The organism is Citrobacter sp. JGM124 (genome assembly GCF_018257795.1).
In the GTDB taxonomy this organism is placed as follows: Bacteria; Pseudomonadota; Gammaproteobacteria; order Enterobacterales; family Enterobacteriaceae; genus JGM124.
Map to the genome: position 1 here is coordinate 57,672 of NZ_JAERJD010000012.1, position 45,853 is coordinate 103,524.

The following is a 45,853-nucleotide window of genomic DNA, read 5'->3' on the forward strand; positions in this document are numbered from 1 at the left end:
ACTGATAACCGAAGCCGAGTAATGCCATATTTTTTTGCACAGAGAAATGTGCATTTTCAGAGCAGAAGACTTTAATTTTCTTCAAATCACCGATCAGGCCATCTTGCTGTACGGAGTGCCCCTGGCGCGCAAAAAAAGCATCACGAGCCAGCATCAAGCCCATCAGGTTACTCTGGGTTCCGCCGCTGGTGAAAACCCCGGCGTCTCCTGCGCCATAACCCACCCGGGCACGCAGCCACTCAATCAGCTTTATCTCGATAATCGTCGCTGACGGGCTTTGATCCCAGGAGTCCATGCTCTGGTTAGTGGCGTTAATCAGCACTTCCGCTGCCTGACTGACGACCAGACTTGGGCAATGTAAATGGGCCACACATTGAGGGTGATGCACGGATAAACTGTCTTTCAGAAAGTAGTCAATCGCACGCTCAATAGCAGCCTGGTTGCCCAGGCCTTGAGGATTAAAATCCAGGGTGATACGTTCGCGTAATTCAGCAACCGTTTTTCCCTGATACATTTCTGGCTGCTGTAACCATTGCATCACGGCCCGGGCACTTTGGGTAATCGCTTGCTGATAAGCGTCAATGCTTTGCTCAGACGATGCCAGGATTGGATTCACTTGTGACATTCGGTACGACCCCATTCAGACCGGTTTAACGCCTGCTGCTAACAGCGCGTTTTCAAATTTGCTCAGGAAGATTTCCAGCTCATCATCGGTAATCAGCAGGGATGGCAGCAGGCGTAATACACAACCGTTACGGCCACCGCGTTCCAGAATCAAACCGTTTTCAAAACACTTCTTCTGAAGCAATGCAGAAAGCTGGCCATCCGCCGGGTAGCAACCCATCGCGTCCTGAGCTTCTCCAGGCTTAACAATTTCCATGCCCAGCATTAAGCCCAGGCCACGCACGTGACCAATAACGGGGTAGCGTTTTTGTAGTTCAGCCAGTTTGCCTTTCAGCCATTCACCCTGGCGAGCCACTTTGTCAGCAACATTTTTTTCTTTCAAATACTTGAGGGTTGTCAGACCGGTAGCCATGGCGAGCTGGTTACCACGGAAAGTTCCTGTGTGATGGCCAGGTTCCCAGGCATCAAACTCTCTCTTGAGGCCGAGAACGGCGAGTGGTAAACCACCACCGACTGCTTTTGACATCACAATGATGTCAGGCTCAATGCCGGCGTGCTCGAAAGCGAACAATTTACCGGTACGGGAAAAACCAGCCTGAACTTCGTCGATAATCAGTAAAATGCCATGTTCCTGGGTCACTTTGCGAATACGTTGTAGCCATGATGCCGGGGCCGGGTTGACGCCACCCTCTCCCTGAACCGCCTCGAGGATCACTGCAGCAGGCTTGCGCACTCCGCTTTCAACGTCATTAATTAAGTTTTCAAAGTAGTAACTCAGAGCCGCAACACCGGCTTCACCGCCAATGCCTAATGGGCAACGGTATTGATGCGGGTACGGCAGGAACTGCACTTCTGGCATTAAACCTTGAATCGCTTCTTTCGGTGACAGGTTACCCGTAACGGACAATGCGCCGTGCGTCATTCCGTGATAACCACCAGAGAAACTAATAATACCGCTACGACCGGTATGCTTTTTCGCTAACTTCATTGCCGCTTCTACAGCGTCAGCGCCGGATGGGCCACAGAACTGGAGGCAGTATTCTTTACCCTGGCCTGGCAATAAAGAAAGCAGATAAGCTGAAAATTCGTCTTTTAACGGGGTGGTGAGGTCAAGAGTATGCAACGGCAAGCCGCTGGTAATGACATTTTGGATACTCTGCAGAATGTCCGGGTGATTATGTCCAAGAGCTAACGTTCCGGCGCCAGCCAGACAGTCAAGATAGCGGTTATTTTCAACGTCGGTAATCCATGCACCCTGAGCTTTGGCTATCGCAAAAGGTAATTTGCGAGGGTAACTTCTGACATTTGATTCAAACTCAGCTTGTCTCGCTAAATAAGTATCGTTAGAGATGGTTGCAGATTGTGCATCTAAAGTATCAATACGGACTTTATCCGTCATCATATCTCTCCTACAACCGGAGGCTACAGCACACCGGATGAATTAATTTAAAGGTGATTAGGGTAAATAAAAGCGACGACAATATATGGCTTTTTATCCTGTTGCTCAATGATTTATTTGTTGCATATAAAACAATATGTTGAGTGGCTTCTTCGTGCCGCACATAAATTTCGTCTGTGTCAAACTGACTATCTGAAGCCAAAATGAGCATCAGGTCTCTAATAATAATGAGTTTTAATATCTGGCCTGACCAGAGTGAAGGACGGTTCACCATGATGGTTGTGCTTTAACACGGAAACATCTTGTTATATTGATTAACAGAACGTGCCACCAGAATAAAATGGCAGCAAAAAATAAAGGGTAATAAAAAATAAAAATTATCCCGGTTTAATGATCCTGAAATATTAAATTTTTATTTCTTTATCCATTAGCAGAGATTAGGTCTCAGCGCAGGCTACATGGCAGTATTTTTTATTAAGAGATAAATATATTTGCTTTCATCTGGTTGCAAAACAGCCAAAATGGCAGTGTTTAATTTCACAAGCGTATTTGTACTGTTACATAAAAATGTCTCTGCCAGAGAGGAACCATCTTTTGGTCAGGCCGGCTATGAGATGTCATAACCTGCCTGCGGGCAGGGCGCTAAATATGGGACACGGGCAGGGTCACACTAACATTGATGACGATAGTCAGTTGGCGTGCGATCAAAGGCACGGCGGAAAACCCGGGAAAAGGTCTGTTGTGATACATAGCCGTAATCCATTGCAATATCGAAAATTGGTCGTTTAGTGGTGAGCAGTTCTTGCGCTGCCATTTGTAAACGACGCTGACGGATATATTCACCTAACGTCTGGCGCATTACGGTACGAAACATACGCTGCAGATACCATTTTGAATATCCTGACTTTTTTGCCACAACATCAATATTCAGTGGTTGGTCAATATGCAAGTCAATCCATTCTGTTAGCGTATGAATAATATCCTGATGTGCCATGGTCAGCCCTCAATTTTAGATTGGTCGATTACTTTTCTGTGAAGTATAATTCCTCAAGTTAACTTGAGGTAAAGCGTATTTTGGAAAAGAAAAAAAATAGAATTAAAGCGTTACTGACACCCGGTGAAGTGGCGAAACGTAGCGGGGTTGCGGTATCCACATTGCACTTTTATGAAACAAAGGGGCTGATCAAGAGTACAAGAAATTCCGGAAATCAACGGCGGTACCGACGTGATGTGTTACGAACGGTCGGTATTATTAAGGTAGCCCAGCGCATTGGCTTACCACTGAGTACCGTGAGTGACGCTTTTAGTACCTTCTCTGATGATCACACGATCAATAAAAATGACTGGAAGAAGCTCTCCTCTTCATGGCGTGAAGAGCTCGACAACCGTATTCGTATGCTTATCGCATTACGTGACCAATTAGATGGCTGCATTGGTTGTGGCTGTTTATCGGGGGTGGATTGCCCGTTGCGTAATCCGGGAGATAAATTAGGAGCCAATGGAACCGGTGCCCGTCTGTTGTTGGATGAGTAATTGTTCAGTGCGGGTGATGCATTATGGGGTAAGACATTCCGGGTGATTGACCCTTTTTTATTATGTTATCGATCGTTGACGATAACGTTTGCCTGTGAATTGCTCACAAAATGACCTGATCAATATTTTATTGATACAAATTGACAAAGTTATGTTGAAAATCCCCCTGGTAAGGCTAGATAATCGTTTGCCTTCATTTTATACGCTGATTGTTTGTGTGGAGTTAAACGTTTGCTTTCTGTGATAAGTCCTTTTGTCACCGGGGCAGAATAAGGAATAACGTTTAACGGATACTGAGTTTTCCCTCGCACAGTTAAATCGAATCCTAAAATCTCAGGGGATGTTTCATATGTCTACTCCTTCTCCACGTGCTGGTGGTTCTCTCGACGCCTGGTTTAAAATTTCTGCGCGTGGCAGTACTGTTCGCCAGGAATTTATTGCTGGCCTTACCACATTCCTTGCCATGGTATATTCCGTCATTGTTGTACCGAGTATGCTTGGCAAAGCGGGTTTTCCACCAACAGCGGTGTTCGTGGCAACCTGCCTGGTCGCGGGCTTTGGTTCCATTTTGATGGGGCTTTGGGCCAACCTGCCGTTAGCTATTGGTTGTGCTATTTCCCTGACTGCCTTTACTGCTTTCAGCCTGGTGCTGGGACAAAATATCAGTGTTCCTGTTGCGCTTGGGGCCATATTTTTGATGGGGGCATTATTTACCATTATCTCTGTCACCGGGATCCGCAGCTGGATTTTACGCAATTTACCCATGGGGATTGCGCAGGGTACTGGTGTTGGTATTGGTTTGTTTTTACTGCTTATTGCTGCTAATGGTGTCGGTCTGGTGGTTAAAAACCCATTAGATGGTTTGCCTGTTGCATTGGGAAATTTCACTAGCTTCCCGGTGATGATGTCCTTACTTGGATTAGCAGCAATCATTGGCCTGGAAAAACGGCAGGTAACGGGTGGCATTCTGCTGACCATTATCGTTATCTCCATTATCGGGATGATTTTCGATCCTAACGTGCATTTCACTGGCATTTTCGCGATGCCTTCTCTGCAAGATGCATCCGGACATTCTCTGGTTGGTAGCCTGGATATTGTTGGTGCCCTGAATCCGATTGTCCTGCCAAGTGTTCTGGCCTTAGTGATGACAGCGGTATTTGACGCTACAGGTACTATCCGCGCGGTGGCTGGTCAGGCTAATTTACTGGATAAGAATGGGCAGATTATCGATGGTGGTAAGGCCCTGACAACTGACTCAGTCAGTAGTGTCTTCTCTTCTTTAGTCGGCGCGGCTCCGGCGGCAGTTTATATTGAGTCTGCGGCAGGTACTGCAGCAGGAGGAAAAACAGGTTTAACAGCGATAACCGTCGGTGTGTTGTTTCTGCTAATCCTTTTCCTGTCGCCACTTTCGTATCTGGTGCCTGTTTATGCCACTGCACCAGCACTGATGTATGTTGGCTTGTTGATGTTAAGCAACATATCCAAAATCGATTTTACCGATTTTGTTGATGCGATGGCTGGATTGATGACTGCCGTCTTTATTGTCCTGACCTGTAATATTGTTACCGGGATTATGATTGGTTTCGCTTCCCTGGTTATTGGCCGTATCGTGGCAGGTGAATGGCGTAAATTGAATATAGGTACGGTAGTGATTGCCATCGCACTGGTTGTTTTTTATGCGGGTGGTTGGGCTATCTGACCAGTCTTGCAGCGAGTTACATTCCGTAATTCGCTGCATTTATCTCGATAATTTATTTCCTGTTTTAATTCGATGCGAAAAGGTGTTTTATTATTAGGGTACCGGTACCTTTGAGGTAAATTTTTACAGACATCGAAACTAAGGAAAGCATGGAAATTTTCTTTACTATTCTCATTATGACCCTTGTGGTGTCACTCTCTGGTGTGATCACAAGGATATTGCCTTTTCAGATCCCTCTACCTTTGATGCAGATTGCCATTGGTGCGCTGCTGGCCTGGCCACAATTTGGCTTACATGTAGAGTTTGACCCTGAGCTATTTTTACTGCTGTTTATTCCGCCGCTACTGTTTGCTGATGGCTGGAAAACCCCGGTTAACGAATTCTTGAGTCAGGGACGAGAAATTATCGGCCTGGCTTTGGTTTTAGTGTTAGTGACGGTCGTTGGGGTTGGATTCCTGATCTACTTTATGGTACCTGGAATACCATTAATACCGGCTTTTGCTCTTGCTGCTGTGCTGTCACCGACGGATGCCGTGGCCTTGTCTGGCATTGTTGGCGAAGGGCGTATACCGAAACGGATCATGGGGATTTTGCAAGGTGAAGCTTTGATGAATGATGCCTCTGGTCTGGTATCTTTGAAGCTTGCTGTCGCCGTTGCCATGGGGAGCATGGTATTCACTGTTGGTGGCGCTTCCCTTGAGTTCTTTAAGGTCGCTGTTGGTGGTTTGTTAGCGGGTATTGCGATTAGCTGGTTGTATGGTAAATCACTGCGTTTAATGAGCCGCTACAGTGGTGACGAACCGGCGACGCAGATTCTGTTACTGCTGTTACTCCCTTTTGCCTCTTATCTGATAGCTGAACACATTGGGGTCTCTGGCATCCTGGCTGCGGTTGCAGCAGGGATGACTATCACACGTGCAGGTGTACTGCGTAGTGCCCCTTTAGCCATGCGCTTACGTGCTAACAGCGTTTGGGCGATGTTAGAGTTTGTGTTTAACGGCATGGTATTCCTGTTGTTAGGTTTACAGCTTCCAGGCATTCTTGAAACGTCCATTAGCGCAGCGAATGCAGATCCTAATGTTGAGCTATGGATGCTGTTCCTTGATGTCATTATCATCTATTTTGCTTTGATTATATTGCGTTTCCTGTGGTTATGGTCGATGAAGCAAATCAGCGGTCGTATGATGAAAAAACGCCCACTGGCTTTTGGTTCATTTACCACTCGTGAGTTGTGTATTGCTTCTTTTGCCGGGGTCCGGGGGGCGATAACCTTAGCCGGTGTTCTGTCTATTCCTCTGTTTCTGTTAGATGGCACACCGTTTCCTGCTCGCTATGAACTGATTTTCATTGCTGCTGGCGTGATTCTTTTTTCACTGTTTGCGGGGGTGATTATGCTACCAATCCTGCTCAGACATGTGGATATGGGTGACCCGCTGGTGGCACGTAAAGAAGAGCGTTTAGCTCGCGCAGCAACAGGTGAAGTCGCCATTGTGACGATTCAAAAAATGGAAGAGCGCCTGTCGACGGATACTAAAGAAAATATTGATAACCAGTTGTTAAAAGAGGTCAGCTCACGGGTTATTGGTAATTTACGACGTCGCATTGATGGAAGCAAAAATACTGAAAATAGCGAGCTGGAAGAGAACCTTGAACGACGCTTCCGTTTAGCGGCATTACGCGCTGAACGTGGTGAGCTTTACCATTTACGTGCGACAAAGCAAATCAGTAATGATACTTTGAAAAAACTACTTCATGATCTTGATTTACTTGAAAGTTTATTAATCGAACAGGAATAATAAGCAAAGTGAACATTAACCGGGGAATTCCCCGGTTAATTTTTTGTGGCTAGTGAGAACGGCCTTCCTCAATACCAATACCCGTCTGTGAACGTATAAACTGTGCGCGGAACTTTTCGCGTTCCAGTTTTCCTTCTGCTGTGTTATCTGTCGCTGAGAATAACCAAATCCCAACAAAGGCTACCAAAATAGAGAACAATGCCGGATATTCATAAGGGAATATGGCTTTCTCATGGCCAAGTATCTGTACCCATACGGTGGGCCCCAGGACCATCAAACCAACAGCGGTTAACAGCCCAAGCCAGCCGCCTATCATTGCCCCCCTGGTTGTGAGTTTTGACCAGTACATCGAGAGCAGAATAATCGGGAAGTTACAGCTGGCAGCAATGGAGAAGGCAAGGCCGACCATGAAAGCGATATTTTGATTTTCAAACAGAATACCTAACAGAATGGCGACGATACCCAATACCAGGACAGTAATTTTCGATACTTTAAGTTCATCACGCTCAGTGGCACCTTTGCGGAAGACATTGGCATACAAGTCGTGAGAAACGGCAGAAGCGCCCGCCAGTGTCAGACCCGCAACAACCGCGAGGATGGTTGCAAAGGCCACGGCAGAGATAAAACCCAGGAACAGGCTGCCACCTACCGCGTCAGAAAGATGGACTGCCGCCATATTGTTACCGCCAATCAGCCCGCCAGCCGCATCTTTAAAATCGGGGTTAGCACTTACTAACACAATGGCGCCAAAGCCAATAATGAATGTCAGGATATAGAAATAACCCATAAATCCAGTGGCGTAGAAGACACTCTTACGCGCTTCACGGGCATCTTTAACGGTGAAAAAACGCATCAGAATATGGGGCAATCCTGCGGTACCAAACATAAGACCCAGACCAAGGGAAAGGGCTGATATCGGATCTTTAACCAGCCCACCAGGGCTCATAATATCAACCCCTTTTGGGTGTACTGCAATGGCTTCAGTGAACAGGTTGTTAAAACTAAAGCCAACATGCTTCATCACCATAAAGGCCATAAAACTCGCGCCGAAAAGCAGCAAAATGGCTTTAATTATCTGTACCCAGGTTGTCGCCAGCATGCCCCCGAACAGGACATAGAACACCATTAAAACCCCAACCAGAATGACAGCGATATGGTAATTGAGGCCGAATAGCAGCTGGATCAGCTTACCGGCGCCGACCATTTGGGCTATCAGATACAGAGCCACCACCACCAGAGAGCCACAGGCCGACAGGATGCGGATAGGTTTTTGTTTCAGACGGTAAGAGGCGACGTCAGCAAAGGTGTAGCGCCCCAAGTTGCGTAGTCGTTCCGCAATCAGGAAAAGAATAATCGGCCAGCCAACCAAAAAACCGAGGGAATAGATAAGACCATCAAAACCGGAGGTATAGACGAGTGCTGAGATCCCCAAGAATGAAGCCGCTGACATAAAATCACCCGCAATAGCCAGGCCATTCTGGAAGCCGGTGATATTCCCACCTGCGGTATAATAGTCACTGCGTGAACGAGTACGACGGGATGCCCAATAAGTGATGTAGAGTGTCAGAAGCACGAAGATAAGAAACATCACAATCGCTTGCCAGTTAGTTGGCTGGCGTTCTACATCCCCAGTCAGCGCATCGGCTGCCAATGAACTCACCGGTAAACTCGAGCCTAGTGCGGCGAATAGCGTAAAAAAATATTTCATTATGCTTTCACCTCGCGGAGGATCTCACGGTTTAAACGATCAAATTCGCCATTGGCGCGCCAGACATAAACTCCGGTGAGGATGAAAGAAAAAATAATGATCCCTATCCCGATAGGGATCCCTCGGGTCACGGATGTACCAGGGTAAAACGGCGTTCCTAACCACCCGGGAGCAAAGGCGATCAGTAAAATAAAACCAACATAGACAAACAACATCAGTAATGAGAGCCACATAGCGAAGCGCTGTCGCTTAGTCACGAGTTCTTTAAAGTGTGCATTACTTTCTATCCGTTGATAAATATCGTCGTTCATCACAGAACCTCCAGGGTTCTTATCAAGGGGAAATCCCCCCGCTAAAAGGGCGAGGGGGAGAAAGATGTGATCAGGAAGTCATTAGCGTCTGTTTTTCTTCCAGCAGTTTCTCGACTACGCCTGGGTCGGCAAGTGTTGAGGTATCGCCAAGGTTGCTGGTATCCCCGGTAGCGATTTTGCGCAGAATGCGGCGCATGATTTTTCCGGAGCGAGTTTTAGGCAGGGAATCAGTCCAGTGCAAGATATCTGGCGTAGCCAGTGGGCCAATTTCTTTGCGTACCCAGTCACGCACTTCGGTATAGAGCGCAGGTGAAGGTTCTTCCCCATGGTTCAGCGTGACATAGGCATAAATCGCCTGTCCCTTGATATGATGAGGAATACCGACTACTGCGGCTTCAGCAATTTTGGGATGAGACACCAAAGCGGATTCTATTTCAGCGGTACCCAGACGGTGACCAGAAACGTTTAGCACATCGTCCACACGACCCGTTATCCAGTAATAGCCATCTTCGTCACGACGAGCGCCATCACCACTGAAATACATATTCTTGAAGGTTGAGAAGTAAGTCTGTTCAAAACGTTCATGGTCTCCGAACAGGGTTCTGGCTTGCCCGGGCCAGGAGTCGATGATAACCAGATTGCCTTCGGTGGCGCCTTCCAGCGGATGGCCTTCGTTATCCACCAGTGCGGGTTGTACCCCAAAAAACGGCCGGGTAGCCGAACCCGCTTTAAGCTCAGTGGCACCCGGCAGGGGAGCAATCATGAAACCGCCGGTTTCTGTTTGCCACCATGTATCCACAATGGGGCATTTTTCATTGCCGATATGCTTCCAGTACCACTCCCAGGCTTCCGGATTAATGGGTTCTCCCACAGAACCCAGGAGACGTAGTGACGTACGGCTGGTCCCTTCGGTTGCTTTATCCCCTTCGGCCATTAATGCGCGGATAGCCGTGGGCGCGGTATAAAGGATATTTACCTGGTGTTTATCCACCACCTGGGCCATGCGGTTGGGTTTCGGCCAGTTTGGCACACCTTCAAACATCAGCGTTGTAGCACCACAGGCGAGTGGACCATAGAGCAGATAACTATGGCCTGTGACCCAGCCTACATCAGCGGTACACCAGTAAATATCACCGGGGTGATAATCAAATACGTCTTTGAAAGTTGTTGCGGCGTAAACCAAGTACCCGCCTGTGGTGTGGAGTACACCTTTGGGCTTACCCGTTGATCCTGACGTGTAAAGAATGAATAGTGGGTCTTCGGCATTCATTGCTACGGGTTCATGATGCTCACTGGCCTTATCCATCACCTCGTTCCACCAGATATCCCGGCCCGCATTCCAGTCGATATTCCCACCAGTGCGCTTTAGCACAATGACGGTATCAACAGTGGTGACGTGTGGATTTTTTAGCGCATCATCGACATTTTTCTTTAGTGGGATACTTCGCCCGGCACGGACACCCTCATCAGCGGTAATCACCAGCCGTGAATGGGAGTCGATAATGCGTCCGGCGACGGCTTCGGGTGAAAAGCCGCCAAAAATAACAGAGTGAATAGCACCTATACGCGCACAAGCCAGCATGGCTACGGCGGCTTCTGGCACCATTGGCATATAAATGGCAACGACATCGCCTTTTTTAATACCTTGTTCTAGCAGGATATTAGCAAAACGGCAGACGTCACGATGCAATTCTCGATAAGAGATATGCTTACTCTCGGAAGCATTGTCCCCCTCCCAAATAATTGCAGTCGTATCCCCCTGACTCTGCAAATGGCGATCAAGACAGTTCGCCGCAAGGTTTAATGTTCCATCTTCATACCATTTGATCGAAATATTTCCTGGTGCGAAAGAGGTATTTTTTACTGTTTGATAAGGCGTGATCCAATCAAGGATCTTTCCTTGTTCACCCCAGAATGTATCAGGATCCTCGACTGACTGCTGATACATGGTTTGGTATTGTTCTGGATTGATCAGGCAACGTTCCGCAATCGCCACGGGAATAGCATGTTTTTTCAGTTGGCTCATGGTTTTTGTCTCTCCTTTATTATGTTAATAATATGTCAAACAAAGGTTAATAATAGTGGTGTTGATAGCTTTGTTTATTTTTTGAGGGAGAGATCACGCATTAAAAAACAGGTTAAAACGTGTTTCATCATTTATCGTGGAAAATAGCCGGGTCTGAAAATAACTTAAAAAAAAGTCATTAAAATCATTAAATAACAAAATTTTATGATTTTTTCTTGATGGAGGGCTGATTTTGAGAGGGGACTAAGCCCCTGTTTCTGCATGTGAAAAATGCAAGGCAGTCTCATGATGTGAATGGATAAATGGTTTATACAGGAACGTGTGAACACAGGGGGTTTTTAAACGTCGGATATGCCCCTGGTATTGCGTTCCTGAGGCGGCCGTTAATAAGATAACCTGTAACTTGTACTATCATTAACTCAGTGTCGGCATTTTATAATGGCCTGGATCCGCAATATTGTTAATGGGTCCTGAAAAGTTAAATTTTTATGTGAGAAAGGCAAATGAAAAAAGAGCGACCACAAAATTTACCGGTTTACCGTCTGCTGACGGGGCCCGATGATATCACCTTCTGCCAGCGGGTTTCTGAAGCCCTGGCCCAAGGGTATGAGCTCTATGGTAGCCCGTCAGTGACTTATCACGGAGAGAAAAAAGAGGTGATTGCTGCACAAGCCGTTATCTGGAGTGACGAGCAGGATTTATAACCGGGCATAATGTTATGCTTTTGATTTTTAATAGGTTATAAAATTTAGGTGGCGATAAATGCCACCTTTTTATGTGTTATTTAAAATTGAAACTGTCTGGGTGATTATCCAGGCTACCTGTAAGTGCCGCAAACAAGATCGTTTTACCATCAATCGATAAATTATCACTGATATTTAACCATGTCAGTTTCTGGTTAACGGCTTGTTCATCAAGCTCGGAGAATACTCCAGCCAGGCTTCTGGATTCAGGGGAGTAAAGCACGGCGATACTCTGGGCAGAACAGTCATGAGGCTTGCAGCTATTCAGTACCACGTATTTATGCCCGTCAATGACCACATCCTGATTTGGGCTCGTTGTTCCGCCCTGAGTCACCCACTCGGGTAATTTTTGGCTGCCGACCATGGTTTTAAAGGCGTCAGCCGTCGTTTTATCAGTAGCCAGACGACTGACAGTGAGCGGCTCTACAGCATGAGCGGACAGGACAGAACAAGAGAGGGCTAGTGCGATTAGTGCTCTTTTCATGAATAAAACTCCTTTTGATACGAATAATTTTGCTATAGAGAACCAGAAGTTGTCGGCTCAATGCTTATATTCTAATCTATAAGGGTGGGAGGAGAGTATGCCCTTAATCTCTGATTCTGTCTGTAGAGATGAACTCAGCCATCTGCCACTGTATGGAGAATGGCACCACAATCGGTTAAGTGCTGTTTGTAGAAGAACTTATATTCGTTTTGATATAAACATAAAAATATTTATTTCATGATTTAATTTAAGTACATACGATAAACCAGGAGCCGATATGTCAGGTAATTTTGCTTCCCTTGCTAAAAAACGCAGAACTGTTTATACCCTTGGAAAAACCTTGCCAGTCAGTGATGATGCCGTAGTTGAAACCATTGAAGAGGCCATTCGACAGGCACCTTCTGCGTTTAACTCCCAGACCTCTCGCGCACTGATTCTGCTGGGGAAAGAGCATGAAAAATTCTGGGAACTGACTCGTGAACAGCTGAGAAAGCTTGTTCCTGCAGACAAATTTCAGCCAACTTCAGATAAAATCGATGGTTTTGCCGCCGCTGCAGGTTCTGTGTTGTTTTTTGAAGATCAGGATGTGGTGAAAGGCCTGCAAGAGCAATTCCCTTTATATGCGGATAACTTCCCAATTTGGTCAGAGCACAGCACCGGAATTGCTCAGTATGCGGTATGGGTGGCGCTGGCAGAGATTGGGATCGGTGCTAACTTACAGCACTACAACCCACTGGTTGATGAAGATGTTAAAGCAACGTGGAATGTTCCGGCCAGCTGGAAACTGCGCGCTCAGTTGAACTTTGGCGCCATCCCAGTAGCGCATCAGGCTCCAGAAAAAGGCTTTATTGAAGACGACGCTCGTTTCATCGTCGCTAAGTAACCCGCGTCCGGCAAGGCGTTACTTTACAGAGAGTGTGCCAGTTTTTCAGACACACTCTTTTAAGTCTGAATCCCACCGTTTTTCCTGTCGTCCCTGAAGAGCGTATCTGCTATTTTTTAATAATATTTTCTGAATATAATCTATTTATGACGTAGTGTCTTCTACTCTCATTCATTCCAGTAATAGTCTCAATACCATGATTAATAATGGAAAATAATATTTTCTTGTTTTGTGATAACGGGTGTTTTGCTTCAGATAGCTAAGACTGATGAAGAGAGAATAATTTTATTTTTTGTTTATTACGGATGAAATAAAATCAGAAAATAAATAATTATCAGAACGGTAAAAATACATTTACCGTTCCAGAAATTAGCTAGTTTTTCTTCACAAATTCAGATTTCAGTTTCATTGGGCCGAAACCATCAATTTTACAATCAATGTTATGATCCCCTTCTACCAGGCGAATATTCTTAACCTTGGTGCCTATTTTCAGCATTGAAGAGCTGCCCTTAACTTTGAGATCTTTAACAACAGTGACGCTATCACCGTCTATAAGCAGATTACCGTTGGCGTCTTTGACGATGAGCTGGTCGTCTGCTTCACCTGCAGTAGCATCATTCCATTCATAAGCACATTCAGGGCAGATGTAGACACCATTATCTTCATAGGTGTACTCAGAATTGCATTTTGGGCAATGAGGTAATGGCATTATCAGGTCCTCAATATAGGATAATGTTATGAAAACAAAAGATTAATAGGTTAATCTGAAAAATATCACGGGATTATACACTAAAACCCTATAGTTATCAGGATTATATAGTACAGACAGGAGAGGCTAAACCAGAGAGGAAAAGATTCTGGCCAAGTATGTGATTAAAATTTGAATTTAACTTAAAATCAGGGTGTTAAATATCACTGACAACAGGTAATTTAACGTAATGCTGGAATAGTTCATAAAGCTATGGCTCTGTCCTGAAGCCTTATACTTGTTTTAAATGAAAAAAGTATTTGGTGCTGACACCTCCTGTCACTTATCAGAGGTATCGTTAGGTTTATTGATATATCGATGCGAGGGAAAGAGCCGATGAAAATGAAAGACGTAAAAATAGAAGTTACAGGCAGGCTGGGATCAATTGATTCCCCAAGCCCGCTCTTTCCTACAGCTTTGTATTGGATCCCTTACCCCATTGTTATAACCCTACCGTATTGGCAGAGTAATTTAGAAACAAGATTACTGCGTAGTGTAATATTACGTAAAGAATTAACAAGTCATTAACAGTAACGAACGATACTTAATTATAAAAATAAAAGTACCAGCGTTAAAACTCGATTAATTTGAGTTAAGGGAATATTTTATGCACACGCAAACAATTTTTGAATTAAGCCAAGAAGTAGAGCGATTATTACAGCTCGCGTTGCAGAACCTGGATACGCTTAAAATAGCGCCACTGGCATTGCAGAATGATAAAGACATCTCGTTGGCCACTTCTTTCCCCGCTTATCCGCTGAAGTTTAGTCCAGAAGGCATAGACATACAGATGGATATGCTAAAAAATGAACTAAGAAAAGTGACTCAGCATGAAATGGTTCTGGCTATTGTTGGGACCATGAAGGCTGGCAAATCAACAACCATCAATGCGATTATTGGCACCGAAGTGCTCCCCAATCGTAACCGTCCGATGACGGCGCTACCCACCTTGATTCGCCACACTCCTGGACAGCATGAACCCATACTGCACTTTCCCCATGTGAAGCCGATTGAAGCATTAATGGGTCAACTGCAGCATAAATTATCAGAGATCGATCGGCAAAGTCTGGCACAGAAGTTAGAAATTGATCGGGATATGGAAGCGTTGCTCGACAGAATTGTGGAAGGAACCCGATTTGAAAATCACTATTTAGGTGCCCGGCCTATTTTTCACTGGTTAAAAAGTCTGAACGATTTAGTGCGTCTTGCTGGCGCACTGGATGTGCCATTCCCGTTCAAATCTTACGCTGTTATTGAGCACATTCCCTTTATTGAAGTGGAGTTTGTCCACCTTGCAGGGCTTAATAAGGGCTACGGCCAGCTAACCTTATTGGATACTCCCGGCCCGAATGAAGCGGGTCAGCCACACTTGAAAGATATGCTGAATGAGCAATTAGCTCAGGCATCAGCCGTACTGGCTATCATGGATTACACTCAGCTTAAATCCGTTTCGGATGAAGAGGTTCGGCAGGCGATTAAACGGGTATCAAAATCGATCCCACTTTATATTCTGGTCAATAAGTTTGATCAAAAAGATCGTAACAGTGACGATGAATCCCAGGTTAAAGCGATGGTCGCGGGCACGCTCATGAAAGGAGCCATTGACCCGGATCGCATCTTCCCCGTTTCCAGCATGTGGGGCTATCTGGCCAATCGGGCGCGTTATGAACTTAATAAACGGGGAGGGTTACCTTCTCCTGAGCATCATAGTTGGGTGCAAGACTTTGCAGAAGAAGCGCTTGGGCGGCGCTGGCGCCATGAAGATTTAGCTGATCTGGAGACGATTCGTCATGCGGCAGATCTTTTATGGGAAGATTCTATGCTTGGAACACCTATAGAGAATATTCTCCATACGGCTCATGCTAATGCTGCTTATTATGCATTGCTCTCTGCGTGTAATAAGCTGCTTGATTATGCTGAAGAGGCGGAAAGTTACTTACAGTTCCGCTCTCAAGGGTTACACGTCACCCTGGATCGTTTACAACAGAACATCGCGAGTCTGGAAAAAGACATGCTGTTACTACAAGAAACGGAACTGGAGCTGAAGGTAAACATTCGGCAAAAAATATCCGCGGAACTGGACGTGGTGAACGATTCTATCCAGCATATTGAAACTCAGCTGCATAGTGCAATGAATGACTATTTTCGTGATGGCCGGCCTCCTGATGAAAGGCCACATGCTTCACAACACCTGATTTCAACGAAATTGGCAGATTTCACTCCGGGCAGTGAGAAAATTATTGTTGAAGATGAGGCCGAAGCCCGGATCTTACTGCATAAAATTCGTGCTTCCAGTGAGATGCTGTTATTCACCGCTCAGGAAACGCTGATCACGAAATTGGGCGTTTCATTGACTCAACTGGAAATAGAGCTGACTTCCAGCCTGAAGGAAGCCTTACAGCCTATTGAGCGGCGTGTCAGTAATGAACTGGAAGATTCTGGCATTCATATTCGGGTGCGATTACCCTCTTTTCAAACGAATCAACTCCATTTCAACACACATCATATTTTTACCAACGCGATAGAGCAGCAACAGATTTCCACTCCTCAGGGAGGCGTGCGTGAAATGTTCAGTCGCTGGCTGAATAATATTGACTGGCGGCCAGAAAACGATAATTCCACACAGAGTCGTTATTTAATTGATCTCAATAATTTAAAACAGAAGTTACATGAGCATATTACGACGTATATGGATAATATTGGCTATGTTATCGGTTTGCATATTGATGCCTCGGTGACACAAAGTATGGACGCATTTATGCGTGATTTTTCTCATTCGCTGGATGGTATCCGTAGTAATCTTTCCCAAAGTTTGATTGCCCGACAAAAAAATGAGATGTCACAGGCATCCTTACAAGTTCAGCTGAACCAGTTGATTAAAAAAATACATTATATTCATGAGGATACATTATTATTGCGTCAAGATCTGCGCATGCATTCATTAGCGGAGAAGTCATGAAGTATTCTGCCAGGAACGATCATGATGAGATTTTGAATTGCTGTAATGAAAAATTCATTGTTGATTTTGCCCTTGAAATTGGCGCAGTACGCCAGTCCTGGCATAGTCAACAAAGTAAGTCGTTTTATGAAAATCGACGTGAGCGGCTGATTGCCCAATACCATGATGTGCAACGTGGGTTAAACCTGGTATTCACACCTCACTCAATAACGGCAATGTCCTGGCTGGCTGAATTTATCACTGTTCTGGAACCGGGCTATTTAGCAGCAAAGTTAGTTAGTGAGCGCTTAGTACAGCTTGAACAGAGTGTCAGTCAGGTGGGCTATGACAACGTTGATGAGTATTTACAGCGCGAGAAGCTCTATACACAGCTTGCTGCCCGAATGGAGCAAATTGCAAGCAGGCTACAAACCGTTGATCTGCTTGAATATGGCCGCGTGCATTATGAGCAAGTACTCAATCGCTGGAACGCTGGAAGTTACTTCTCATTTTCCCCAGTCGGACGCTGTTATGCTGCCCTCCAGGAACTCTATTGGGGCAAGTTTGGTGAAGCGATTATGTTCTGTGATAGTGCCCAGAAAAAAAGCCTGATTGATGAGGTGAGAACACGCGTTATTGATAAATTAGCTCATGAAGTCAATGCGTCACCGAATACACGGCACTATTATCATCAATGGTTCACCGCACCGTTTTCCTCCGCTGTGCTTGAGAGTAAGGAAATACTCGCCTGGCTGGGGGATACCAGTCATGCTGACCTGCAACCAGTAAGCTACTCGGTGACTCAGACCTGGCGCGGTATTGTTCTGGGGATGCCACGAATTTGCTCGGCAGTGCGTCTAGGAGGAGCCCTCGTCGAGGAGATTTTTCTGCTGGACTGATTGCGCTGATGAAGAGGCTGACACCATCTCGTGAGTATGGGCATTCATCCAGTCTGCCAGTGAGTCCAGCGTGGGCTGTAGTGATTTTCCGAGCGCCGTTATCTGATATTCCACCCTGGGTGGTACCTCTGCAAAAACACGTCTAATTACCAAACCTCGTGCCTCAAACTGGCGCAACTGACGGGTGAGCTCCTTTTGTGTAATGGGATGCACCGCTTTTTGCAGCACACTGAAGCGTACAGGGCCATCAATGATGATCAAACGATAGATAATTGGAATTGCCCATTTCCCAGCCACGACATTGACAAAGTTCACCATTGGGCAGGAGGTTCCAGCCTCTGGCAAGTTCAAAAAATTTTTTACCACGTTAAGCCTCATAAAACCGTAAGGCACACTTTTATGTGCTTTAGTATCCAATTGGTGCCTACTGTTAAAAAGATACTATAGCAGAAATAATAGCCTTACCAGTTAATCATGAGGCGAATGTATGGGCAGATTAACGAATAAGTATGCATTAATTACCGGGGCAACTAGTGGAATTGGTCTTGAAACTGCACGGCAGTTTCTGGATGAAGGAGCAACCGTTGCGATTACGGGGAGGAACGAGCAGGCTCTGCTGGATGCCCAAAAAATGTTGGGTGATGTGCTGATTATCAAAAGTGATGCCGCGAATATTGCCGGCCAACAACAAGTGGCGCTGGAGTTAGCCGCAGTCTGGCCACGACTTGATGTGTTGTATATCAATGCCGGGGATGTGACTCATCACCCTGTAGAAGCGTGGGATGAGGCGGCTTATGATCGTCTGATGAATACCAACCTTAAAGGGCCTTTTTTCCTGATTCAGGCACTGCTCTCGCTACTAGCGAGCCCCTCTTCGGTGATCGTTTGTGGTTCCGTCAGTGCGCGTATTGGTTTGCCACAAACCAGCGTTTATGCCGCCAGTAAAGCCGGAATACTGTCGCTGGCACGCACCTTGTCAGGGGAGCTCCACCCGAGAGGTATCCGAGTTAATGGTCTCAGTCCTGGGCCAACAGAAACCCCGGCCTTGGGAAAGTTGGGCAATGGCCCGGCAACGGATGCTTTGCGCAAGAGTATTCAGGAACTGGTTCCTATTGGTCGCCTCGGCACGGTGCTTGAACTGGCTAAGGCCGCTGTATTCCTGGCTTCTGATGAGTCTGCTTTTGTTGTGGGTACGGATCTGTTAGTGGATGGTGGCGTGGCTAATTTGTAAGGCAGATCCTTCTTAAAGGGGGCAGTTTGGATATCGAAAACCATTGTGCGTTAAGGCTGTTTTTTAACCACTCAGGTGTGAAGAAACTGCTTTCTACAAGGTATTACTTATGGATCATCAAATGATCCTTTGTTATCTGGTCCTTGGACAAAAGACGCACACAATGTGCGTCTCCATCCGGTTAGATCTCAGAGCTCTACTTTGACTCAGGGCCAATGCCCGTACCGGTGGGTTTAATTGATTTGGAATGAACCCATCCACTCACTGGCTCACCGTCCTTGTCAAAAAAGATAACAGATGAAAATCCCTTATATTCTGCATAACGATTCCCCCCGTAAAACTCACCAGAATGATTCTGAGGCTAGGGCGTAAAAACGCGCTGAGGGCGTCTAAGATGGTTCGGGCAACGGATGTTATGTTCAATACGTGATTTTTGTATATGCATGTTGCTCATGTGGTTATTGTTTGTAGAATAGCTGCTGCCATTATTTTTATAGCCAATATAGGGATTTATGAAGCAATACACGAACGAACTCACTCCATCAGTGCTGGCATTATTCAAGGAGCCATTCAGCGCTGAGCAACTGTCAGGCGCTGACGAAGAACAACGCCAAATTTTCAAATCTCATGCTGAAGAAATGAAAGACCGTTCTTTAGTCGCAATCTGGCGATTTGCCACAGCGGGATCACTCACCCGCAATGGCGGGAAAATTGAGAAAGCCAGCGCCAGCGACTCATTTACGCTTGAGGACGGGAGTGAAGTGAATCGGGCAATGGTTGGTGATTACGTTGTCTATCCTGATGGAACACGCGCAAGGATCATCAACGGTTCTGGTTCAGCCAATACTAACGGGAGTGGCGTTTCTTTTGCCCTCGTCGGTAGCCAGCTTGATAACGGTGATGTGATTGTCAGTACCCCACAAGATTGTGCTCTCCTGTGTCAGCCAGGCAACAGCCCCGCAATGCCTGCCGATTTTCTCGCTCCAGTCGCGCTCTAAAAAATAAGGAATTCAGAAAATGGCTACAGGCTTCTGGGTCGTAAAAGGTGATAAGACAACATGCGGTGGTTCAGTACTGAGCGGGCACCCGAAAGGGAAAATGATTGGGCCGAATAATAACAGACAGGCAACGGTAGGCTGCCAGGTATCCTGTGGTCAGCATCCGGGAATTTACAGCGTGGCGGGGGGATATCCCGGCGAGATTATTCACGGGCAGTTAGCCGCCAGCACGATATACAGCCGCTCTACCTGTCCATGTAAGGCTTTTTTCATTCCCACCCATACTTTTATGTCACATGGGCCTTATCAGGCACCTCAGAGAGCATCTGCCCCGGTTGAGCCAGAACAGCATGCTCAGGCTGCCAAAAAATCGAGTCTACCGCCTTATCTGACTGGCGAGAAAACTGAATCAGGATTTGTCCCCGACTACCCTGTTTTAAGAAATACGCAGGATTTTCCGGATGAAAATCTGCGGGGCATGCTGTCACGGAATAATCATGATGTGATGTTGCTCACCATTCCGGAAGCTTTTGAGGTGCTCCAGTCGTGGGGCTGGAATGACACAAAAACAGCCTGGGTGGAAACCACGCAGTCGGGTGTAGGGCAGGTTCTGGTTAACTATGGCGTGAACGGAAAGGATGTTGTGACCACGTCGATGATAATTTCGAAGCTGGGGAGTTTTGGGATAAAGGCGACGGTTTACATTAACCATAAAGGGACCGAGTTAATTAAGCTGACAGGGTATCCGGGAATTAGAAAAATATTAAACGCCCCTGTTTTTGCATTAAAAAATCCAAAGGTAGTCGATCTGGGGATCGGTAAATATGGTCTTGGGAAATCAATTATTGAAGGTGCCCGTTTAACTTTTTATGTGGCAGCGGCGTACAGGACGCTTGATTTTATTTTGAACGATGAAAATCATTTGGCTCAATTTATAGGTTCTCTGGCAACAGATGTGGTGAAAATAGGGATTGCGTCCGCTATTAGTTGGGGGGTGGGCACTATATCGTTAGCTCTTGTTTCTACGATATCTTCTCCACTAATCGTTGTTGTTGTTGCTGGAGTGATCGCTGCAATAGGTCTTAACTATTTGGATGATAAGTTTGGTGTGACAGACAAACTTATATCCTGCATTGAGCAATCGCAGCAAGAGTTCGTTGAGAAAGCACGAGCGATGGAAAAAGGATTATGGGATCTGGGCGAAATGTATGCTGATGATATGTTAAAAAGAGGTGTCAAGGTGATTGAGTCAGAAGTTAGGCGATACATAAGAAGTGTGCTTGGCGATATTAACATGAGATTTCTTTAATGTATGAATTAACACTAAAGCGTAGGGTTGGTATTTTTTTGGGTGTTGTATTTCTTTTTATTCCATTGTCACTTGGTGGTCTCTACCTATTTATAGATAGTTTTTTTAATTATTTTTCTTTCCCTGACTCATTTGTTTTTACATCAGCGTTTATTTATGGGCTGACTGGTTTTTTTATTTTATTTTCAATGGTTTTTTTATCTATAAAACCTATTTTTTTAGGTAAACAATTCTCACTTATTGTTCAATATAAAGTAAATAAGTTCATGATTGCTTGTTTGATTTTTTCTTTTGTATTTCAAGTGATTTTTTTTATTTTATTCACCGATAAATTAAATAGTCTCGGGTATATAGCTTGTAAGGGGACTCCAATAGGGTGGACTCCTGGGATGGGGACTAAGTATGTGACTGCCGAAGTACTATGTTCGAAAAAGGATCCGTGAAATCCTTTTGCTCAGCGAGTAATCTCTTGCTCAGAAACGAAAAAAAACCGCCGTAATGAACTGCACCCCAAAAGTTGGATATTCAACTGAGTAAGGTGCAGTTTTTTATGAGTAAGTATTCTCCCGGCTTCAAGCTTAAGGTCGTACAGCACTATCAGTCAGGGCTTGAAGGGCAAAAAGCAACTGTAAGTATCCCTGCAAAAGTAACTTTTCTCTTGAAGAAGCCAGTTTATAAGGGATAAACCTATTTGGTAGCTGTTTCCGCGAAGAACCAGTTACCCGGTTAAGCAGCCTGCAAGCTGGCTTAAACTTCGATCAAACCGCCCTGCAAGGCGGTTTTTTCGTTTACAGAGCAAGGGATTACTCTCAGATAAAAAGGATCTCAAGAAGATCCTTTTTATAAAAAGATCCAACTCAAGGTTCACTAAGAGTCCGATCCCCCTGACAGCGGGAAAGAGGTAGTATTTTCGAGCTGTAGATTTTGATTATCTTTTTCTTATCAAGATCCACATCAGCCCTGATACAGGCACACCCATATCCATAATTACCATTTGTTTTTACAAACTCTTCACTTGGGAAATCTTTCAATTTTTCAATGCCACTCGAAGTAAACCGTCCTTGAATTGATATATCCCAAGTTCCATCTTTATCACTGATCCATTGATTGGCTGGGCTAGGATTTTGTAACCATCCACACCTTAATTCACTCCCCACAGAAGAGAAGCTAAGAACGAATAAAACTACAGTTATAAATAGTGATTTCATCCTCAAATTAACTCCCCTGCATTCAGCTTACTTAAAAAATCTTCTGCAAATCCTTTGATTTGTTCTGCGTGATCTAAACCGTTAATGCACCGTCTTGCATTGAGGAAATCCATTCTGTCTTTGCTCACATAATCAGTCAGTTTTTTCCCTGTGAAAACTCCATTTCTGAATCCATCAATAAGAATAAACAAGGAGTTATTAGGCTCTAAAGCCCTATCAGGTTCCGAAACCAAATCAACACCAAGCTTTTCTGAATATGCTTTATAGTTATAATCCCAAGTGATTTGGACATAGCCTCGCCCATAATATGGATAATATCGGTAGTGCTTTTTCCGGTACTCATCCGTCGAAGTATGACCAACCCAATCGCCTTCTCTTACTGGTTGAAACGTATCGCCTGTCTCTCTCTTGACCGTGGCTAGAATATAAGCAATCTGTGAATTAAGGCTAAATCCTTGCTTTCTACTCTCTTCGATAATCGCTCTAATTGTCCCTGCTCTCGTAGAAAAATCGTATCCCTCACATTTAATAGCGTCAAGAAACACCAAAGGATGCATATGCCACGGATTTTCCACCATGCCCTCCACACGGTACATCCAGCGCAGATCCGTCAGGAACTTCATGCTGTAGGCATACCACTCCGGTGCATCTCTTTTCAGCTGTGGCGTAAAGAACGCTTTCCACACTGGAGTTTCCGACGAGTAGTACCAGTCGCTGGGGTGCTTTACGCACAACCGGTACAGATGGTCGCGCATTGACGGATTACGCCGGTATTGTTTCGGGTTATAACGGGGGGATTTCGCGTCGTCAATCTTGTCCAACAACTGCTGATAGTTAAATGCTACCGCCTTGCTCCAGGGCTGCCCGTCATTGTCAGCCACGCTGTAAAACCGTTCAAAAATCGTCTTCACCAGCCCTTTCGGCTGCGTCTTCCCGTTGAGATGGTCAAAGCTCACCGGGCTGTCCTCCGTGGCCTCAAACCCCCGGCCGGCCAGATCGTACCGGGACAGCAGCTGCACATCCGACTCCGCCAGCAGCCCGCGCGGCGACCCATCTGGCCAGTAGCGTTTTCCTTCTTTGTCCGTCACCGCCTGACCGGACAGTGCCATCACCGTTTCGGTCTGCGTGGTTATCAGCCCCTTCTGTATTTCTCCACCGGTGACTTGCAGGTACACCGGTATTCCTTTCGGACAGCGGGCAAAGGCGGGCGTGTCACGCCCCACGCCTTCCGGGTTACTCAGGAAGCGCGGCAGGTCGTCCGGGGTCAGGCATTCGATATGCACCTGATAACGTTTTTCATGCCCGTCCTCGCCGGGCACCTGAAAATAGCCCAGCCTTAATCGGATAGGGGTCAGGACACACCACCGTATCAAACTGTACTGTTTCGCGTGACGGCGGCAGGAACGGCGACCACCACGCCGGACGGGTGACGCTGTCGCGGGCCGGAACCAGATTCCCTTTGTCACATACTATCCAGACCCGGTCCCCGGCGTTCAGGCTCATGCTGCCCGAAACCGCTTCCGCCAGTGTGACGTGCGCATACTGTCGCCCGTTGCTCCCGGTCATGGTGTCGGCGCTGACCGCCTTATTCCATGTTACCCGCGTGCCGGGCGGCAGCTCCGCCGCTACCCACTGCCGGGATTCATCGAGATACGCCTTCAGGTGCTGGCCGTCTGCCACTTTGAACGCCGTGCTGTCCCGCTCCGGGTAGGCCAGCCAGGGCGCGAGGTGCATATACAGGGTGTAAAAAGTCAGCCCGCTCTCTGCTGTTTCCCCTGGCCGAACACGGTGCCGAATAAGCACAAAAGACCCGGAGTAGCGTAAATCCCCCCAGTACCACGGCACGCTGAGGTAATCCCGGTTAATCCGGTACGCCACCACCTCACCGTCCGCCATGCACTGCACGGCCTGCTCCCCCTTAAACGGCACCGGAAAATCCACGGTCTCACTCATCGCCTGACCGCTGAGCGCACACCACGGCGTGGTGGTGTCAGTGATGTGAATACCACCGTGCTACATACCGTTACGGCCAATCAGCCAGTGCCCTGTAGCCTCGCCTTCCAGATGCGCCAGTATCTCCTCCAGATTACTGAACTCTTCGCCCCGGTTATTTTTCGGCACCGGCCAGCAGATGGCCGGAAGCGACGGGTCCTTTTCCTGTTGCGACATGGCAAATCCTTTTATTTTCTCAGGGCTAACACCGGACATCATACACTTGGTGTTTCCTAACCTAAATTTCCATTTTCTTATTTCCGACGCCGTGCCTGAATGAGGCATGATCGGTGGGGTTTGATGACTAATCGTACGAAAACGTACGGTAAGCTAAAAATGGACGTTTGAAAAATCGATTAGTAGACAGCTCTGTCCGTTAAATGCCATTTCCCGATTAAAAAGGCATCATTTTAAGTGTATTTTCTATGTCCATTATATTTTGATATATCAGATAATTACTTCACTAACGTACGGTCTCGTTCCATTGGCCCTCAAACTCCGTTACGAACATCGATTGGTTAAATAATGCGCTTAACGTGCAATAATTTTCGATATCCAAACAGCCCCATTAAATGCCGACGAGAGGGTGAAGATCCTTCGTCGGCTTCAGTCAGGCTAAAGGGGAAGGGCTTCCAGACGGCGTTGTTTTATCGACGACCAGATGAAAGCGAAAATAAAAAGTACCGACAAGCAGACCACGATAGTGGGTGCAGGGGCACTGTCGATAAAAAAGGAGAGATAAACACCAAGAAAGGAGAACGATATCGCAACGAAAAGTGCCACCATCATCATGGAGAAAAAAGTGCGGGTCAGCAGCGAGGCTATGGCACCGGGAGCAATGAGCAGTGAAATGGACAGAATAATACCAACGGCTTTTAACGCTGCAACAATCGTTAATGAGACCAAACATAACAAGCCGTAGTTCAGTAATTTCACATGTAAACCGGACACCTGGGCCTGAACAGGATCAAAGGCATGAAGTAACAGGTCTCGCCATTTAAGCAATACTATCACGGCGGTTATCACCACAATGGCTGCTGTTTGCCAAATATCGTTCCAGCTTACTCCAAGCATATCCCCAAACAGAATATGATCGAGATGTACCTCTGGTTTGAGATAGACATACAGCACCAGGCCTGCCCCAAACATGCCTGAAAAGACAATTCCCATGATGGTATCACGCTTAATTCGGCTATTGTCCTGTAAGTAGCCAGTCGCGAGAGCACAAAATAATCCGGCAACAAAAGCCCCGATGCCCAGTGGTATCCCTGTCATCCAGGCAAGAACAATGCCCGGAAATACCGCATGGCTCATGGCATCGCCCATCAGTGCCCAGCCTTTTAGCACCAGGAAACATGATAACAGTGCGCAAGGGATAGCGACCAGGGTAGTCATCACCAGGGCATTAATCATGAAATCAAACTGGAATGGTTCCAGCAAGGTATCTGACAGGCTCATTGTGCTGACTCCATATTCACGCGTGCCCGACGGCGGCTGGCAATTAGCCCATGCTTTGGTGCAAACAGGAACGCTGTCAGGAAGATGGCTGTTTGCAGGATAACGATAATTCCCCCTGTTGCTCCATCAAGGAAATAACTTATCCATGTTCCCACCGCACTGGTGAGGGTTCCTAAAATAACGGAGATAAGAAGCAGTCTGGGGAATCGGTCTGTCAGTAAATAAGCCGTGGCCCCCGGCGTGACGACCATACAAATCACCAGAAAAGCCCCGACGGTTTGCAAAGCTGCGACAGTGGTAACGGAAAGCAAAATAAAAAAGAGTCCTTTTAACCACACCGGGTTGAGTCCGATGGAGCGGGCATGGTTTTCATCAAAAAAGGTCACCATTAAATCCTTCCACTTCAACAGTAAAATAGTGAGGGAGGTAAAACCAATAATCGCCAGCTGAATAATATCCGAGCGATCAATAGCCAGGATATTACCGAGAACGATGGTTTGAATATTCACCGCGGTTGGATTGAGGGAAACCATAAACAGCCCAAGCCCAAAAAAAGAAGAGAAGATAAGGCCAATAATCGTATCTTCCCGCAGTTTAGTTCGTTGGTTTAAAAACAACATGGTGGCGGCAGCGAGACCACCGGAAAAAAATGCACCAATAGAAAAAGGTAAACCGAGCATATAGGCCCCGGCGACGCCAGGGACAATGGAGTGGGACAAGGCGTCACCAATCAATGACCAGCCCTTTAGCATTAAGTAACAAGAGAGAAATGCACAAACGCCACCAACCAGTGCTGATACCCATATGGCATTAAACATGTAGTCGTAGCTAAAGGGCTCCAACAAGATAGGTATCAATTTACTTCTCCCTGACTGACTGGGGGCTACGAATAAACGGACGTTCATCATCAGTCAGAACACTGGTTTCGGAACCGGTTAAGGCAACATGCCGCAGTACACCACTGAATGCCAGTTCCAGATTTTCCTGGGTGAAGGTTTCCCGGGTCGGGCCACAGGCCAGAACGGTGCCTTTCACTAGCACGGTATAGTCGCAATAGTCAGTGACAGCACCCAAGTTATGAGTGGAAACGAGCAGGGTGCGACCTTCATCCCGTAGCTCACGAAGCAATTGAATAATTTGTTCTTCCGTTTTGACATCGACGCCAGTGAAGGGCTCATCGAGTAAAATCACTTGCCCATCCTGGGCAATAGAACGCGCCAAAAAGACACGTTTTTTTTGCCCCCCTGAGAGTTCACCAATTTGCCTGTGGCGATAGTCGCTCATTCCGACACGTTCCAGGGCATGGTCAACGGATTGCTTGTCTGTATGACTGGGGATACGTAGCATCCCCATATGGCCAAAACGGCCCATCATCACCACATCTTCCACCAGTACGGGAAACGTCCAGTCCACATCTTCAGACTGCGGGACATAAGAGACTTGGTTACGCCGCAGAGCCTGACGAGTTGGCTGTCCCAGAATAGAGATACTGCCCCCGGCCAGACGAACAAACCCCATAATGGCTTTAAACAGGGTTGATTTACCTGAACCATTAACGCCAACCAGTGCTGCAATAGTACCTGTCGGGATCTCAAAGGTTGCATTTCTCAGGGCCGTATGACCGTTACGATAGGTGACACTTGCCCCCTTCACGACAATGCCTGGCTGGCGACTCATTTTTTCATTCCTTGATTAATACCTTCAACCAGGGTGCTGGTCGTGACGTGCAATAGATCAATATAGGTGGGTACCGGACCCTCTGCAGTACTTAATGAGTCAACATACAGCACGCCACCGTAGCTTGCCCCTGACTCCCGGGCAGCCTGACGCGCAGGTTTATCGGAAATCGTACTTTCACTAAAGATTGCGGGGATCTGGTACTGACGGATGGTATCAATAACCTTACGAACCTGTTGTGGTGTTCCCTGCTGGTCAGCATTGATAGGCCACAGATAGAGCTCTTTCATGCCGAAATCATGGGCAAGGTAGGAAAATGCGCCTTCGCTACTGACCAGCCAGCGTTTCTCCTCAGGGATTTTCGCCAGCTCAAGGCGCAGTGGTTCGACTGCCTGGCGAATCTGTTGTTTATACGCTTCAGCATTTTTTTTATAGGTTTCAGCATTTTCAGGGTCATATTTGACAAATGCATCACGAATGTTGTCCACATAAATTAGTGCATTTTTGGGTGACATCCAGGCATGGGGATTGGGTTTACCGTTGTAAGGGCCTTCGGTAATACCCATCGGTTCGATACCCGTCGTGACCACCACTTCGGGGACCCCTTTAAGATGCTGATAAAATTTTTCAAACCAGAGTTCAAGATTCATACCATTGGTGAGAATTAAGCCTGCTCCCTGTGCCCGACGAATGTCTCCTGGCGTTGGCTGGTATTCATGAATCTCTGCACCAGGTTTGGTTATTGACTCAACGTCGGCGGCATCCCCGGCAACATTTTTGGCCATATCAGCGATGATGGTAAAGGTCGTTATCGCTTTGAATTTTTCTTGTGCATGGGCAGGGAAGTGCAATAGAGCCAGAGTGATACCAGCGATAGCACCGAGCAGTTTCATCTTACTTTTTCTGGGCATATGGGTCTCTCAATGGGGTGATTTATTCATCATTTATAGCAATTGCTATAAAACATAGCCGCTGCTATCTTTAAATGCAAATAATTATCACTTGTAAGTAAATACTATGGGAGACAGCCTGCAGAAAATAATTCAGGCAGGGGAACAGCAGGCCCCCTGCCAGGGAGGTTAAAGGGTTAAATTGTCAAAATCGGAAGCGCTATGGCGCTCTGGTAGCTGCACATCACCCCATGTGCGGTTGACAATACGTCCGCGCTTAACGGCCGGGCGTGCGGCTATCTCTTTCGCCCAGCGAACAACATGACGATAAGTGGTGACGTCAAGAAAATCAGCAGCATCGTAGGCATCACCCAGCACCAGATTACCGTACCATGGCCAGATAGCGATATCGGCAATGCTATAGTCATTTCCTGCAACAAAGGGGTGTTTTTCTAATTGCTTATCAAGCACATCCAGCTGACGTTTTGCTTCCATAGTAAAGCGATTAATCGCATATTCTATTTTTTCCGGGGCATAGTGATAAAAATGCCCAAAGCCACCTCCCAAGTAAGGCGCTGATCCCTGTAACCAGAATAACCAGTTGAGTGTTTCGGTCCGGGTATGAATATCTTTCGACAAAAAATGACCATATTTTTCTGCCAGATAAAGCAGAATCGCACCGGACTCGAAAACACGAATTGGCGGACTCACACTGTTATCCAGTAACGCCGGGATTTTTGAGTTGGGATTTACCGCCACAAAACCACTGGAAAACTGATCCCCTGCATTTATGTTGATCAAATAAGCATCGTACTCCGCTGTACTGACACCAGCAGCCAGTAGTTCTTCGAGCAGAATAGTGATTTTTTGACCGTTTGGTGTCCCCATTGAATAAAGCTGCAATGGGTGCTGCCCTACAGGCAATGTTTTTTCATGGGTTGCACCAGAAATGGGGCGATTAATGGTGGAGAATTTCCCGGCATTTGTCGTGTTCCAGACCCAGGTTTTTGGTGGATGATACTGATGTTCAGACATAGGATAATTTACCTTCTTCGCTAAGGGTGACAGGTAATCATTGCCCTGATATTGCCGTCAGGGAAGCCTCGATCGAGGATATAGCCAGAAATGCTAAATGCTGCCGTTGATTATGCGGGTTTCAGGCCAGGTTCTACCACACTGTAAATCTGATGATTAAGTGATGGGCTATTAGCCTGCTTTACAACTTCTGTTGCCACATCCGCGCGCATTACCAGGCCATGTACGTCATCTTCCTGAAAAAGTTGCGCTTTACCTGTTGGCGGGCCATTTAACAGCCCGCCAGGCCGCAGGATGGTAAATTCAAGGCTGCTGGTTTGTAACCAGCTTTCAGCCAGAGATTTTTCACGAACCGCCTGGCCAAAAGCAGCCCGGTAACGTGGTGACAGATAAGCCCAGCTGTCACCACACCCCAGGGAAGTGACCAGTATCATGCGTGAGATACCTGCCTGTTCTGCACAGTTGATCACGGTTCGGTGAGCCAGGTAGTCCTGGGAGCCTCCCATGGTTGAGATGATGGTTGCGCCAGGCCCCGCCAGCTGGCAGGCCTGACTGACGACGGCTTCATCACAAGCATCACCCACCAATACGGTGGCGCCTTTCGCCCGTAGAAATTGTGCAGCATCTTCCTTTCTGACCAGGGCAATAACAGATTGTGATGCTTCGAGTGCCTGTAAAGCAGTTAGCAGGCCAACGCCTTTACCGCCCGCACCAAAAATTAACCAGGGTGTCATGCTTTTTTCCTTTGCATTGCCAACAACCATTTATCAGAAATTAACTGTCATTATTACCAGTATCCCTGAGCGCATTATGAATAACAGCATTGCGTAACTCATTCGGAAGTGCAATCGGGAATATAGACCATTTGTTGTCAATCAGGATTGGATGCTCCTCTAAAGATGTCAAGAAAACGCATTCATTTCATGGTGCAATCCACAAGGTCTACCCTGGCGATGGGCATACTGCCATGATTCGTTGAGCAGCGAAGTATTCTGCCTGATAACAGGGCAATCTGGTTACTGTCAACTTACAGAGGGCAGTAACATGATTGCAGTTATCTTTGAAGCGGGAGTCATTCCCGAACAGCAATATCGCTATTTGGAACTGGCTGAGGCGCTTAAACCCCAACTGGCTAATATTGACGGTTTCATCTCAATAGAGCGTTTTCAAAGCCTGAACAATAAAGGGAAGCTACTGTCGTTATCCTTTTGGCGTGATGAAGAAGCCGTTATGTTGTGGAAAAAAAATCTGCACCATGCTGCAGCCCAGGCTGAAGGACGGGCAACCATTTTTTCCTATTACCATATTCGAGTGGTTCAAACCCTCAGGGACTATCACTCAGAGAGCGGAGTACCCAGCCATGTATGATATTCATGTAGTATTAAATAATACGCCAGGTGAACTGGCTGCGCTGGGGCAGATTCTGGGCCTTAACGATATAGGCCTGGAAGGCGGAGGAGTATTCACGGTAGGCAATGAGGCCCATGCGCACTTCTTGGTGGCCGAGGGTGAAAAAGCTAAAATAGTACTGGAGCAGGCTGGTTTGCGAGTTGCTCGGTTATGCCGTCCTTTAATCCGTAAACTAAAACAAGAGCGTCCAGGCGAACTGGGCGAGATTGCAGCCGTTCTGGCGAATAACCGTGTGAATATTTTGGCTCAATACAGTGATCATGATAATCAACTGATACTTGTCACCGACAATCATCGCCTGGCTGATGAAGTCACTCAGCGCTGGGCAGTCATAGTGAATAAATAAGTTGAAACAGACAAATATCGTGGATAATGACAGGTTTCTGGAAGAGGCTATGGCTGGGGTAGCGGCAGCCATGGCAGATGTGTCACGAGTAAAAATGCTTTGTGCACTGATGGACGGACGTGCCTGGACAGCAACGGAGTTGAGTACCGTGGCTGAAATCAGCCCTTCCACGGCCAGTGCACATCTTGCGCGTCTGGTGAGTGGGCAGCTTATCTCGTGTTTATGTCAGGGACGTCATCGGTATTATCGTCTGTTTAATCGTGAGGTGGCTGAACTGCTTGAGAAAGTGATGAACATTTCATGGCCAGTGACTTCTGTCGCAAAGATCAGCACCCCTCCCTCATTACGCCATGCTCGGACCTGCTATGACCATTTAGCCGGTGAGGTGGCTGTCAATATTTATGATTTTATGCTTGCGGAACAGTGGATAAGTGTTGATGGCAGTGCGGTGACCACAAAAGGGGCTGCGTATTTCGCACAACTTGGCATGACGTTCAGATCATCATCACGCCGCAAGAAATGCGGTGCCTGTCTGGACTGTAGTGAAAGACGTTTTCATCTTGGTGGGGAGGTGGGTGCCATTTTTTTTAGTCATTGTGAATATAAAGGGTGGTTAACTAGAACGCCCGGATTCCGTGAAGTTAATATCACTGCCGCCGGTCGCCATGCGTTTAAACGATATTTTGGGGTTGAAGGGAAATAACGAACAGGCTGTTATCAGAAATCCCGACTGATATTATAGAGCCATCATCGCCGGGAGAGGACTCCCGGCTGTCATTAACCTGATATCAGTTAAATGATTTTATAGCACGAATAAATCTATCCACGCCGTCTGCTAATTTTTCACGTGAACAGCCAACATTGAAACGAATATAACCCCGGCCTTCATCACCGTAAGTATCACCAGGCATAATGGCGACTTTTTCCTGATGAATTAAACGATGTTGTAACGCTTTATCATCAATCTTAAGAGGGGATATATCTATCCAGGCGAGATAGGTTGACTCTGGGATCTGCCATTTTAATTCTGGCAGGTCAGTATCTAAGCGTTTCTTTAAATAACTCAGATTATCAAAAAGATAGCGACGAAGCTGGTTAAACCAATCATCACAGTCCGTGTAGGCGACGATGTGCGCGATAACCGCAAAAATAGCGGGTGATGACAAACCATCACAGACTTTTAATTTATTAAAATAGGCATCACGCGAAGCAGTATCATTAATAATTCCGTAAGCTCCTGTTAAAGCAGGAATATTGAATGACTTTGAGGCCGAGGTAAACAGTGCGTAAGGTTCTGTAGTAATCGCGGATAAGGGAATATGTTTGGCCTGTTCCCAGCAAAGATCCATATGAATTTCATCACTGATAATTCGCACATCATGGCGCTTACACAGTTCTGACATCAGGACAAGTTCTTCCCTAGACCACACTTTACCCGTGGGGTTATGGGGGTTACAGAGTAGTAGCACTCGAGTGGTCGGTTCAGCCAACAGTTTCTCGAGTTGTGCCATATCACAAACCCACTGGTCATCTTGTCGGTTTAATGGACAAGGGCGAATTTTTCGTTGGTTTCCTGTAATCGTTTTATAAAATGCGTCATAAGCCGGTGTGTGTACCACAACACCTTCACCGATTTTACTCCACAGACAGATCAATTGACTCACCATATAGATAACGGATGGCCCATACACAATCTGTTGCGTCTGAATCTCATTGTTAAAACGTTTTTTAAACCAGCCCTGTATAGCGGAAAGAAAATCACTATGCTGCCAGCGGCTATAACCAAACACACCATGCTCGGTTCGTTTCACCATCGCTTCAATAATGTTTGGTGCAGTCGCGAAATCCATATCAGAAATAGTGAACGGCAGTAAGTTGGCTTCACCAAATCTGTCCTGAACAAAATCCCATTGAGTACAATATGTATTATGACGATCAACAGGTTTTGAAAAGTCGTTATCTCTCTTCATGAGCGTTTCCATCATATTAATAATTACGGCACAGCGCCTGGCTTCTGTGCCGTATGATTAATTTATTTTTCTGTTGCTTGTATCAGCCGATCTAATTCATCTTTGACTGACTGAACCTGCGGGCCAATAACAACCTGTAAATTATTATCATTAAGGCGAACTATCCCGATGGCCTTGAGTGATTTTAATTCAGCATCATCAATTTTACTCATGTCTTTCACTGACATGCGCAGTCGTGTAATACAGTTATCAAGCGAGACAATATTCTCTTTTCCCCCTAATGCTTGCAAAATAGCATCAGAATCATAGCCAGATTTGGTCGTGATTGGGGCGGCAGATTTCGCTTTACTGACCGCTTTATCATCTGTGTCACGTCCTGGTGTTTTGATATTAAAACGGGTAATTGCAAAGCGGAAAATCGCGTAATAAGAGACAAACCAAATGAAGGCAACAACAGGAACCATATACCATTTGGTGTCAATGCCATGCAGAATACCAAAGACAACAAAATCGATAAGATTGCCGTCCGTATTACCAATTGTCACGCCAGTGACAGCCATCACCGTAAAACCAAGACCAGTCAGAATTGCGTGGATCAGGTACAGGAACGGGGCGACAAACAGGAATAAGAATTCAATAGGTTCAGTAGTGCCACCAATCACACAGGCCACAACACCAGAGATCAGCAGTCCTTTAATTTTGTGACGATTCCCAGGATGTGCACAGTGATAGATAGCCAATGCGGCACCTGGTAAGCCGCCTAAAAATGCGGGCATTTTACCTTGAGACAGGAATTGTGTGGCACTCTCTGAAAAGCCATGGGTTGTTGGGCAGGATAGCTGCGCCTGGAAAATGGTTAATGCACCGCTGACTTGATGGCCACACACTTCCATGGTTCCACCTGCCTCCGTGAAACGGATCAGAGCCACTAAAATATGGTGAAGCCCGAAAGGTAATAATAAACGTTCACCGGAACCAAAAATCATAGGGCCAAAAGCCCCCGCACTGCTAATAAGATGACCTAATCCTGAAATGCCCATGGCAAACCATGGCCAAATTAACGGTACTAATAGACCCACTAAGCCCAGGACTAAGGTAGTAATAATGGGAACAAACCGAGTGCCACCAAAGAAGGCTAATGCGTCAGGCAGACGAATAGTGTTAAAACGCTCATGTAAGAAATAGACAATGATACCGACAATAACAGCCCCTAAAATACCGGAGTCAATGGACTGAATTCCAATAATATTTTGGATGTTATGTGCTTTTAAAATTGCCTGGTCCGTGGTGGGTAATATCCCTTGTATGGTGAGATAAAAATTTGTCGCCAGGTTGAAAACGGCAAAACCAACAAAACCTGCAAATGCGGCAACACCTTTATTCTCACGTGCCAGACCGAGTGGGATTGCGATAGCAAACATAACCGGTAGGAAGCTAAAGGCAAAAGAGCCGACTTTACTCATCCAGATAAAAGTGAGCTGAAAGGCAGGGTGATCAAGAAAAGGGAGTAGCGTAATAACATCATGGCTACTGAGTGAACTGCCGATACCCAACATAATTCCACAGAATGAAAGTAGGGCGACAGGTAACATAAACGTCTTACCTAAACTCTGGAAAAACTCCCAAAGTGTTATTTTTTGCTTTTGTGGTTTGCTCATATAGCGTTCCAGGGGCAGATTAAAGGTTTAGGTAAAACAGGGTAAAACGTTTTACCTAATTAAGTTGTATGTTTGATCACAAAAATATCCATTATTTTGTGATGTACATCTACAAACAGGTAAAACGTTTTATCCATGATGATGTAAAATAAAGATCCTATTTTCAAGGATGCTGATTTTCTATGACTGTCAGGAAAGTGACCATTACTGATGTCGCGCAAGAGGCGGGGGTTTCTGTTGCCACTGTGTCACTGGTACTGAGTGGTAAAGGGCGTATTTCCCAAAAGACGGCGGATAAAGTCAATGCGACCATCGAAGCATTAGGCTATGTCCGTAATCAACAGGCCGCTTTTTTAAGGGGCAACGTCTCTAATGTTATTGGTTTAATTATTCCTGATTTAACAGAGCCTTTCTATTCAGAGGTCGCTTCGGGAGTTAGTCAGTTCATTGAAAAACAAAATAAAATTGTTTTTTTAACCCAATGTGGGAAGAGTCAAAAAAGTTTTGACCTTTGCCTTGATAGCCTCATTCGCTATGGTGTGGATGGGATCATTGTTGGCAGTGGCATATTTCTCAATAACGAAGTGTTATCACGTTTAGCACATTCCCGCATTCCCGTCGTTTGTGCTGCCCGTGCGAGTGAATGTTCAGGCGTGGATATTATTCGCCCGGATAATACCCTGGCAGCAAAGATAGCCACTGAGCATTTAATCAAAAATGGACATCATCAGATTGCCTATTTTGGCGGTGAAAGTGATTCCCTGACCCGGGCTGAAAGAATTGGTGGCTATTGTTCAACCCTGATTCAGTATGGTCTTCCCTTCAGAACGGAATGGATTGTTGACTCTGATGATAAACAACAAAATATCATTGAGAAAATAACCGAATTTTTGCAGCAATTCCCTAAAGTAAGTGCTGTGGTTTGTCATAATACGGCGACCGCATTGGGGGCCTATCTTGGGGCATTAAAGAGGGGGAATACCATTAGCACGGTAGATAATCATAGCTATTTCAACCAAGAAATTTCCCTGTTAGGTTTTGATAATATAGGGAGTGAAGCATTGTATGACATCCCGGTTTCGTTCATTACCCAGCCGTCAAAAGAGGTGGGAACACAGGCTGCGATTAAAATTATTGAACGTATTAATGGTTATGATACCCCGCCGCAAAGTGTCTTGCTGCCAGCTGGGTTTTCACAGCTGAAGAGCTGATACGACGCCTGTTTACCAGTGATATATCTCTGCCCCTTTTCTTATCTCCCCTGCCTGAAGCGCTGTTGATGATAATGCTAAAAACAGAGAAGGGGGACAACTTCAGACTGGACACTGTGCTGGGGGAGTAGAGCCACGCGAACTGCACATGATGGGAAACGTATAGTTCGGCAAATTGGAATCTGGCAAAGCAGGGCGCAGAGACCAGGCATTCACCGGAACCCCAGAAAGCAAAAAACCAGCCCGTAGGCTGGTTTTTCTAAATAGTGGTGCCCGGACTCGGAATCGAACCAAGGACACGGGGATTTTCAATCCCCTGCTCTACCGACTGAGCTATCCGGGCAACGGGGCGCATTAAACCCTAATCAGCGTTGTGCGTCAATGATATTTCAGTAAAAAGAATGCGTTTGCTCAACTTTGCGGCAAATTTTGCAATATTGCTGTCAATGGCTGCGTATTCACCGCCTCTTCGCTCTTTTGTAGCCGTTTCACCGCCAAGGATGATGCAAAGAAAAAGATAAACAATCTCTCATTTATTCACAGTGGGTGAACGGCGTCTACTTCATGCTGAAAGACATAAGGATCAGATAACAGGCCAAATTTATCATCATCTTGATAGGTGACGGCAACATGGTAGTCATGGCCCGCAAAAGCTTTGATAGATTCAATATCAGTCCAATAAGTGGCGAGAAAAAAATGCGCCCAGTTTCCCTGGGAGACTCTTTTCACAAAAGCTCCCTTGTTGCCTTCTATTTCCCTGGAATGTCGTACACCTGTTGATTCAAGGTGTTTAGCGAAGGCATCCGCATGCGCAAGAGGGACACAGCCATGCCATGTTCTTACTATCATTATTTTTCTCCATTAAAAATAGGATGTTAAAAATCACTGACAGTGAGCCAGGAGCAGTACGCTATCACAAAGAGGAGATTCGAGCGACGCAACAGACACATGGGGATAAACAGAACAGAAGATATATTCTTAAGCGACAAATGCTGCATTTTGTAGAATCAGTACTATATTTTTACAGTGGCCTGATTGTTGTGAGAAGAGTGTCGTGAGTAAAATTGTTCAGTTTTCAACTATTGGTGCGTTAATGGCGGGTTACTTTCGTGGTGAGTATGATGCCAGTGCACTCAAACATCCTGATGCTTTTGGGCTGGGGTGTTCGCAAGGTATTAATGGTGAGCTGACTATTTTTCAGGGTAAGGTTTGGGAGGCCACTGCCGGCGAGGCTCCCCACCTTCTACGACAGGAAATGCTCCCTTTCTTACAGGTAACAGAATTCGTCCCGGAACGTACAGCCTCTGTGGTGAACATTGATCAGCATAATGCTGAACAGCATCTGAACCAGTTCATTCCCCTGCAAAACATTTTTTTAGCTGTCTGTATTGAAGCCACTTTTGATCACTTGGTAATAAGAAGGCCTCAGCCCGCGAGTGATATACCGCGTGACATCAACGATTTTGCACGAACTCAACAAGAGGATACTTTAAATAACATTAATGGGTATCTTATCGGTTTCTGGACTCCCGTCTTATTCGGGCGCATTTCCGTGCCTGGTTTTCATTTTCATTTCATTGATGAAAAAAGAAACAATAGTGGGCACGTGCTGGAATTTTCAGCAAAGAAAGCCATATTAAAATATCAAGAAAAACAGACAATTGAAGTGACAAACCCGGGTTCTGCGGAATATAAAAATATGACTATCGATTTATCATCACTTGATAAATCGATTGAGCACGTTGAAAAATAAAATTTCCCTTATGTTTTCTTACCCCTTTCCCCCGAACTGCGGTGATTAACATCAGCTGTAGTTCATCACTCTGAAAGTTCCAGTTATAACTTAATTATTTACAGATAAACCCCGTGATTGGTCTATTTTTATGGGGTAAATGTTTCTAATTGTTTGAATTTATTTTGTTATTTTTCAATTTCTGGGCGGTGGGACATAGCTGCTGTTGCGTCAAATTATTTCTGCAAATTTCCAGATTCTTCCTATGCGCTGTGAAAAACCGACTACACTTTATTTATAAAATTGTAGCCAAATTACAGTCAAAGGTGTGTCATGAATAAAATTTACAAAATTGTCTGGAATGCACTTCTGGGGATTTGGGTGGTAGCGAGTGAGCTGGCAAAGGGAAAAACAAAGGCTGTTAGTCCATCACGACGGAACGTAAGTAAAAGTATAGATAACCCTGTTTCTAATGGCAAATTTCGACCCCGTGCTCTTGCTTTGTACATCTCTTTGGCTAGCACCGGGTTGCTCATCTCTCCCGCCGGTTTTGCTGCGACATTGACCGCAGGTACCCAGGCGGAGTTAAGCAATGCAGTTAACAATGCAGTTGACGGAGATATAATTCAACTGACTGGTGATATTACAATTAATACTAATATTACCCTTTCAACGCTCAATAAAAATGTTGTCATCGATGGACAAGGTCAGTACGGACTCACTGTTACGGCCACGACAACGAATGGCTTTACAATTAATGGAGGGACCGGAAATTTTACCCTTCAGAATATGACCAAAATAGATTCAGCAAACTATTATGGTATGGTCACTGTTAATGGAAGTAATACCGCAGTTAATGTTATTTATGACAACATTGATTATTTAGGTAGTACCCAGATTATTTTTATGGGGGCCAATGGCGGCTCAACTAACAGCATCATGACATTTGGTAACATATTAAATGATGTTGTCGTTAATGACCGAGGGCAGGAAATTGGTGAGGTAAATAATGTTGCTTATACCGGTAGGTTCCATGTAACCCATACTGGTAATGCATATTCTTTCCGTAACTCTAGTGCGACAAATAATACGGCGACAATGTATTTTGGTCCGAATTCAGATGTTTTAATCAATCGGACAGATGGCACTTTGACAGCGACGGGGACGAGTGCCTGGCAGTATACCTTTGCTGATGGGGCTAAATTTGAACTCATTTCGGCACAGGACGTATTAAGCGGTACTAATAATAACCGTGGTATAAAAATTGGTACCTATGATGCCACCACGGGCTTTGGTGCTGGTGCCAGTATTATTTTAGAGAAAACAAACACAGGCAGTATCCTTTCGGGAAATGCTATTGATAACGCCACTACCAATACTACGGGATATAACATAGGCGCGACCGGTAGTGATGATGTTATTTTTAACCTCGGGAAAGATACCAGCCTTGCAACATCCGCAATTGGGGTATCTGCAACTAAAAGTTCCGGCTCTGCAGGAATTTATATCCGAAATGCGGGTAAAATAGCCGCAACTACCGGTATTTCAGCTACCCAGAATGGTTCAGGAAATACGATAGTAACCAATGAAGGTAATATTAACGCAACTACCGGTGTGAATGCCACACAGAATGGTAGCGGTACATTACAAGTTAATAACGCGGGGACAATAACCTCAACGACTTCTGGGATAACGGTTAATTCTACTGCTACGGATAAAAATATTACTGTAAACAATACAGGCGGTACTATTAATGCTACCGGAGGTAGCGGTGTTAATGTATTAAACAATGCTGTATTGAATTTGATTGGTGGTGTCATTACAACCACTAATGCTGCAAATGCGGTAACTATTTCAAATACTGCAGCACATAACCTTTCCGATCTGACTATTAATCTGAATGGAACTGGTAATGCTATCAGTAAGTCATCAAGCACTAATGTCACTCTTGCTAATACAACGCTGAATATTAATGACCGGATTGGTTTCAATGATTTAAGTGGTTTAAATTTTGCGTCGAGCAGCAAAGGAAATAACACCATCAATGTGGGTGGTACCGGGACAGGGATATCGACAACAAATACCGCGCTGGCGGGGCTAAATGCTGATGCGTTAGATATTAACGTTACTGGGGCTGGTGTAGGTATTGCGACTACAGGTGGCGGTTTAAACCTTGTTAATCAAGGTGTTAACATTAATGTTACCAACAGTGGTGGCACCGCCCTGACGATCGCTGATGGGAGCTCTAACTCTACGGTAATAGGCAAAAATGTTACTATTAATGCAAAAAATGCTACTGCGATAGAATTTAGCGGCACCGCAGCAAAAAACTTTACCAACCAAGGTTCAGTTATCGGGAATGTCGATTTTGCCGGTGATGCAGGGCACTCTATTACTAACAGTGGTATCCTGGATGGGAATCTGACGGCCAAAGGTAGTGGCAATAATACTCTGGTATTGAATAATGGTTCAGAAAGTCGTGGATCTATCGAACTGGGTAATGGTGCCAATAATGTAACGATTAATAATGGTGCTTCACTGACTTCTATTACTACTGGCAGCGGTGATGATGTCTTTACCCTGAATGACATGCAAGGGACGGATACTTATTTAGGAATGATTAATGCCGGAGATGGGGATAATACTCTTGATATTAATCGTTCACAAAGCTCTCTATATGCTGATACTTCACTTCAGGGCTTCAATAATATCAATCTTTCCGATACGACAGATCTTACATTAGTTGATGAAAATAATATTAGCTCTGGAAATATTGTTATAGATGATACCAGTAAACTGCAGTTCGGTAGCGCATTCCAGGGCGACTTCAGTGCAACTTTAGGCCATGTTACTTCTGGTAATGGCGATGGCAATGTCAATGTTAATAATGGCGCGAATGTCAAACTGACTAACACGGCAGCAAATACATTTGATGGCACTTGGGACATCACCCAAGGCGGGACCCTGACGGCAACGAATAATGGGCAGCTTGCCTCCAATAGTGGTATTGAACTCGGTGGGATTCTTAATCTTGAAGGGCTGGATTCGCTCAATAACGTATTAACGGGTAATGGCACGCTTAACATCGATGCCAATAATGGTGCCTTTAATTTTGGCACAAACACAGGTGCTGGTTTTAGTGGTATCACTAATCTTGGCAACAGTCAGTTCACCTTATCTGGTAATAACACTACCGCATTGACGCAATCTAAGCTGTCCGTTAATTCTGGCGCGGCAGTGACTGTAACAGATAAAAATCAAGCTATTGGTGGTTTAGTCCTGAATGGCGGTACCACGGTATTTGATAATGGTAGCATTGCGACTGATGCGTTGAGTGTCACAAATACCAGTACTGTCAAAGTTAATCCTGAAGGTACACAACAGGATAATTTGTTAGACCAAAATGCGGGAGTCAGCCAGCAGTTAGTGAGCAGCTCATCGAGCTTGTCGGCAGATGACTTGAAAAAACTGACACTGCAAGATCTTGCAGGGGATACCCTGGGTGAAGGGACTAATCTGGAGATAAACCAGGGGAGCAACGATGTTGCTACCGGGACTTATAACTATGAACTGTCTGGCACAGGTGGCTTAAGTATCGTAGCCCAGTTGATAAAAGTAGCGTTGGCGGCGGACCAATCTCTGACCCTTGATACCAAGGAAAGCAGTGCGAAAACGTTCACAGCTCAAATCACCGGCAGCGGTAATCTGGCACTGAACGCCAGCGGTGAAACCCTGACCCTGAATAACGCGGACAATGATTACACTGGCACCACCACTATCAATAGCGGCACCGTGGTGGCTGGCAGCAACAATGCCCTGGGCGCGACATCCGGCCTGACCACCCTTGCAGGTAGTGGGTTTAACCTCAGCGGGAAAAACCAGACCATCAACGGGGCGCTGACCAATGCCGGCACCGTGACCGTTGGTGAGAATGGGACACTGACCAGCAGTTCACTGAACAACAGCGGGACGGTGGCGCTCGCGAAGGGGGCGATAACCAACAATGGTGCCCTGACCAATACCGGGAGTGTCAATATCGCCGGTGGCACGCTGACCAGTGGCGCTCTGACAAATAGTGGCACGGTCAATCTGGGTGGTGGCACCCTGACACTCAGTAATGGTGGCGCATCAACCTCAGAAGGCGGCCTGGCTGGGAGTGGTAGCCTGCTGGTGTCGGGTGGCACCCTGACCGTTTCCAAAGCTAACAGTGGTTTGACGGCAAACACCTCTATCAGTGACGGGGCGGGTATCACACTTACCGACACGGGTTCTTTGGGCAGCGGGACCGTAAATGTGGGGGGAGACCTTAACCTGAACTCCACCCAGACCCTGGCCAATGTGCTCAGTGGTGGCGGTACAGTGAATACTGGAGGTGTGATAACCCTCAGTGGTAATAACACCGGCTTTACCGGAAGTCAGAATATTGGCACCGATGGTCAGCTGACGGTCTCGAGCGGGGCTAATCTTGGTGCTGACACCGTCGGAGTGAATCTGAAAGCTGCGGGTGCTGAATTGGTACTTAATGGAGTTAAAGAGACACTAAACCATATTTTGAGTGGTGTTATTAACACCGTTGTGAGTGTGAAGGGTGGAAGCGCCACCATACTGGCAGCAGATAATACTGACTTTTTCGGCAACTATGCGGTGAGTGGTAGCAGTAGCCTGCAAATCGGTAATACCAGTAATCTTGGGAGCAATGCATCGGTAAGCCTGGCGGCGGCCAGCGATATTCTGCGACTGACCGGATTTAGTGGGGTATTTGCTAACAGTGTCAGTGGCCTGGGCCAATTGGTGCTGTATAAATCCAACGCGACTCTTAACAATACCCAGAAGCTGGACAGCTCTGTTGGGGTAAATATTGGCTCAGACAGTACGCTTACCCTGGCGAGCCAGGCCGCCTTTAACCACGCCCTGACCGGTAGCGGGACACTCAGCATTGATGCCGATAACCAGGATTTTGCTTTCGGGGCAAACACTGGCAGCGCCTTTAGCGGGCAGGTGAACTTTGATAACGGGCAGCTGGCGCTGTCCGGCAGCACCAGCAATAACAGCACCGCCCTGACGGGGGCGGTCCTTTCTGTGGATAAAGGCGCAACGGTGGATGTCACCGGCGGGGATCAGTCCCTCGGCGGCCTGACCCTGAACGGGGGCACCACGGTCTTTAATAACGGCACGATCAACACCAAGAAACTGCAAGTTGCGGCGAACGGCGTCGTACAGGTGGATCCGCTGCTGACGCAGACGGGCAAAAATTTACTGGATCAGAACGTTCAGGTCAGCCAGCAACTGGTTCATGGCTCGACTGACCTGTCAGCCGCTGATATCGATAAACTGACACTGACGGATCTGCTGGGCAAGGAGCTGGGAGATGGGTCGGAGCAGGCGATTACCGAAGGGAATAATAATGTGGCCACCGGGACCTACAACTATGGGTTGTCCGGCTCTGGCGGCCTGAGCACCGTAGCCCGGCTGGTGAAAGTGGCCCTGACGGCAGGCCAAGTAATGACCCTGAACACCTCGGGCAGCATCGAGAAAGTGTTCACCGCCCTGATCACCGGCTCCGGTAACCTGGCGCTGAATGCCAGTGGCGAAACCCTGACCCTGAACAACGCGGGCAACGATTACACCGGCACCACCACCATCAACAGCGGTACCGTGGTGGCGGGCAGCAACAATGCCCTGGGGGCGACATCCGGCCTCACCACTCTGGCAGGCAGCAGGTTTAACCTCAGCGGAAAAACCCAGACCATCAACGGGGCGCTGACCAATGCCGGCACGGTCAATCTGGGGGGCGGTACGCTGGCCCTCAATAATGGCGGGACATCAAGCTCTGTTGGCGGTCTTGCCGGGAATGGCAGCCTGCAGGTGACAGGCGGCGAACTGACGGTCTCCAAGGCCAACAGCGGCCTGACGGCCAGCACGACTATTAGCAAAGGCGCGGCTGTCACGCTCACGGATACGGGCTCTCTGGGTACCGGGGCGGTGAGCGTGGGCGGTGACCTTAACCTGGATGCCGCTCAGACCCTGGCCAACGTACTCAGTGGTGACGGTGCGGTGAATACGGGCAGTGCGGTCACCCTCAGTGGCAGTAACACCGCCTTCACCGGGAGCCAGAATATTGGCACCGGTGGTCAGCTGTCGGTTTCCAGCGGGGCGAACCTCGGGACGGCCAATACGGTGAACCTCACCGCGTCAGGGGCTGAACTGGTTCTGAATGCGGTGAAAGAGACCCTGAACCAGGTACTGACAGGGGTAGCCGGCACCACCGTGAGTGTGAAAGGGGCCGGCGCCACCGTTCTGGGGGCGAATAATACCGGCTTTGCCGGTAACTATGCGGTGAGCGGCAGCAGCAGCCTGCAGGCCAGCAATGCCAGTAATCTGGGGACCGGCGCCTCGGTGAGCCTGGCGACGGCGACAGATCTTCTGAGGCTGGCGGGCTACAGTGGCATCTTTGCCAATACGGTGAATGGCGCGGGGCAGCTGGTGCTGAACAATGGCGCTACCGTGGCCCTGAACAGTGCCAATGTGGCGGACACCGTCGGTGTGAATATCAGTACGAACAGCATCCTGTCACTGTCGAGCCTGGATGCCTTCAACCACGCCCTGACTGGTGGCGGGACACTCAGCATTGATGCTGATGACCAGGCCTTTACCTTCGGGGCAAACACCGGCAGCGCCTTTGGCGGGCAGGTGAACTTTGGTAACGGGCAGCTGGCGTTGTCCGGCAGCACCAGCAATAACAGCACTGCTCTGAGCGGCGCGACCCTTTCTGTGGATAAAGACGCCACGGTGAATGTCACCGGCGGGGATCAGTCCCTGGGCGGCCTGACCCTGAACGGGGGCACCACCGTATTTAATAACGGCACGATCAACACCAAGAAACTGCAAGTTGCGGCGAACGGCATCGTGCAGGTGGATCCGCTGCAGACGCAGACGGACAAAAATTTACTGGATCAGAACGTTCAGGTCAGCCAGCAGCTGGTTCATGGCTCGACTGACCTGTCAGCCGATGATGTCGCGAAACTGACACTGACGGATTTGCTGGGTAATGTGCTGGGAGATGGGTCGGAGCAGGCGATTACCGAAGGGAATAATAATGTAGCCACCGGGACCTACAACTATGGGTTGTCCGGCTCTGGCGGCCTGAGCACCGTAGCCCGGCTGGTGAAAGTGGCCCTGACGGCAGGGGAGATGCTGACCCTGGATACTGCGGGCAGCAACGCGAAAATATTCACCGCCCTGATCACCGGCTCCGGTAACCTGGGGCTGAGTGCCAGTGGTGAAACCCTGACCCTGAACAACGCGGGCAACGATTACACCGGCACCACCACCATCAACAGCGGTACCGTGGTGGCGGGCAGCAACAATGCCCTGGGGGCGACATCCGGCCTCAGCACTCTGGCAGGCAGCGGGTTTAACCTCAATGGAAAAACCCAGGCCATCAACGGGGCGCTGACCAATGCCGGCACCGTGACCGTTGGTGAGAATGGGACACTGACCAGCAGTTCACTGAACAACAGCGGGACGGTGGCGCTCGCGAAGGGGGCGATAACCAACAACGGTGCCCTGACCAATACCGGGGGTGTCAATATCGCCGGTGGCAGCTTGACCAGTGGTGCTCTGACAAATAGCGGCACGGTCAATCTGGGGGGCGGTACGCTGGCCCTCAATAATGGCGGGACATCAAGCTCTGTTGGCGGTCTTGCCGGGAATGGCAGCCTGCAGGTGACAGGCGGCGAGCTGACGGTCTCCAAGGCCAACAGCGGCCTGACGGCCAGCACGACTATTAGCAAAGGCGCGGCTGTCACGCTCACGGATACGGGCTCTCTGGGTACCGGGGCGGTGAGCGTGGGTGGTGATCTTAACCTGGATGCCGCTCAGACCCTGGCCAACGTACTCAGTGGTGACGGTGCGGTGAATACGGGCAGTGCGGTCAC

General features: G+C 46.9%; 39 protein-coding genes and 1 tRNA gene (1 of these 40 running past the window's edge). 17 read left to right on the forward strand and 23 right to left on the reverse strand.

Features of this window, described 5'->3' with window-relative positions:
• The 3 genes from JK154_RS15875 to soxS all read right to left on the reverse strand — a co-directional run.
• On the reverse strand, positions 1-625 hold the beginning of the coding sequence (locus JK154_RS15875) for an aspartate aminotransferase family protein (RefSeq protein WP_211993541.1). Its footprint begins 848 nt before the window's first position; 625 of the gene's 1,473 nt are visible here — the first part of the coding sequence; its start codon is at positions 623-625; its stop codon lies beyond the left edge, outside the window.
• A gap of 15 nt (positions 626-640) precedes the next feature.
• Entirely contained in the window at positions 641-2,026 is a 1,386-nt protein-coding gene (locus tag JK154_RS15880; protein ID WP_211993542.1) for a diaminobutyrate--2-oxoglutarate transaminase, read from the reverse strand.
• Between the two features lie 667 nt (positions 2,027-2,693).
• Entirely contained in the window at positions 2,694-3,017 is a 324-nt protein-coding gene (gene soxS / locus JK154_RS15885) for a superoxide response transcriptional regulator SoxS (RefSeq protein WP_211993543.1), read from the reverse strand.
• A gap of 80 nt (positions 3,018-3,097) precedes the next feature.
• Between soxS and soxR the strand changes: the two genes are divergently transcribed.
• The 3 genes from soxR to JK154_RS15900 all read left to right on the forward strand — a co-directional run bounded on the left by soxR (position 3,098) and on the right by JK154_RS15900 (position 7,051).
• A complete protein-coding gene (soxR, locus tag JK154_RS15890) occupies positions 3,098-3,556 on the forward strand; it encodes a redox-sensitive transcriptional activator SoxR (RefSeq protein WP_211993544.1) in 459 nt (152 codons plus the stop codon).
• Between the two features lie 349 nt (positions 3,557-3,905).
• Positions 3,906-5,255, forward strand: coding sequence for an NCS2 family permease (locus JK154_RS15895; protein WP_211993545.1), 1,350 nt, complete (start codon positions 3,906-3,908; stop codon positions 5,253-5,255).
• Positions 5,256-5,404: 149 nt separating this feature from the next.
• Positions 5,405-7,051, forward strand: coding sequence for a Na+/H+ antiporter (locus JK154_RS15900; protein WP_211993546.1), 1,647 nt, complete (start codon positions 5,405-5,407; stop codon positions 7,049-7,051).
• Positions 7,052-7,100: 49 nt separating this feature from the next.
• Here JK154_RS15900 and actP read toward each other — a convergent pair whose 3' ends face one another.
• From actP to acs, 3 genes are all read right to left on the reverse strand, one after another.
• Positions 7,101-8,759 carry a cation/acetate symporter ActP gene (actP, locus tag JK154_RS15905; RefSeq protein ID WP_211993547.1) on the reverse strand — a complete coding sequence of 553 codons (1,659 nt, stop codon included), beginning with the start codon at positions 8,757-8,759 and terminating at the stop codon, positions 7,101-7,103.
• On the reverse strand, positions 8,759-9,070 hold the full coding sequence (locus JK154_RS15910; protein ID WP_211993548.1) for a DUF485 domain-containing protein: 312 nt from the start codon (positions 9,068-9,070) through the stop codon (positions 8,759-8,761). Before JK154_RS15910 ends, actP begins: the two co-directional genes overlap by 1 nt.
• Positions 9,071-9,140: 70 nt before the next feature.
• The gene (gene acs, locus JK154_RS15915) at positions 9,141-11,096 is read right to left on the reverse strand and encodes an acetate--CoA ligase (RefSeq protein ID WP_211993549.1); all 1,956 of its coding nucleotides are present in this window, start codon (positions 11,094-11,096) and stop codon (positions 9,141-9,143) included.
• Positions 11,097-11,599: 503 nt separating this feature from the next.
• On the opposite strand from acs, the gene JK154_RS15920 reads away from it, so the two are divergent.
• Complete coding sequence (locus JK154_RS15920) at positions 11,600-11,800, forward strand: DUF1737 domain-containing protein (protein ID WP_211993550.1); 201 nt, start codon at positions 11,600-11,602, stop codon at positions 11,798-11,800.
• A gap of 76 nt (positions 11,801-11,876) precedes the next feature.
• Here the strand turns inward: JK154_RS15920 and ivy are convergent, their stop codons facing one another.
• Positions 11,877-12,323: an Ivy family C-type lysozyme inhibitor gene (gene ivy, locus JK154_RS15925; protein ID WP_211993551.1), complete on the reverse strand. Its 447-nt coding sequence runs from the start codon at positions 12,321-12,323 to the stop codon at positions 11,877-11,879.
• Between the two features lie 277 nt (positions 12,324-12,600).
• Between ivy and JK154_RS15930 the strand changes: the two genes are divergently transcribed.
• Entirely contained in the window at positions 12,601-13,206 is a 606-nt protein-coding gene (locus tag JK154_RS15930; RefSeq protein WP_211993552.1) for a nitroreductase family protein, read from the forward strand.
• A 373-nt stretch (positions 13,207-13,579) separates the two neighbouring features.
• Here JK154_RS15930 and JK154_RS15935 read toward each other — a convergent pair whose 3' ends face one another.
• The gene (locus tag JK154_RS15935) at positions 13,580-13,915 is read right to left on the reverse strand and encodes a zinc ribbon domain-containing protein YjdM (protein ID WP_211993553.1); all 336 of its coding nucleotides are present in this window, start codon (positions 13,913-13,915) and stop codon (positions 13,580-13,582) included.
• A 646-nt stretch (positions 13,916-14,561) separates the two neighbouring features.
• Here JK154_RS15935 and JK154_RS15940 point away from each other — a divergent pair.
• Positions 14,562-16,913 (forward strand): dynamin family protein, encoded by a 2,352-nt coding sequence (locus tag JK154_RS15940; RefSeq protein WP_211993554.1) that lies wholly within the window; start codon positions 14,562-14,564, stop codon positions 16,911-16,913.
• Positions 16,910-17,791 (forward strand): diguanylate cyclase regulator RdcB family protein, encoded by an 882-nt coding sequence (locus JK154_RS15945; RefSeq protein ID WP_211993555.1) that lies wholly within the window; start codon positions 16,910-16,912, stop codon positions 17,789-17,791. The genes JK154_RS15940 and JK154_RS15945 overlap by 4 nt, the downstream gene beginning before the upstream one ends.
• On the opposite strand, the gene JK154_RS15950 is transcribed toward JK154_RS15945, so the two are convergent.
• Positions 17,750-18,109 carry a helix-turn-helix domain-containing protein gene (locus tag JK154_RS15950; RefSeq protein ID WP_211993577.1) on the reverse strand — a complete coding sequence of 120 codons (360 nt, stop codon included), beginning with the start codon at positions 18,107-18,109 and terminating at the stop codon, positions 17,750-17,752. The two genes, JK154_RS15945 and JK154_RS15950, sit on opposite strands and share 42 nt — an antisense overlap.
• 169 nt (positions 18,110-18,278) lie before the next feature.
• On the opposite strand from JK154_RS15950, the gene JK154_RS15955 reads away from it, so the two are divergent.
• The 4 genes from JK154_RS15955 to JK154_RS15970 all read left to right on the forward strand — a co-directional run bounded on the left by JK154_RS15955 (position 18,279) and on the right by JK154_RS15970 (position 21,772).
• Positions 18,279-19,022 (forward strand): SDR family oxidoreductase, encoded by a 744-nt coding sequence (locus JK154_RS15955; protein ID WP_211993556.1) that lies wholly within the window; start codon positions 18,279-18,281, stop codon positions 19,020-19,022.
• A gap of 512 nt (positions 19,023-19,534) precedes the next feature.
• Positions 19,535-20,020 carry a PAAR domain-containing protein gene (locus JK154_RS15960; protein ID WP_211993557.1) on the forward strand — a complete coding sequence of 162 codons (486 nt, stop codon included), beginning with the start codon at positions 19,535-19,537 and terminating at the stop codon, positions 20,018-20,020.
• Positions 20,021-20,039: 19 nt separating this feature from the next.
• A complete protein-coding gene (locus JK154_RS15965; RefSeq protein WP_211993558.1) occupies positions 20,040-21,329 on the forward strand; it encodes a PAAR domain-containing protein in 1,290 nt (429 codons plus the stop codon).
• Positions 21,329-21,772, forward strand: a complete 444-nt coding sequence (locus tag JK154_RS15970) for a hypothetical protein (protein ID WP_211993559.1) — start codon at positions 21,329-21,331, stop codon at positions 21,770-21,772. Before JK154_RS15965 ends, JK154_RS15970 begins: the two co-directional genes overlap by 1 nt.
• A 414-nt stretch (positions 21,773-22,186) precedes the next feature.
• Here JK154_RS15970 and JK154_RS15975 read toward each other — a convergent pair whose 3' ends face one another.
• The 10 genes from JK154_RS15975 to JK154_RS16020 form a co-directional block, all read right to left on the reverse strand.
• Positions 22,187-22,537 (reverse strand): DUF4087 domain-containing protein, encoded by a 351-nt coding sequence (locus tag JK154_RS15975; protein WP_211993560.1) that lies wholly within the window; start codon positions 22,535-22,537, stop codon positions 22,187-22,189.
• Positions 22,538-22,539: 2 nt separating this feature from the next.
• Positions 22,540-23,856, reverse strand: a complete 1,317-nt coding sequence (locus JK154_RS15980; protein ID WP_211993561.1) for a glycoside hydrolase family 19 protein — start codon at positions 23,854-23,856, stop codon at positions 22,540-22,542.
• Complete coding sequence (locus JK154_RS15985) at positions 23,834-24,490, reverse strand: hypothetical protein (protein WP_211993562.1); 657 nt, start codon at positions 24,488-24,490, stop codon at positions 23,834-23,836. The genes JK154_RS15980 and JK154_RS15985 overlap by 23 nt, the downstream gene beginning before the upstream one ends.
• A gap of 60 nt (positions 24,491-24,550) precedes the next feature.
• Positions 24,551-24,706 (reverse strand): hypothetical protein, encoded by a 156-nt coding sequence (locus JK154_RS15990; RefSeq protein WP_211993563.1) that lies wholly within the window; start codon positions 24,704-24,706, stop codon positions 24,551-24,553.
• A 438-nt stretch (positions 24,707-25,144) separates the two neighbouring features.
• Complete coding sequence (locus JK154_RS15995) at positions 25,145-25,987, reverse strand: metal ABC transporter permease (protein ID WP_211993564.1); 843 nt, start codon at positions 25,985-25,987, stop codon at positions 25,145-25,147.
• Complete coding sequence (locus tag JK154_RS16000; protein WP_211993578.1) at positions 25,984-26,841, reverse strand: metal ABC transporter permease; 858 nt, start codon at positions 26,839-26,841, stop codon at positions 25,984-25,986. Before JK154_RS16000 ends, JK154_RS15995 begins: the two co-directional genes overlap by 4 nt.
• 4 nt (positions 26,842-26,845) lie before the next feature.
• On the reverse strand, positions 26,846-27,664 hold the full coding sequence (locus JK154_RS16005; protein ID WP_211993565.1) for a manganese/iron ABC transporter ATP-binding protein: 819 nt from the start codon (positions 27,662-27,664) through the stop codon (positions 26,846-26,848).
• A complete protein-coding gene (locus JK154_RS16010; protein WP_283093679.1) occupies positions 27,661-28,575 on the reverse strand; it encodes a metal ABC transporter substrate-binding protein in 915 nt (304 codons plus the stop codon). Before JK154_RS16010 ends, JK154_RS16005 begins: the two co-directional genes overlap by 4 nt.
• A 168-nt stretch (positions 28,576-28,743) precedes the next feature.
• Positions 28,744-29,589 (reverse strand): glutathione-dependent disulfide-bond oxidoreductase, encoded by an 846-nt coding sequence (gene yghU, locus JK154_RS16015; protein WP_211993567.1) that lies wholly within the window; start codon positions 29,587-29,589, stop codon positions 28,744-28,746.
• A 110-nt stretch (positions 29,590-29,699) separates the two neighbouring features.
• A complete protein-coding gene (locus JK154_RS16020) occupies positions 29,700-30,323 on the reverse strand; it encodes an SDR family oxidoreductase (RefSeq protein ID WP_211993568.1) in 624 nt (207 codons plus the stop codon).
• Positions 30,324-30,633: 310 nt separating this feature from the next.
• On the opposite strand from JK154_RS16020, the gene JK154_RS16025 reads away from it, so the two are divergent.
• The 3 genes from JK154_RS16025 to JK154_RS16035 are packed head-to-tail and all read left to right on the forward strand — an operon-like array spanning position 30,634 to position 32,048.
• Positions 30,634-30,957: an antibiotic biosynthesis monooxygenase gene (locus JK154_RS16025; protein ID WP_211993569.1), complete on the forward strand. Its 324-nt coding sequence runs from the start codon at positions 30,634-30,636 to the stop codon at positions 30,955-30,957.
• Positions 30,950-31,345 carry an amino acid-binding protein gene (locus tag JK154_RS16030; RefSeq protein ID WP_211993570.1) on the forward strand — a complete coding sequence of 132 codons (396 nt, stop codon included), beginning with the start codon at positions 30,950-30,952 and terminating at the stop codon, positions 31,343-31,345. The genes JK154_RS16025 and JK154_RS16030 overlap by 8 nt, the downstream gene beginning before the upstream one ends.
• Positions 31,346-31,394: 49 nt before the next feature.
• Positions 31,395-32,048 carry a winged helix-turn-helix domain-containing protein gene (locus tag JK154_RS16035; protein WP_211993579.1) on the forward strand — a complete coding sequence of 218 codons (654 nt, stop codon included), beginning with the start codon at positions 31,395-31,397 and terminating at the stop codon, positions 32,046-32,048.
• Between the two features lie 85 nt (positions 32,049-32,133).
• Here JK154_RS16035 and JK154_RS16040 read toward each other — a convergent pair whose 3' ends face one another.
• Both JK154_RS16040 and malX read right to left on the reverse strand, forming a co-directional pair.
• Positions 32,134-33,315 carry a MalY/PatB family protein gene (locus JK154_RS16040; protein WP_211993571.1) on the reverse strand — a complete coding sequence of 394 codons (1,182 nt, stop codon included), beginning with the start codon at positions 33,313-33,315 and terminating at the stop codon, positions 32,134-32,136.
• 62 nt (positions 33,316-33,377) lie between these two features.
• On the reverse strand, positions 33,378-34,973 hold the full coding sequence (gene malX / locus JK154_RS16045; RefSeq protein ID WP_211993572.1) for a maltose/glucose-specific PTS transporter subunit IIBC: 1,596 nt from the start codon (positions 34,971-34,973) through the stop codon (positions 33,378-33,380).
• A gap of 182 nt (positions 34,974-35,155) precedes the next feature.
• Between malX and malI the strand changes: the two genes are divergently transcribed.
• Positions 35,156-36,184, forward strand: a complete 1,029-nt coding sequence (gene malI / locus JK154_RS16050; RefSeq protein ID WP_211993573.1) for a Mal regulon transcriptional regulator MalI — start codon at positions 35,156-35,158, stop codon at positions 36,182-36,184.
• Positions 36,185-36,451: 267 nt separating this feature from the next.
• On the opposite strand, the gene JK154_RS16055 is transcribed toward malI, so the two are convergent.
• Both JK154_RS16055 and JK154_RS16060 read right to left on the reverse strand, forming a co-directional pair.
• Positions 36,452-36,527, reverse strand: a tRNA-Phe gene (locus JK154_RS16055).
• Between the two features lie 194 nt (positions 36,528-36,721).
• Positions 36,722-37,033 carry a hypothetical protein gene (locus tag JK154_RS16060; RefSeq protein ID WP_211993574.1) on the reverse strand — a complete coding sequence of 104 codons (312 nt, stop codon included), beginning with the start codon at positions 37,031-37,033 and terminating at the stop codon, positions 36,722-36,724.
• Positions 37,034-37,238: 205 nt separating this feature from the next.
• Here JK154_RS16060 and JK154_RS16065 point away from each other — a divergent pair, with 205 nt between their 5' ends.
• Positions 37,239-37,937 (forward strand): acetolactate decarboxylase, encoded by a 699-nt coding sequence (locus JK154_RS16065; RefSeq protein WP_211993575.1) that lies wholly within the window; start codon positions 37,239-37,241, stop codon positions 37,935-37,937.
• A 312-nt stretch (positions 37,938-38,249) separates the two neighbouring features.
• Positions 38,250-45,853, forward strand: a 7,604-nt coding sequence (locus tag JK154_RS16070; RefSeq protein ID WP_283093680.1) for an ESPR-type extended signal peptide-containing protein, incomplete at its 3' end; no start/stop codon positions are given.

Bases quoted from the DNA above. Each gene is read 5' to 3' on its own strand.
- JK154_RS15880 (WP_211993542.1), bottom strand. From the start codon at position 2,026: ATGATGACGGATAAAGTCCGTATTGATACTTTAGATGCACAATCTGCA.
- soxS (WP_211993543.1), bottom strand. From the start codon at position 3,017: ATGGCACATCAGGATATTATTCATACGCTAACAGAATGGATTGACTTG.
- JK154_RS15895 (WP_211993545.1), top strand. From the start codon at position 3,906: ATGTCTACTCCTTCTCCACGTGCTGGTGGTTCTCTCGACGCCTGGTTT.
- JK154_RS15900 (WP_211993546.1), top strand. From the start codon at position 5,405: ATGGAAATTTTCTTTACTATTCTCATTATGACCCTTGTGGTGTCACTC.
- actP (WP_211993547.1), bottom strand. From the start codon at position 8,759: ATGAAATATTTTTTTACGCTATTCGCCGCACTAGGCTCGAGTTTACCG.
- JK154_RS15910 (WP_211993548.1), bottom strand. From the start codon at position 9,070: ATGAACGACGATATTTATCAACGGATAGAAAGTAATGCACACTTTAAA.
- acs (WP_211993549.1), bottom strand. From the start codon at position 11,096: ATGAGCCAACTGAAAAAACATGCTATTCCCGTGGCGATTGCGGAACGT.
- JK154_RS15920 (WP_211993550.1), top strand. From the start codon at position 11,600: ATGAAAAAAGAGCGACCACAAAATTTACCGGTTTACCGTCTGCTGACG.
- ivy (WP_211993551.1), bottom strand. From the start codon at position 12,323: ATGAAAAGAGCACTAATCGCACTAGCCCTCTCTTGTTCTGTCCTGTCC.
- JK154_RS15930 (WP_211993552.1), top strand. From the start codon at position 12,601: ATGTCAGGTAATTTTGCTTCCCTTGCTAAAAAACGCAGAACTGTTTAT.
- JK154_RS15935 (WP_211993553.1), bottom strand. From the start codon at position 13,915: ATGCCATTACCTCATTGCCCAAAATGCAATTCTGAGTACACCTATGAA.
- JK154_RS15940 (WP_211993554.1), top strand. From the start codon at position 14,562: ATGCACACGCAAACAATTTTTGAATTAAGCCAAGAAGTAGAGCGATTA.
- JK154_RS15945 (WP_211993555.1), top strand. From the start codon at position 16,910: ATGAAGTATTCTGCCAGGAACGATCATGATGAGATTTTGAATTGCTGT.
- JK154_RS15950 (WP_211993577.1), bottom strand. From the start codon at position 18,109: ATGGTGAACTTTGTCAATGTCGTGGCTGGGAAATGGGCAATTCCAATT.
- JK154_RS15955 (WP_211993556.1), top strand. From the start codon at position 18,279: ATGGGCAGATTAACGAATAAGTATGCATTAATTACCGGGGCAACTAGT.
- JK154_RS15960 (WP_211993557.1), top strand. From the start codon at position 19,535: ATGAAGCAATACACGAACGAACTCACTCCATCAGTGCTGGCATTATTC.
- JK154_RS15965 (WP_211993558.1), top strand. From the start codon at position 20,040: ATGGCTACAGGCTTCTGGGTCGTAAAAGGTGATAAGACAACATGCGGT.
- JK154_RS15970 (WP_211993559.1), top strand. From the start codon at position 21,329: ATGTATGAATTAACACTAAAGCGTAGGGTTGGTATTTTTTTGGGTGTT.
- JK154_RS15975 (WP_211993560.1), bottom strand. From the start codon at position 22,537: ATGAAATCACTATTTATAACTGTAGTTTTATTCGTTCTTAGCTTCTCT.
- JK154_RS15985 (WP_211993562.1), bottom strand. From the start codon at position 24,490: ATGAGTGAGACCGTGGATTTTCCGGTGCCGTTTAAGGGGGAGCAGGCC.
- JK154_RS15990 (WP_211993563.1), bottom strand. From the start codon at position 24,706: ATGTCGCAACAGGAAAAGGACCCGTCGCTTCCGGCCATCTGCTGGCCG.
- JK154_RS15995 (WP_211993564.1), bottom strand. From the start codon at position 25,987: ATGAGCCTGTCAGATACCTTGCTGGAACCATTCCAGTTTGATTTCATG.
- JK154_RS16005 (WP_211993565.1), bottom strand. From the start codon at position 27,664: ATGAGTCGCCAGCCAGGCATTGTCGTGAAGGGGGCAAGTGTCACCTAT.
- JK154_RS16010 (WP_283093679.1), bottom strand. From the start codon at position 28,575: ATGCCCAGAAAAAGTAAGATGAAACTGCTCGGTGCTATCGCTGGTATC.
- yghU (WP_211993567.1), bottom strand. From the start codon at position 29,589: ATGTCTGAACATCAGTATCATCCACCAAAAACCTGGGTCTGGAACACG.
- JK154_RS16020 (WP_211993568.1), bottom strand. From the start codon at position 30,323: ATGACACCCTGGTTAATTTTTGGTGCGGGCGGTAAAGGCGTTGGCCTG.
- JK154_RS16025 (WP_211993569.1), top strand. From the start codon at position 30,634: ATGATTGCAGTTATCTTTGAAGCGGGAGTCATTCCCGAACAGCAATAT.
- JK154_RS16030 (WP_211993570.1), top strand. From the start codon at position 30,950: ATGTATGATATTCATGTAGTATTAAATAATACGCCAGGTGAACTGGCT.
- JK154_RS16035 (WP_211993579.1), top strand. From the start codon at position 31,395: ATGGCTGGGGTAGCGGCAGCCATGGCAGATGTGTCACGAGTAAAAATG.
- JK154_RS16040 (WP_211993571.1), bottom strand. From the start codon at position 33,315: ATGAAGAGAGATAACGACTTTTCAAAACCTGTTGATCGTCATAATACA.
- malX (WP_211993572.1), bottom strand. From the start codon at position 34,973: ATGAGCAAACCACAAAAGCAAAAAATAACACTTTGGGAGTTTTTCCAG.
- malI (WP_211993573.1), top strand. From the start codon at position 35,156: ATGACTGTCAGGAAAGTGACCATTACTGATGTCGCGCAAGAGGCGGGG.
- JK154_RS16060 (WP_211993574.1), bottom strand. From the start codon at position 37,033: ATGATAGTAAGAACATGGCATGGCTGTGTCCCTCTTGCGCATGCGGAT.